Source organism: Peribacillus sp. NJ4 (assembly GCF_030348345.1).
GTDB lineage: Bacteria > Bacillota > Bacilli > Bacillales > DSM-1321 > Peribacillus.
Map to the genome: position 1 here is coordinate 4,404,728 of NZ_JAUCFQ010000001.1, position 57,671 is coordinate 4,462,398.

A 57,671-nucleotide genomic window follows, 5' to 3' on the forward strand; every position below is an offset into this window, starting at 1 on the left:
ACGAGAATGAGTGTTAATAAAAAGATGATAACTGCCAAAATAACTGATCCCACTGAAGTAGTACCTCCTAGTTAGTCACAACAAATCCGTTTTCCTTGTGCTGATAAATCTTCTAATTTAAAGTTTTGACTTGGCAAATCCTTGATGACCGTCTGAATAAATGAGTGATATGATGAAGACGGGTTTAACGAATAAAAAACCCATTGCCCCCTTCTCGATTCTTTCACGATTCCACTATCTTTCATCTTCCGTAAATGTTGGCTGATGGCAGGTTGGCTCATTTCGAACAGGTCTACAAATTCACAGACACAACATTCATGATCAGACATGATTTTAACCATGGTCAAACGAGTTTTATCACCTAGAAGTTTAAGAACGTTTGCAGTTCCTTCTATATCCAAAGCTTCATTCGTTTGCATTTAATCCCTCCTAGTCTAATCAAATAAATAATCATATGCTTATGTGGTTATTTAGGATAATTGTATAAGTATATTCTTATTTAATCAATAATTAAATATTCAACAATATACTTTTTTAATTTTAGCCTGCTAATAGATGTTTCGAAATAACTCCGACTAAGGCGAACTCTGCCTACGCCCGCACTTCACTAGCATTGGGAAATCTTATCCAAAGGCTCGGTTAAAGGGGGTGTTGATTTTCTTATTGATGGGACAGGATAGTTACATAAAGTTATAAAAAAGAATGCCATAGTTTACTTCTTACTTAAAAGCTGTAAGCTTTAAAAACTATGCATTCTTATTTTATAAACAATGACATTAATGTAGGGTTTTTTCATACTATATTATTGGGGTGAAAAAATGCCAAGAGTAAATTACCGAAGTTCAGACGTTGACTTAATGGCAAGGATGATGAGAGCAGAAGCTGAAGGTGAAGGATTACAAGGAATGTTATATGTTGGCAATGTAATTGTTAATCGTCTTAAAGCAAATTGTTTAGACTTTAAAGATTTAAGAACAATTCCACAAGTCGTTTATCAAGTACAAGGAGGAAATTTTTCTTTTGAAGCTGTTCAAAAAGGTAATGTATTTTATCAAAGAGCGAGAACTGCTGAAAAAAGATTAGCGAAACAGAATTTGGATTATTGGAGGCAACACCCAGGGAAATATGCTCTTTGGTATTTTAATCCATATGCTCCATGCCCACCAACATGGTACGATCAACCTTTTGCTGGACAATTTAAAAATCATTGTTATTATGAACCAAAACCTGGAACATGTGAAAGTGTTTATTCCGGTTAGGTTGTCTAGGAGCTCTTATTAATACTGGAGTTTTATTTTAATTTTTCTCTATTGGTTCAGCGAATACAAAATCTTTTAGTCGTAGGTGCTGATAGCCAATCACATTCATTCCATGCAACTCCTGTTGGTAATGTAACGGTTGTCTGTTAAAGAAGCTTGAAACCCCAGCCTATTTTTTCAATCGTTGTTTTGGTGTATTTATAACTCACGAAATGAAAAGGGAACTTCCTGGTTAGCAGGTGTTCCCTTTTTTATATCAAACATTTAGTAATCGTTATCAAAAAGCAAGATTGTGAAATATTGTACTTAAACTTAAAGGTGAGTTAGTTCCTTAGTGCCCGAGAGATTATGTTTACCAATGCCTATAAAAAGACCAGACTCGTCTTCTGTTTTATTTACAACAAGAATTATTTTTAATTTCCAACCTCGCTAGAACGGGGACGCCGCAGCAAGAACCATCCTTTGTTTCAGTTTCAGGAATATCAGAATCGCAGGTACTAGAAGCTATATTAACACTGCAGACTCCTGTTTCAGGTAGTTCCAAGTGTACTTCTTTTGCTCCCTCTACATCGCCAGTAAGATAAGCCACCACTGAACGTACTTGTTCGTAGCCTGTTGCCAATAAGAATGTAGGTGCTCTTCCATAACTCTTCATGCCAACAATGTAGAAGTTCTTTTCAGGGTGCCGTAATTCTTGTTCACCGTGCGGCCTCACCGTTCCACAGCTATGAATATTGGGATCAATTAATGGAGCAAGCTCGTCTATGCTTTCCACAGCTGAATCAAGGTTTATCCTTATTTCATTTAAAAAGGATGTATCTGGTCTGAAACCTGTACTCACAACGATTTCATCGATCTCACCGATTGTGGTTTCTTCTCCGTTTAGTTCTCCCACAACAGTTATTTTAGCGTTTGTTGGGTACACTCCGTTAATATGAAAGGGAGTAAGAATATTGATTCTTCCAGACTCCACTATTTGCTGAATTCTTATGCCCAACTCTCCACGAGCGGCCAAGCTATCGTTTTCTTGCCCGCCGTACACTTCATTTATCTGTTTTTTACGAAGAACCCAGTAGATCTTTGTATCCGTAAATTTCTGCTGTAAGGTGGCCAGATCCAATAAGGCATTTATGGCAGAATGACCACTTCCAATCACCACGGTGGTTTTATTTTGATATCTGTTTTCTAATTGTTCGACGTTAGGAATGCCATAGTGGATTTGATTGTGTAATTGTCTCTCCGCATTCGTCCAAATTCCATTTGAAAGGATCGGGTTTGGATTGGTCCAAGTACCTGATGAATCAATGACAGCTTTTGCTTCAATGACTTTTGTGTCACCATTCACTTCTACATAGAGTTGAAAGGGAACGATATCCCGTTTTCCTGTTTTTAATTTATCGTGAGCCTTTTTGGCAACACCGACTACTTTTGCCTGTAAGATGATCTGTTCTTTTATTTCTGGAAGGTTACTTAGCGGAAGAAGATACTCTTCTACCAGTTCGCGACCTGTTGGCAAAGCTTCTTCGTTTGGTGACGTCCATCCAGCGTTCTCCAGTAATTCCTTTGCTGCTTTATCGATGTTATATTGCCACGGAGAAAACATTCGAACGTGTCCCCACTCCAACATACTCGAACCAACGGAATCCCCCGCTTCCAATACGATAAACTTCTCCCCTTTTTTTAGTAAATGAGCGGCAGCGGCCAGCCCCACAGGACCTCCGCCTATAATTGCTACTGGTAATGTACTTTTCTCAAATTGAACCATCATTGTTCCCTCCTATAATTTTTACAGTTTATCTTCATAAATCTTCCACCCCGAAAAAGTTGTATTTTGCAAGTATTGTCGAAAAATTATACTACCCCCAAGGAGTAGTACAACATACAGATGACCTCAACATTCGATCATTAAGCAATGTCAGAGAACGCACGACGGATTCCTTTTCAAACTCATTCATCGTCTTGAAGATCTCATTTAAGTAATCATTCATTTGTTGATCGATGGTTTGATTGACTTTCACGCCTTCATCGGTCAGAGAAAGGATAGAAATTCTCCGATCTTCCGCATCAGGGGTTTTTGTGACTAAATTCAATTTTATTAGGGATTGGATTTGTCGACTGAACGTCGTAATATCCGTTCCCAATGTTTCTGCAATTTGCTGGATGGAAGCCTTATTTTGTCGGTCTATTTCATACAGGATATGGCTTTGAACGAGGGATATCTCAATTCCATCAGCGCTGCAACAATTTTTATTTAATAATCCAAAACGTCTTGTTATGAGTTGGAAGAGACCTCTAAGGTTTTCATTTTCCATTACTTTCACCTCACTTTATTTATACGCTAATTATTTGCATTTTGCAACTATTTGATTCAACTATTTTTTTATTAATCCTTCAGCTTGTTAAAAGCCGTCATGAAATTCAGGTGAGTTTGCTCGCCATAATAACACGCTTCGCCTTTAAAAAAGTTGGTTTCAATGAATTCTTTTGCCTTTTCCACCACAGGTTCACGAGAAGCTAAAACCAGCCTGAAATAGGCATCAAAATAACCAACAGACAATACGCTTGAATGGTTCACTGTCATAATCCTCCTCCCCCCTAAATATTTAAAGTAATTTTTCCATGGCCATCACATCGACAAATTCCCCGTCTAAAATTCCCTGGTTCTTAAACACTCCTACTTCGCGATACCCCCGTTTTTTGTACAATCCTTGACCAATCTGGTTAAAGGGAAATGTGAATAACACAATTTTATTGAAGTCATTTTCTTTTGCGAGCTTTTCGATGGATTGCAGCAATAAACCGCCAATCCCTTTTCCTCGATGATTTCTTGAGATATAAACGGATAAATCAGCAACCCCTTTATAAGCATCGCGGCTGTTATATGTATTCAAGGAAGCCCATCCAACGATTTCCCCTTCCTGCTCGGCGACGATTACCTTATATCGTCCCATGTGCTTGGCAAACCAATCCTTCATGTAGGCTTGATCCTTCAGTTCCGTTTCTAACGTGGCAACTCTATCCTCAATTCCTTGATTGTAAATTTCTTTGACGGAATCTATGTCCGTTTCCATCGCTTCACGAATGATCATATCTTTCCCCTGCTCCTTTCGCTACCAAATGAGTTCATTCAAAATATTCTATATTAATTATATATAACAGAAATACTTGCAAATCGCAAGTATTGGATGAAACAAGAAAACTGCCGGGTGACCGGCAGTTTTCTTCCTCTTTATAAATATTTCCGGTGAATACCTTTTCCATCATAGGAAAACAGGACTTCTTTTCCTTCCATGACTGATTCCATATGCACGGAGCGTCCCCAAAGCTGATGGATATATGGCATGACTTTCTCGAGATATTTCAGATCCAGTTCAATATCTTCATACCAATGTTTCAGATAAAGTTCGCCATTACGCATGTAGTCTCCATCATTTACTGTGATATAGGGGAATCCACCGTTAACCCTCATACTGACGAGTTGGTCACGAACCTGTTCCCATGCTTTATCGACGATTTTATAATCCTTGCCCTGCTTTTGGAATAAATACATATCTTCACGCATGACCAGATCTTTCGTCAAATAATTGCGGAGAAAGGAAATGTCAGATTCGATTTCCCTGACTTCGAACATCTTTTCCCGTCCAGATCCGGGTATGACGCCAAGCCTGATCATTTCTTCGGTTGGATTATCATAGCGTTCTTCAATATCTTCAAACACTTTTAATCCAAGATAATAAGGGTTGATGCTGGTCTTTGATGGCTGAACGACACCTGCGTTCAGTTTAGCGAATTCAATCGCTTCCCCTGAGGATAAATCCAATTCACGGATTATGCGTTGATGCCAGTAGGATGCCCAGCCTTCATTCATGATTTTCGTTTCCAGCTGCGGCCAGAAATACAGCATCTCTTCCCTGATCATCGTCATGATATCCCGTTGCCAATCTGTTAGATCCCTGCTGTACTGTTCTATGAAAAGCATAATATCCTTTTCAGGCCTTGGCGGGAATTTTTTTCTTTTTTTCACGGTGGATTTCTTCGGTTTATCCTTATTTTCAAGATTCCATAAATCATCGTATTGTGTGGCTGTCGGTTTTATTTCCTCTTCTTCTTCCTCATCTTCCATCGTCCAGGCAAGCTTCGGTCTCATCAACGACGGATCGATATGTTCCTCAATGGCTAATAGTGCATCGAGGAAAGTTTCCACTTCCTTTTTGCCATGCAGGATTTCATATTCACGGATTCTTTCTGCCGTGGCCGACATACTTTCCACCATATCTCTCTTAGTATTATTAAAACGTATATTATTCTTAAAGAAATCACAATGCGCCAAAACGTGGGCAACAATCAATTTATTTTGTACAAGTGAATTGGAGTCCAACAGAAAAGCGTAACAAGGATTAGAGTTAATGACCAGTTCGTAGATCTTACTTAATCCAAAGTCATACTGCAGCTTCATTTTATGAAACTGCTTTCCAAAACTCCAATGAGAAAAACGGGTCGGCATCCCATAGGCACCAAATGTATAAATGATTTCTGAAGGGCAAATTTCATAACGCATCGGGTAAAAATCCAACCCAAACCCAGTTGCTATTTCTGTAATTTCACTAATGGCATATTCCAGAGCCTTTTGCTCCGCTCCATTCATCCGATATCCCCCTTGTCTTCCGCCTTTAAACTAATGTATGAAAAAAAGGAGGAAAAATGCCGTGATCATGAGTAAAGGTCATCGATAACAGAAAAAAACACCTCCATGAAGAAGATGTCAGGTCAAAGATCCATGCAGTTCTAAACTCTAATCCTTAAATTTCCCTTCCCTATTATAATTTCGCGAGTTCCGTAGTCACGGCCCCTTTTTTCGCTTTTGAACGGATCCAGGATATGATAAGCGCTGCAATGATTACAAATCCTAAATATCCTGTGACTGGATATACTGTTCCAACCAATTTAATGAAGCCAACGAAACTTGCAAGGAATGCGAGGGTTCCCACCATAATCACGGATATCTTGAAGCGTTTCGTGTCGGCAGGCACCATCCTGGCTGTAAATGCATACAGCATTCCGACCGAGGTATTATAAATCATCCCTAAAAGGATGATTGATAGGATATATCCCAACCATGGAGAAATCTGATTCGCTAAATGAAGGGTAGGCATCCCTGAGCCTTCTATGCCCTTCAAATCGGACATCATCCCCATATTGATCAAGAATAGCAAGATCCCCAATCCAATACCTCCTAGAAGGCCTCCCATACCAGCCTCCTTCTTATTCTTAATGGTACCTCCCATTACGGCTAGCATGGCAATTCCGGCCGTCATATTATATGAAACATAAAGTAATGAACCCATCATCCAATTTCCGGTTGCAGCATTCCCCCTACTTGAAGAAGATATGATTTCATTGAAATTTAGATCGGAGGTGAAAAATGAATAACCTGAAATAATAATCATGATAACAAATAAAAATGGTGTGACGGCACTAATGATGGACATTATTTTATTAACATTAAGTAAAAGCGTACCTATCGTCAGCACTGTCATGAGGATTGCACCAACTATACTGGGTACCCCGAATTGTTCTTCAAAAATCGTTCCGGAACCAGCAATCATGATGACTGTAACTCCAAACAAAAAAAATGTGATAATAATATCGACCACCCTGCCTAAATAGCGGCCACAAATATGATCGATGATGTTTTTATGGGAGCGTGTTTGGAGGGTGCTCCCCAATTGTGTAACTTGCATGCCTAAAAACGAGAATAAAGCTGTCGCCACCACAATTCCCAATACACTGTAGATTCCAAAGCTTGTGAAGAATTGTAATACTTCTTGTCCTGAGGCGAAGCCTGCTCCAATGATGATTCCAATATATGCACCTGCAAGATTTACACTGTTTTTCATATCCGATTCCACCTTCAATTAAATGATTATTCTGACAATTTGAGTTAAAAAAATATCTTCCTCTCATCACTGTTCCGTAATAGCTTCCCAGCTTCATTAATTTTAACGAGCCATCGCCCATGAAGCTGGGTAGAGTTACTATTCCAACCTGGTTATTTTATCAATTTGTATATCTTTTACTATAGGAAGTGAATTCATCGACCGCAGCGTAATCGACTTCATAGCCGATGCCTGCCGCCTTTGGAACAGTTATGACTCCATCTTTCACTGTAACCTCTGGTTTAATGATGTCCTTATGCCAATAATTCGCAGATGCCGCCGTATCACCAGGCATCGTGAAGTTATCAAGTGTTGTCAATGCGATATTATGAGCACGTCCCACACCTGATTCCAACATCCCCCCGCACCAAACCGGAACATTTCTTTCTTTACATAAATCATGTATTTTCTTCGCTTCCGTTAAACCGCCTACCCTGCCGATCTTGATATTAATGATTTTACAGCTTCCCAATTCAAGGGCTTTTCTTGCATCTTCCACGGAATGTATACTTTCATCCAAACAAATCGGTGTTTTGATTTCCGCTTGTAATGTGGCATGATCTACAATATCATCTGATGACAAAGGCTGCTCGATCATCATTAAATCAAATTGATCAAGTTGTTTCAGTAATTCGATGTCTTTCATCCGATAAGCGGAGTTTGCATCTGCCATGATCGGTACATCGGGATATCGATTGCGTACTTCCCTGATTACATCAACATCCCAACCTGGTTGAATCTTTATTTTGATTCTTTTATACCCATCCTTCAATCCATCTTCTATCTTCTTCAATAATTCGTGTACCGTTTTTTGGATGCCGATACTGATTCCAACATCAATTTTTTCCAGTTCCCCGCCTAAAGCCATACTTAATGGAACATTCTTTTCTTTTGCATATAAATCCCAGATAGCCCCCTCGATTGCCGATTTTGCCATATTATTTCTCCGAATGTGCGAGAACATATCCGATACATCACGAGGATGTTCTATATCTTTATCCAATACAAGCGGAATCAAGAAATCCTCCAGCATGGTCCAATTGGTTTTTATGGTTTCTTCGTTATACCAAGGTGCTGAAAACGCCACTGATTCAGCCCAACCTGAAAGCCCCTCTCCATTTTTCACTTCCACAAGTATGAATTCCTTATCTACAAATGTTCCAAAGCTTGTTGTAAATGGAGCTATCAAATCCATATTTAGATGGCGTAAACGCACTTCTTTTATTTTCATCTGGATTCCCCTTTTATTCTTGTTTTTTTAATAAGTAGTTTTGAATGTCTTCACCTTGTTCCCGAGCTATTCCGACTGCAACATACCCTTTGGCAAAAAGCGTTTTGAATAATTCACCCGTTATCGACCGCCAATCTATCGCAAGGCTGAGATTACCTTTTTTGATTTTTTGAATATCCGTCGGAATGGGAATGGCGACCACATCGGCATTGGTTTTCAAATGATAATCCTTGATGTAAGGAAAGCCTTGGTCATTCATTCCAGTGGTTACGATATATGTGGCTTTATCAGGAAGTGGGGGCTCTTCATTTGCTTCCTGCCGTATATTCCATTCCACCATGAACCGATCAGTCGACAATCCTTCATTGAGGGCATCCTTCATTTCTCCATAACAATCTTCCATATATGTTGAACAAACCGCTTTTAGTTTACCGATATTCAAGTTTGCGTTCACACTTTCCAATGGATCATACGTCCATGTGATTAAGTCGTAGCCTTTTTTGAGTGCTTCTTCTTTTTGTGCCAGTTTAAGCAATCTGCCGTAGCCCTTCTTTTGATGATCCGGATGGATGGCTAACATATGTGAACAAAGAAACACCCTTCCATCCTTAAATCCTGGGAAACTGTATTGAAATCCCACTAACTGGCCATTGATGTAACCACCTAAAACGAGCCCTCCGTTTTTGACTGCGGTAATCGTCTGATGGGTAGGAACGCAATCCATGCCCCATACAAGGATTTCAAGTCGCTGCACTTCTTGTAAATCCTCTAGTGTCGATAGGGATTTAATGATTAATTCATCAGTCATGTAAGTGGACCCCCTCTCCATATTTCTCGAAAGTAAGAATGATGGCCTTGGTCAGGATTTCAATTCCCGATAACAAAGCATCTTTGTTGAACGTCATGTTCGGATGATGGAGCCCTGGTGTCAAATCACAGCCCAATCCAAGCATCGTCGCTTTGATTTCAGGTCTTTTCAACGTATAAAAATGAAAATCTTCTCCTCCTGTTGTAATGACAGGCGCTACCAGATTTTCTTCCCCAAGTGTATCGGCTATCGCTTCAGCCATTATTTCCTGGGCTTGATCGTTCACGGTTGCTGCAGCAACTTTAGTCCCCGGTTCGAGTTTCACATCAACTCCATGGACAATGGCCAAAGATTCTGCAACCTTTTCCACTTTTCGGGTGAGCTCTTCCATCACTGCATTATCCTGAGCCCGTAAATCCAATGAAAAAGTGGCTCGCCCCGGGATGATATTGGAACTTTCACCACCAGCAAAAAACTGCGTCATTTTTACTGAATAAGGGATGGATGGATTGAGATGGATCCCATTTAACAAAGTGATGAATGCCGCCCCTATCTCGATGGCATTTTGTCCTTGATGCGGTCTGGCTCCATGTGCATCCGTTCCCACTATTTCTCCTTTAATGAACCGGGCGGCTCCATGTACAATGGCTGGTGCAGCCTGCCCATCCTTCACTTCCTCGACTGGCCTTAAGTGCACCCCATAAAGGAAATCCACATCATCCAAAACTTTTTCTTCAATCATCTTCAAGGCACCTGTACCTTTTTCTTCAGCAGGTTGAAAAATGAATTTCAGCTTACCTCTTGGTTGAAAGTCCATTTCCTTCAATACCAGGAATACTCCAAGGGCCAAGGTCATATGCCCATCGTGTCCACAGGAATGATTGGCCTGAAACGTCCCATGTACCTCCTGCCAAAGTGCATCGATATCCGATCGTAACCCGACTGTGAAATTCCCATCCCCGATTTCCCCAATCACTCCTGTACAGTCTTCGAATGTTTTTACCGTAGACTGACTTTCCCTTAAAATATTTGAAATGAAAGCTGTCGTATTCACCTCATTCCAACTCGTTTCAGGATGTGCGTGTAAATGGTCGAAGATATTGATGATACGCGGCCTTAATTTTTCGATTGATTGTGTGATATCCATTTATGTCTCCCCCTTATATCCCGGTTAATCGGTTTGCATCTCGAACTGATGTTTATCTCAAAAGAAATAATCGTCTTGATTGAACGCGTCATATATAGCTTTTCTCTCTTTAAAACCCTGTTCATCTTTAATCGATACACCTGCTACTAAACTATTCAATAATGAGAATAAAACCGGTGCCGTATCGATAGTGGAAGTCCTAGGTGTTGAAATGGGCAATAAAATGTCAGTGAAGTCAGCAATTGGAGCCAGTTCAGAATCCGTAACGCCAATAACAAATGCCCCGGCTTGTTTGGCCATTTCCGTGATTTTCACAGTCTCTTTCACATAACGGTGAAATGAAATGGCTACAAAAACGGAATTTTCAGTCATTTTATTCAGCAATAAAAAAATATCATCTGTATCCGGCCTATATAAATGGACCTCTTCCCTTACTAGCCTAAGCGTAAAGGTTAACCAATGTGCTGCCGAAAATGATAACCGATGTCCTGATACCAATACATTGTCTGCTGCCGCCAATTTATCAATTGTTTTGGAGAAATCGTCATTTGATAAATTTTTGATTGTCTTTTCGATGCTGACGATATCCTGCCCCATCACTTGAGCCATGAAGTTTGGCTGATTCGCAGCTTCAAGTTTTGAAGAATGATATTCATTCAAACTGCTACTCTCGAATATCAATTGATTGCGAATAAGTTTTTGAAGTTCCGCAAATCCGCTTAACCCCAATGAATAACAAAAGCGGATGATGGTCGTTTCACTCACGCCTATATCTTTTCCGAGCTTTTGAGCTGAAGTGACTGCAAATGTATGTGAATGTACTAACAAGTATTTTGCTACCTTTTTTTGACCAGTTGATAAATCTGGGAACACCTCTTTAACTTTTTGCTGTAAATCCATAAAACATCCCCTCTGTTGCAAGATATGAATCTAAAACTTTAAATATTCCAATATGAAGTTTTCGCTTCGTTAATAATAAAGAGTATTTTATCATGGGATTTTCAATAAAACAATAATATTCAGAATTTTTAATAAGAAGGTGGTTACTGTCCTTCAATCGCAAAAAAAAAAAACACGAAGATGAACTCCGTGGTTTCAGTTTGGCGACAAAATGGTGTTCGGAGTCCGAATAGTGAGGTGAAGGTCAAAAAAAATTCGTGAACGGTCGAATCTAGTGCTTCAACGGCCGAATACAGTGCGTGAACGGCTGAATAAAGTGTGGTTTTGGTCGATAAACTGCGTCAACGGCCCAAGACAGTAAAGCGGGTCGAATAAAGTGCTCCGGTCTTTATGGTTTTTTACTGTAATCCTCATTGGATTGAAGAAATTTGCGACACTCCTGCCGAATTACTGGCTAGCCGAGACACCAAAGGCGCTTGCGCCGAGGGGGCTTGGCAGACAGTCGGCGGAAAGGGAGCGGATTTCTGAAATCAACTGAACTTGTTAAATAAAAAACTGCAGGCAAACTGAGTTTTCATCGAGTTTGTCTACAGTCTGAAACCAGGAAAACGAATTCCGTGGTTTTTCTTATTTTCATTTTTTATGACGCTTTGCATAGCCACATCGTTTACATAATTCCTCAACTGCACATCTTCTTGAAAAGCCGTCATACATATTTTTAGCCCGTTCACCATTTAAAATGTCTTCAAGTGACGTTTCAAATATATTACCCAGTGGAATTTTTCCTTCACTATCCAAACAACAAGGTACGACTGTACCATCCACCAAGATGCCTAACTGATCTCTAAGAGCATAGCAGAAAATATTCTCATCGATAATGTCACGGTCCAATTCCGGCCACTCGAATTTTTCAGCCATGTTTATATATACACGGTCCTTCAACTTAATATTATTCTTTTTCTGAAGGGCTTCACTTAAGCGAACGTCCAATGAAAGCTTTTCTTCCAACATGCTGAGAATATCGTCGTTCAGGCCATTACTCGCTTTTAGTTCATCCGTATCCATATTCCATAAACGAATGGCACAAATCATTTCACTTTTTTCATTTGCTTCATTTATGAAATCGGCAATATTACTGACATATGAGTCAAGACTGTTGCTCGTATCGTTTGCCTCGAAGCTATGAAGTGAAATATTCACCTGACGAAGGGCTTTTTTGGAGAGCAGCTTATCTTTGACCTTTTGAATCAAAGTGCCGTTCGTTGTTATATTCACCTTCAGGTCATTTTCAGCACTGATATCCAGGAATGTACCCAAATTTTTATTTAAAAATGGTTCACCCATCAAATGAAAGTAAATATGATCGGTGTGTGGTTTGATTTTCTCGATTACACGCGTAAACCCTTCAGGATCCATGAATTTCAGCGTCCTTTGCAAGCTGGAGCTTGGACAGAAATTACACTTCAGGTTACATATATTAGTAATTTCCACATAAACTTTCTTAAACTTTCTCATTTTCTAATACCCCTACTATCAAGCTTATTGTTTCAATCTGATACTAACTATACTGGTTAGCTGCTCATAAATGCAATGAAAACTTCATGGCAGCATATATCAGGGAATGGATGGCTATCATTTCCCACTGCAACTTATCCGATATCCACCATTTCCTGGACAATCTTCTAATCAAATCAGAAAAAAACATCTTCTCGATGTGAAGATGTTGGACAGGATACAAACCTTTGATTTTCCGTTTGTTCTTAAATCACTTTCCTTTTTGCTCGGTGACCTTTAAACTAAGTAATTTTTCATTTTTCAAATCATGTTGTACGGTCACGATTACAGTGAACTGATTTCCTTTATCCTCAACTAAAAATCTGAAATCGTCTTCGACAAGATTTTTCGCTACAGTTTTTCTCCCCTTATAGGCATAATCGGTAATCTCAACTTCAGGATAATCAGCCTGCACTACGGTGATCGCAATCTTTCCGTATTTTTCGTAATCGGGTTTTTGGGCTTGTGCTGAAATGGATCCTGCTTGTATAATCAAAAAAATCCCCATTAACATCACGATGACTTTTTTCAAAATCTTTTCCTCCTCATACTTTCCTCTTGATATTATTATGTAAAATTGTTCATTTGTTATGCACCTGCATCGCTTCTTTTACAAGCATGATCCCAACTAATCGATTCCTCTTCCATTCCTCAGGAAATACAGTCAATGGAGGATTGGTTTCATCCACTAAATAACTAAGTTCGATTGTCATTCCCGGGCGGCTGAATTCCGTTATGAACCAATCCGTAAATCCGCTTCCTACCGCTTCCTTTTCCGGAAAGGTCAGTTCATACCCAGTCAATTCCGAAGTTTTTTTGGCAATCCCATAATCCCTCGCCATATTTTCCCGTTTATTTTTGTAATGCCAAAAGATTTCCCTTCCTGAAGTATGATAGGAAACGGCAATAAGGGGATCGATTTCCCTTGTGAACTCCGCAAGCGCCTTCACTTCAGCTGCTTCAAGTGGTTGTTCGCCCTTATAAAATTGATAAGTTGGTTTTGTTTCATGACTCATGACTTCTTTCCATCCAGCCGGATACTGCCTATTTAAATCAATGCCTTTGGCATTAGCTTTCCATCGCGACCAATTCTTGCTATATCGATTCATTTTCCATACTGCTGCCTTTTCAAGTATATTTAAGTTTGATAAATCGCCTTGCTGGATGCTGACTCCATCTGGATTCAGCATCGGGATAAACCAGATGCTAACTTCATCCAATGATCTTGACGGATATCCTTCAACAGGTTTGCCCGCTCGATAGGCGGCTGCATAGTCTTCAAGCATGCTCATTAAAATTTTGGAGCTGAGCCATTCCCGACCATGATGTGATCCAACAAGCATAATCGTTTTTTTTCCTTTTCCTAACTTGACTGCCTTTATATTTTTCCCCTTTTCAGTTTGTCCGATTATTTGAACGTCCAATTCATACTTGTTTTGAATTCCTTGAAGATCCATTTCCATCTGTTCAGGGGAATACACTTCTTGTGCCAGTGTGGTTTCAGGAAAAAAAAGCAGGACCAATATTCCAATTACCATTAGTTTTCGCATGTACTCACCTTTTATTTTTATTCAGGTAAAAAGCAACAACCGCGGTCCAAATACATCGCCACTTATTGTAAGGAAATATTCTGTCCAATCTGAACAAAATACAAATAGCTCCTTATTAAGGGGGAGAACTACATGAGGATTGCGGATTATGATCAGGCATTGTTTCACACACACCGTTCCGATTGGGACAGCTTGTTAGTATTGATGGTTCGAACGAAAGATCACTTTCTTTCGAAAAAAATAGAACATTTTTTGCACGCTTACCGGTTTGAGCATGATTATCAAATCGTTCAATCCCAGTTGTATGCTCTGCTTCGTTATCTGGATCATGCGGCAGAAAAAACAAGTGATTATTTAAGTGAACTTCCAAGCTAAAATCAACTATAGTTTTTGCTAAACGGGAAAATTTATACAAGAAGATTGATTTTCGGGGATTTAACTTTGGCTGGTGAAACCCTATAAAAACAAGGAAGGGTCAGGTATTAAATACCTGACCCTCATTTCATTATTTTTTCATTGTTGCATATGCAGTTGCATACATTTTAAGATCTTCAATTAAACCTTCAACAAGTACGGCAGATTCTTCAATTAAACCATCATTTTCATAATCGAAGCAATGTGGATCCAAAACCAGTTGTTTGGCAATCACATTTGCATACAGACTGCGGCCCACTGTCCTCATGGAATTCAAGGCGTTGATCCCGCCTTTTCCTCCGCCGGAGACGGCTAATAAAGCGACTGGTTTATGCGTGAATTGTTCATTGCTAAGAAAATCCAAGGCATTTTTCAAAGCTCCACTCATTAAACCGTGATATTCCGGAGTGGCCAGGATCACGCCATCCGCTTCCCCGATGCTTTTGCGAAGACCTTGAATCACGTCCAATTGATATTGCTCACCTTCACCTGAATATAAAGGGATCTCACTATTGCTTAAATCAATAAGTTCCGCTCCGTATTTCTTGGAAATGTAGCGTGAGGCTATACCTGTACGCCCTTGTTTACGTGGTGAACCATTAATGATTACTAATTTCATGAATATATACCTCCATTATTCCTATATGCTGTTCACTCTAAATACAATAATTAATCGATGTTTTCCGAGATCACTCGCCAATACAGTATACCAAAACTGAAACGGAAATTCCTAGAATTTTGATTATTCATGCTACTGGAAATTCCCAGAGTCAACTTTCATTCACTTTACCCGAAAAAAAAACGAAAGACCTAAGTCTTTCGTTTATCTTTTCATCCATTTAAACTAATGCTTCAATCTTGCTCATGAAATCTGTCATGACTCCCGATAACTTGGACTCAGCTTCCTGCATTGATTCACCTTGGACACCGAAATAGAATTTAATTTTTGGTTCAGTGCCTGAAGGACGGAGGCAAACCCATGTACCATCTTCAAGGAAATACTTCAATACGTTTGATTTCGGTAGCTCGATCTGTTCTTCACCATTTGAAAGTAATGTACGCTTTTTGCTGCTTTGATAATCTTCTTCAACGACTACCGGGATGCCTGCTATTCGAGCAGGAGGATTTTGACGGAATTGATTCAATATTCCTTGAATCTGTTTCGCTCCCTCAATGCCCTTTAAAGTTAATGAACGCAATCCTTCCAAGTAGAAGCCGTACTTTTCAAACACATTCAGTAACCCTTCATATAGTGTCAATCCCTGTTTTTTATAATGGGCACAGACCTCGACAGCCAGCACTGCCGCTTGAATGGCATCCTTATCACGTGCAAAGTCTTTTATCAGATAACCGTAGCTTTCTTCATATCCGAACAGAAAGCTATTTTCCCCGCTTTCATCATATTGATTTATTTTCTCGGCGATGAACTTAAACCCGGTAAGTACATCAACCGTCTGCAAGCCATACGACTTCGCAATCGTCCGACCGATTTCTGATGTGACGATTGTTTTTAAGACGACTCCATTTTCAGGAATCTTCCCTTTTTCTTTTTTCTGGGACAGTAAATAATCCAGGAAAAGGGCACCTGTTTGATTTCCAGTCAGGACAACATATTGGCCCATCTCGTTTTTCACGGCAATCCCAAGTCGATCGGCATCCGGATCCGTTGCTATCAATAAGTCCGCTTCCACTTTGTTTCCAAGCTCTATCGCCATTTCAAATGCAGCCGGTTCCTCTGGATTTGGAGACTTGACAGTCGAAAAATCCGGATCTGGAAGTTCCTGTTCCCTAACGATATGCACATTTTGATACCCTAAGCTTTGCAGTGCCCTTCTGACGGATTTATTTGCCGTTCCATGAAGAGGAGTAAAGACGATTGACACATCAATTTCCTCGGCAAGCTGTGGGTTCTCGGGAACTGTGAGCAACTCCCGGTTATACGCTGCATCCAATTCCTCACCAATCATTTCAATGAGGCCCCGCCCTTTAAGGACTTCTGCTTCTTCAATCTGAATTTCAAGCTCATTTTCAATGGCATTCACGTAGCCGATCACTTGATCCGCTCCTTCAGGTGGCAATTGGGCCCCATCTGGTCCATAAACCTTGTAACCATTATATTCAGGCGGATTGTGGCTTGCCGTGATGACGATTCCAGCAAAAGCATTAAGTTCGCGAACCGCAAATGATAATTCTGGTGTCGGTCGCAATTCATCGAATAAATAAGCCTTTACCCCGAATGTTGCCAAGGTTTTAGCTGCTTCGAGTGCAAACTCCGGGGACTTATGTCGTGAATCATAAGCAATCACGGCTCCTCTTCCTTTTGCCTCTTCCCCAAACGATGAGATAAATTGAGCCAACCCAACCGTTGCCTTCCTTACAGTATAAAGATTCATCCGGTTCGTTCCGACTCCAATTTCCCCACGCATTCCGCCTGTTCCAAATTCTAAATTCTTATAAAAGGCATCTTCGAGTTTTGCTTCATCCCGCTGCATTTCCTCAAGGAGGACACGTAATTCCCCATTTAAATTCTGGTACTCTGCCCAAGTGGTGTATAAAGATTTCCAGTTCATCTCCAACATCTCCTCCCAAACGCCTGATTTGTAATTATTATGTATCAGCTTACATATACAAAATTATCACATTTATTCCAATAAATGAAGCAAAGGCTCGTAATGAACAGAACCGCATCCAGCGTTCTTCACATCACGAGCCCTTTTTTCACATTATTTTTCGCCTTTTTGATAATGCAGTTTGTATATATCATGGCGGCGATCTTTCAATTGCGTTACAGTACCGGACTGCCGCTCCCGGCGTAAGATTTCCAAATCAACATCGCCAATCAGGACCATCTCTAGGTTCGGACTGGTTTCCCCGACTATGCCGTCACGTGCAAATTCGAAATCCGATGGAGCGAAGATTCCGGATTGAGCATATTGGATATCCATATTTTCCGTTTGCGGAAGATTCCCGACCGTTCCGGAAATGACTGTATAGATTTGATTTTCCACAGCACGGGCCTGGGCACAATAACGAACGCGCAGATAGCCTTGCCTGTCTTCTGTACAAAATGGAGTGAATATGATTTTGGCTCCCATGTCGGTAGCAATCCGGGCAAGTTCCGGAAACTCAATATCATAACAAATTTGTATGGCAATCTTTCCACAGTCCGTATCAAAGACACGAACTCGGTCACCTGCGTTGATGCCCCACCATTTTCTTTCATTCGGTGTGATGTGAATTTTATATTGCTTTTCAATCGTCCCGTCACGACGGAATAAATAAGCGATATTATAGATGTTGTCATCATCTTCTTTTACGAAATGGGAGCCGCCGATGATATTTATGTTATACCTCACAGCTAAAGTGGTAAATAATTCAATGTACTGCTCCGTGAATTCGGACAGTTTCCTTACTGCCAAGCTTGGTGATCTTTCATTTAGGAAAGACATCAGCTGGGTGGTGAACAATTCAGGGAATACGGCAAAATCCGCATTAGCATCCGAAGCGACGTCGGTGAAATACTCGACTTGGTTAGCGAAGTCTTCGAATGAATCGATTTTACGCAGCATGTATTGCACGACGCAAATCCGTACCGGTTCAGATGTTTTATAATAACGTTTTGTTTTCGGCTGATAATCGACGTTATTCCACTCCATGAGCGTAGCATACTTATTGGATTGCAGATCATCCGGCAAATAATTCGGGTTGATCCTCATGAGCGTGAACCCATTTAAAAGCTGGAACGAAAGTACCGGATCATATATTTTATGCAATTGCACTTCTTTCACATATTCCCTTGGTAACAGTTCCTCCGCATGTTTATGGTAATTGGGGATCCTGCCTCCGATAATGATGCTTTTTAAATTCAATTGGGCAACAAGTTCTTTCCTAGAATCATATAGTCTTTGACCAATTTTCATCCTGCGGAATTTAGGATGGACCATGACCTCGATTCCATATAAATTATAACCGTCCGGATTATGGTTAGTGATGTACCCACCATCTGTTACATCGTCCCATGTATGGCGATCATCATATTCGTCAAAATTAATAATGAGGCTGGAACATGAGCCAATCACTTTTCCATCATATTCAGCTACAAACTGTCCTTCCGGAAAAATTTCCAGATGGCTATCAAGCTGATCTCGCTTCCAAGGAACCATTCCAGGAAAGCAACTCGACTGCAAAGCAATTATTTCATCTATGTCTCCTAGCCTCATATTACGTATTTCCATTATTTTTTCATATTTATGCAGGTCCAAATTAGGCATTTTCCTCAGACTCCTTTAATCTCTTCCATAAGAATTATACCCCTTATTCAAAAATTAAAACACCTGAACCTGCCCAAGGTATTGATAAAATCCATTCTGATTGTCCCTTAAAAAGAATATATATTTTACAGACGCCGTCCATACATACTATACTTTTCATGAGAGCAAAAAGAGATGGGGAAGAGGAACCATGAACAATACAAAACGCAGTGTGGAAAACTTATTATTTGTAGCCTGGGCTGCTTCCATCATTGCTATGTTTGGAAGCTTATATTTTTCTGAAATCAAGCAATATGAACCATGTGCGCTCTGTTGGTATCAACGGATCATCATGTATCCTTTTACAATCATTTTAGGAATTGCAATCATTCGAAAAGATTATTGGATCAGCTTTTATACCATGATATTATCCGCTATCGGTGCATTCATTTCCACTTACCATTATTTGATACAAAAGGTTTCATTCTTTTCTGACCACACCCTTGCATGCGGAAGGGTTCCATGTACAGGACAATATATAAACATATTTGGTTTCATTACCATCCCGTTCCTAGCCTTGACTGCATTCATCATTATTTTCATATGCAGTTACATCATATGGACAAGATCCAAGGAGGTTGCAGCTTAATGAAGAAAATGGCTATATTTTTAGTGATAATCGTCGCGATATTTGTCCTGCTGGGCGTTTTTACAAACATGAAAAAGGAAGAAAAATCAAAAGGAAATCCATACGGCAAGGATAAGCTTCATCCCGCTACTGTCGATCAGCTGGATGATCCCAATTATCAAAACTTGATACTGCCGGAAGAATTGGAGCAGGACCTCCAGGATAATAAAGATATGACCGTTTATTTCTATAGTCCTACTTGCACGCACTGTCAAAAAACCACACCAATCGTTGCGCCTTTGGCAGAAAAGTTGGGAATCGACCTAGTTCAATACAACCTTAAGGAGTTTGAACAAGGATGGAGCGATTATGGCATCAAAAAGACTCCGACCATCGTTCACTATAAAAATGGACAAGAACAAGAACGGATCGTTGGCTTTAATGAAGAGGAAACCTTCGAGAAATGGTTCAAGGACCACGATCTTAATTAAGGATAGAAAAAATGAGCCGGCCCTAACGGAAATGCTTCTCCCGTTATAGCCGGCTCATTTTTTATCCCTTATACTAAATATTGATTCGCCACCTGCATATCCATCATCTGCATATCATTACTCAGTTCATGGTTTATACAGGAAAAATGGTCATAATAAAAAGGGAAGAATATTCCGTATTCATTCAATAGAGTGATGTTATGTTGGAACAATTCTTCAGATTCAGATTCCAACACAATAGAATCTGCTTTCTTCTGTTTGTCTAATATCGACATGAGGACTTGAAGACATGTCATTACTTGAAATGCATCTCTTAATGTTGCAAAGTAGGTAAAAGAACCTTGATTTGGCTCCAAAACGCCAATCTTGCGAAAATGAAGGATTTCACTTTCCGTAAAGTATTTCGGAAATACAGATTCGTAGAAACGAGAAACGAGGCTCGCTATTTCTTGTTCTTGCTCTTCCGTTGAAGAAAAGACTGTCTTCACTAAAAAAACCACCTTTTTTCAGATCCGTTAGACCTATCTAATATATGTATATTCTAGGACAAGCGATTTCTTTCCCCATAGAATAACATAAAAATTGTAAAAAATATGTGGTAATTTCCACCACAGAAATCTTGACAATAGGTCCAAGATCACTTTTTTATGACTTATCTGTAATTATTATATATTTTTTTCATTTGACCACAACCAAATAAGTCGAAAGTAGGAATGAAATTGGAAGATTTCAAAATTACTAACCAACATTTAATAATAGAAGTTCTTCAAAGTTGGAATGGATTAACATTGGAAAAGCTTTTCAGGGAGCGGTGGAAAGCCCCAAAGAAGTTGGTCCATGAATGGAGGATGAGTAAAGAAGTGACAGTGAATGGCCATTCCGTCACATGGTCAACTGTCCTTACTGAAGGAGATACGATATGCATTCCCTTGCTTGATCACGTTGAAAATGAACCGGTTAAAGCGGCTGACTTAGGAATATCCATCTTATATGAAGATGACGTGTTGTTGATAGCCAATAAACCGGCTGGAATGGATACTCACCCTTCTCAACCCGGTGAAGCACACTCCCTCATCAATGGAGTGGCGCACCACCTTCGACAAACTGGCCAGAACTGTATGATCAAGCATATTCATAGGCTTGATAAAGATACCACCGGTGCGGTCCTTTTTGCCAAAAACCGCCTCATTGGGTCCATGCTGGACAGAATGTTGGAAGAAAGGGAAATCAAACGGACTTATCTTGCATTAGTTGAAGGAAACATTAAAAAGGATGAAGGCGAAATCAAAGAAAAAATTGGCAGGGACCGCCACCATGCCACGAGACGAAGGGTATCCCCTACAGGCCAGACGGCAGTTACCCATTATCAGGTGCTCAATCGTAATCCAAAGAAAAACTTGACGCTCGTTAGCTGCACCTTGGAAAGCGGCCGAACCCACCAGATCAGGGTGCATTTCAGCCATTTGAATCACCCCTTGGCTGGAGATACCCTGTATGGCGGAAGAAGGACATTTCCACGTCAAGCCCTGCATGCAAGGAAAATCGAATTCATCCACCCCATTTCCGAAGAAAAATTGATTATTGAAGCTCCTTTCCTGGATAAACCTGAAATATTCGATCTTCACATATAATTGAAAAACACCGTTCCATTTCGGAACGGTGTTTTTTAATGCACTAATGGACGGATTATTTGGTTCTGGGACGAATTATACTGCTCAGCGGACGGATTTTCCGCATCGCAGACAAATTCCATACCGGTTCAGTATAAAAAAAAATAGCTGGCCACTTGGGCCAGCTTTATTTTTGTATTTATGAAGCTTTTCTCATGCCTTTTAAGATAAGGCTTAAGATGAAGACAAACACGATAGCACCAATCAATGCTGGAATAATAGCGAAATCTGCTACTGATGGTCCCCAGTTCCCAAGAATTAATGAACCTAACCATGCACCAACAAAACCAGCGATGATGTTACCGATAATTCCAAATGGTACGTCACGTCCAACGATCATACCTGCTAACCAACCGATGATACCTCCGATAATTAATGACCATAAAAATCCCATAATATATTTCCTCCTTCTAATTAGTTGATTTTTTACTATCTACAGCAGACTCCAAGAAATCTCATCACACTTCCATATTGTCATGCCTTCAGTTCTTTTAACTTTTACATCCAAATGGTATGATGCCGATTACGCACAATATCTAATGAATGTGAATGTTTTAGTTATTGGGTAGAGTTAGCTAGCTAGAGCCCCTGAGGAACTGATTTGACAATCCTCAATGTGTTAGTGTGTTTTTCTTTTTGTTTGCCGCTGTACTCATTATTTTCCCCGTTTAACTAATCTAAAACCTAATTTTATTTAAAAATATTTGGCAACAGAAACAGGAGTATTAGACATAATAAACGGGTATAGCATATGTTTAACTCTGTCACATAGTTAGTATAAACAATAACTGTGTCAAATATGTTCATAAAGAAAAAAGAAAAAGGATGCCCCTTTATCGGGACATCCTCTTATCATTTTCAACATTCTTATTTAGAACAAAAGTTCATCTGGATTGCTTCCGAACCGTTCATTTTTGTTCAAGGCATCTATTTGGTTCATTTCGTTAAGGCTTAATGAAAAATCAAATACCTGTGCATTTTCCTCGATACGGGACGGCGTAATCGATTTGGGTATTACTACGAGATCATGTTGAAGATGCCATCTAATTAACACTTGCGCTGAACTTTTCCCGTGCTTCTTAGCTATATGATTAATTGTTGGTTCTTCCAATAAGTTCCCCCTGCCTAGCGGGCTCCATGATGTCACCTTTATTTCATGTTTTGCACAGTAATCACGAATTTCGAGTTGAGTCAAAAGTGGATGCAATTCGATTTGATTTACGACCGGTTTCACTTCACTATTTGCAAGTAAATTTTCCAAATGATGAACATGGAAATTACTTACACCGATTGATTTCACTTTTCCATCCTTATAAAGCTTTTCCAGCGCCCTCCATGTTTCCAGATATTTATCTTTTCCAGGCCAGTGAATCAAGTATAAATCCAAATATTCCAAACCAAGGCGATTTAAACTATCATCAAATGCCTGAAGCGTGGTTTCGTATCCTTGCTCCGTATTCCATACTTTAGATGTTATGAACAATTCTTCACGAGGTACTCCGCACTCCCGAATCGCCTGTCCAACACCTTCTTCATTTTCATAAATGGCTGCCGTATCAATTGCACGATATCCTACTTGGATTGCTTTCTTAACGGATTCAACCGTTTCTTTGCCATTTTTCACTTTGAATACACCGAAACCCAACTGTGGCATTTGAACTCCATTATGTAGAGTGATCGTTTCCGCAATATTTGAAATCATCCTTCATCCCCCTTACTTTTATTTACCAATTATACATCGCCCTAACTTCTATTTCTAACCATAAGCCTCGGGATTTAAAAAGCCCCATTATCCTTTTAATATAATAAAATGAATAATTTGTCATTAAATCCTTCACTAAGTTAAATATTTTGTAAAAAAATGACGAAACGTCTATCCTTATAGATATGAAATTCGTTACAATGAAATAGTTCGTTTTAAAACCAAGTAATAAAGAAGGTGCCATCTTAAAAAAATAATCAACCTTAAAAACTCCCATTTTATATAATGAGGGGTTGCAAACTGTCCTGTACTGCGCCCATTCATGGGCCACAATCCAAATTCAAAAATTACATACTTGAAATCAAGGGAGTCTTCCATGTATGAATAGCATATTCATCTTAACGGCGCTAATTATTATATTTGCTTTGGTCTTTGATTTTATCAATGGTTTCCATGATACGGCTAACGCCATCGCTACAGCAGTATCAACCAAGGCGCTTAAACCACGTCATGCAATCATCATGGCTGCGGTCATGAATTTATTGGGAGCACTGACTTTTACCGGTGTAGCGCATACCATTACGAAGGATATCGTTGATCCTTTCACATTAAACAACGGCTCTTATGTAATCCTTGCTGCTCTGCTCTCTGCAATAACGTGGAATTTAATCACCTGGTATTTCGGCATTCCAAGCAGTTCTTCACATGCAATCATTGGGTCAATAGCAGGAGCGGCCATCGTGGCTAGTGGATTCGATGCAATAAAATGGAGTGGATTCACTAAAATTGTCCAGGCATTGATTCTATCTCCCATCCTTGCCTTTACGCTTGGATTCATTGTATACAGTATCTTCAAGGTAGTATTCAAAAATAATAATTTAGGAAAGACCAATAAGCGATTCAGGAGAATACAAATTCTCACGGCAGCCATCCAGTCTTATACACACGGAACGAATGACGCTCAAAAATCGATGGGTATCATCACGATGGCTCTAATCGCTAACGGATATGCCTCTACCTCGGAAGTTCCTTTCTGGGTACAATTATCCTGCGCAATAGCCATGGCGCTTGGTACATCAATCGGAGGTTGGAAAATCATCAAAACCGTTGGCGGTAAAATCATGAAAATACGGCCGGTTAATGGGGTGGCTGCAGATATGACTGGTGCAGCAATCATTTTCGGTGCCACATTCCTGCATATGCCGGTCAGTACTACACATGTCATTTCTTCTTCCATACTTGGTGTCGGTTCTGCACACCGCATCAAAGGCGTAAAATGGGGAACTGCTAAAAGCATGTTGATTACTTGGTTCATTACCTTGCCGATTTCCGCTTCATTAGCTGGAATTATTTATTATTTAATAGCTTTATTTTTATAGAAACTTTAGCCTTTCCACTTCGGGAAGGCTTTTTTCTACAAATATCGCCTTTGTAAGTGTAACTGTTTCCCATTTTTTACTTATCCTTGTTTTTGTTTGTAAAGTTTTATTAAGATTTTGTAAATTTTCGTCGAAAAACCTTCCCTGAAACTACATGAATTCGTTACAATCAATTTGTTAATACTAAACGTACGATAAAAGTGTGTAAAATTGCATGACTAATTGGGAGGCTTTAACATGGCTTTTAAATCAAAAAAAGACAAATTCGCAGTAATGCTTTTCAACATTGCTCAAAACCTTAAAGAAGGTGCTGACTATTTCGCGGATTATAAACTCAAAAACATCTCCGATCTAAAAGTATTTTCAGATACTATGAAAGATTATGAGCATAAAGGCGATTCAATGGTTCATAACGTGATTAAAGAGCTGAACAATGCCTTTATCACTCCTATCGAACGCGAGGATATCCTTGAACTAACCATGAGAATGGATGATGTCATAGACGGTTTGGAACACTGTGCCGCATTATTCGAAATGTACTCAATAGTCAATGCAGATGAGTATATGCTTAAGTTTGTGGATGCAATCAAGCAGTGTACGTATGAGATTGAAACAGCTGTCGATACACTATCCACGAAAAAATTACCAATGATTCGTGAAAATGCAATCAAAATTAAAGATCTTGAATCCGTTTGTGACGGGATCCAACGTCAATCAATCAAAAACTTGTTTACAGTTGAAAAAGATCCAATCAGGATCATTCAATATAAAGAAATTTACGAAAGCCTTGAAGAGATTGCCGATCACTGTCAAGCAGTGGCCAATACACTTGAAACAATCATAATGAAAAACGCCTAAGGAGTACCCCAATAAATGGATACTTTATTAATTTTAACAATATTAATCGTTTTCTTTGCTTTAGCATTTGACTTCATCAATGGTTTCCATGATACAGCCAATGCAATAGCCACTGCTGTTTCAACAAAGGCCATGAAGCCTCGGCATGCCATCATCATGGCAGCCATCATGAATTTCGTCGGAGCTATGACATTTACTGGAGTAGCGAAGACCATAACCAAAGATATCGTGGATCCGTTCACGCTTCCGAATGGTTCATATGTAATCTTGGCTGCTCTGCTTGCCGCGATCATATGGAACCTTCTTACCTGGTATTACGGAATACCAAGCAGTTCCTCCCACGCATTGATTGGTTCGATTGCAGGTGCCGCCATTGCTGCAGCTGGATTCGCCGGAATTAAATGGGAAGGATTCATGAAAATTCTTCAAGCTTTGATCTTCTCCCCGTTAATTGCTTTTGCAATCGGGTTTATCGTATACAGCATCTTTAAAGTGGTCTTTAAGAACAATAACCTGACAAAAACAAACCAAAAATTTCGTACTATACAGATTGCTACTGCAGCACTTCAATCGTATACCCACGGAACGAATGACGCTCAAAAAGCGATGGGTATCATCACGATGGCCCTTATTGCAAATGGTTATGCATCAAATGCCGATATCCCCTTCTGGGTTCAATTTTCCTGTGCGTTAGCAATGGGACTTGGAACTTCCGTAGGTGGATGGAAAATCATTAAAACCGTTGGCGGCAAAATTATGAAGATCCGTCCGGTCAATGGTGTTGCAGCGGATTTAACCGGAGCCTTTATCATCTTCGGCGCGACCGTAATACACATGCCAGTCAGTACTACCCATGTTATTTCCTCTTCAATCCTTGGAGTTGGAACCGCCCATCGTGTCAAAGGCGTAAAATGGGGAACGGCAAAAAGAATGATCATCACTTGGTTCATTACCATTCCCATCTCGGCAACATTAGCAGGTTTGATTTATCTTTTGATTAATTTCCTATTCTAAAATAAAAAAATCCCTTCCGATTTCCGTCGGCAGGGATTTTCTGTTTTATGAAGGATTTATCTATGCTTATTAATAGGAAATCGTTTAAAATTCAAGGAGAAGGAATTTTTTTAAGCGAGGGGCAAAAAAAAATGAAGGAATTAGAAAAAAATAGAGATATTTTTAAAGGCCTTTATGGAGATATGATGGAGTTTGCCGATAGAATCAGTTCTGTTTTGGGTTGCCCCATTACAATCGAGGACGGTAATCACCGCTTACTTGCTTATAGCACACACGATGATACTACGGATCAGGCTCGTATCATGACCATAATCGGAAGACGCGTCCCTGAAAAGGTCATCAACAGTTTATGGAAAGATGGCTTCATCCCAGCTTTATTGAAAGAAGATGCCCCCATTAAGATCGGGGCCATCAATGATGTCGGTCTCGGTAACAGGGCTGCGGTGTCCATTCGGAAAAATAATGAAGTCCTTGGATTCATTTGGGCTTTGGAAGTAAATGAACCTTTCTCCGAAGAAGATATGGAATTTCTGCAATTTGCTGCCAAAGAGGCGAAAAACCAGTTACAGCAATTGCAATTGAAAAAGAAAAGGAAAGAAGCGGGTAATCAAGAGTTCCTTTGGCGCATGCTGACTGGACACTACCAAGAAGAATCGGAAATAATTGAAAATTTCACGAAATTCTCCTTACATGTTCCGGTGGTTTTTTCCATATTGGTATTCGAATTTCCTGAAGAGATCAATCGCGAAGTGGAGCGATACATTTCATACATGTTAACGACTACGCAAAAGATAAACAGTTCCTTATTTGCGATTGACCATAACAAGCTCATTCTTTTTGCAGGAGCCAACCAGGAAAACAGCCCTTCTTTCACATCATCGATTTATGATTTCATCCCTTTTTTCATTTTGGAAATGAAACGGCGTTTCGGTGTTGAGCATATCCTTGGAACGGCTGGCCATATGTATAAAAACTTATTGGATGTTAAAACAAGTTACGATGAAGCTCAATACACTCTAAAAATGAAGACTATTTTCCCTGATGACATGAAGCTCATCTTACATTATGAGGAACTTGGCATGTTTCAAATGATTGAATCGCTCGCAAGCAAAAAACAACGTCATGTTCATCCTTCCATCCTGAAGCTAAAAGCATATGATATGAAAAACCAGACGGAAATGCTGCAGACACTCACTGTCTATCTAGAAAAAGACTGCAACCCAAATGAAGCTTCAAGAAATCTTCATATCCATGTGAATACATTGAATTACCGATTAAAAAGGATTTCAGAAGTGGGAAATATCCGGTTAAAAGACCCGATTCAAAAAATGTCCCTCTTTCTTAACATTAAACTTGATCAATATGATAATTTTACAAGAAAAATTAATGATAAATTCCCTGATATGGAATACTAGAAATGTGGAAAGGCTGATCATATGAAATTTGAAACAAAAGAAGAACTTGAGAAGGAATTAATAATCATTGAAAAATGGGAGAAGGATCAGAAAGGGCTATGGTTTTGGGAACGGATTGGGCGAATCCCCTTCAAACTATTGGATAAGCTGACACCGGATTTCATTCAGAAAAAATTGGGTGTCATGCTTGATGAAATCGGCAGCTATATTCAGAATGGCGGAAAATATTTAACGAAAGAAGCTCAAATTCTAAGTCAGCTACAGGCCAAGAATCCCGAATTGAAAATTACTTCCCTGGAAGATGTATCAAGCATTCCCCTCCATATCATGGATAGCGTGAGTCAAGATATTAAAAATTCAGGCAGCAAATTGGCAACGGTTCAAGGTGCCACTACCGGTATTGGCGGAATCTTCACCTTAGCCATCGACATCCCCCTTCTACTCGGCATGTCGATCAAAACACTTCAAGATATCGCCATCACATATGGGTTCGATCCCAGTGACCGTCAAGAGCGTATTTTCATCGTCAAATGTCTGCAATTCACAACATCGGATGTTGTAGGCAAAAAGGCACTATTAAATGAATTGTCGAAAATGCACCTGCCTGATTCCGAATCAAAAAGGGAAATAGCATCCGAGCTGCAAGGATGGCGAGAAGTCGTTTATACATACCGTGATCAGTTTGGCTGGAAAAAGCTTTTGCAAATGGTTCCTGTTGCTGGAATAATCTTTGGAGCCCTTACCAATCGATCGATGATTGCCGATATAGCCGATACCGGAATCATGCTTTATAAAAAAAGACGGATTTTAGAGCGCATTCAAGAACCTATTTCGAAAAATTAACTTCAGCGTTATATTTTCTAACGTTTATGATATGAATCAGGGTTCTTGATCCTGACGAGTCCATGTTTATTGATATTGCGTTTGTGGAATTCCACAAATACACCTTTTTCATTTTTCTGATTTCCACATACTAACTGTTTCTATTTCCAACTATACTTGTGATACAAATAGTAAAACATATTATTGGAGGGATTAAGATGAGAATAGGAATTCCAAAAGAGATTAAAAACAATGAAAACCGTGTAGCTATCACTCCAGCTGGGGTTGTAGCATTAGTCAATGCAGGGCATGAAGTATTAATCGAAATGAACGCAGGTCTAGGAAGCAGTTTTACAAATGAATCATATCAAGAAGCTGGTGCTGTAATAGTCGAGGACGCTGCTAGCGTTTGGGCAAGCACAGAAATGATCATGAAAGTAAAAGAACCTATCTCATCTGAATATAAATATTTCCGAAAAGATTTAATCCTTTTCACATATTTGCATCTTGCGGCTGAACCGGCACTAGCTCAGGCCCTAAAAGAAAGCGGTGTCTTGGCCATTGCTTATGAAACGGTTGCAGTGAACCGCACACTTCCTTTATTGACACCAATGAGTGAAGTTGCAGGACGCATGGCTGCACAAATCGGTGCTCAGTTCCTGGAAAAAAATAACGGTGGTAAAGGAATCCTCTTAAGCGGAGTTCCTGGAGTGAAACGTGGTAAAGTCGCTGTTGTCGGCGGAGGCATGGTTGGAACGAATGCAGCTAAAATCGCTATAGGATTAGGCGCAGATGTTACAATTCTTGACTTAAGCCCTGACCGCCTACGTCAACTTGATGATATTTTCGGAAATGAACTGACTACACTCATCTCCAATCCTTATAATATTGCAGAAGCAGTCAAAGATGCTGATTTAGTGATTGGTGCTGTGTTGATTCCAGGTGCTAAAGCTCCTAAGCTCGTTACTGAAGAAATGGTTAAATCGATGTCTCCAGGTTCAGTCATTGTCGATGTTGCAATCGACCAAGGCGGTATCTTCGAAACAGTTGACCATATAACAACACATGATAACCCTACTTATGTTAAACATGGAGTAGTGCATTACGCAGTGGCAAATATGCCAGGTGCAGTGCCTCAAACCTCTACAGTTGCTTTAACTAACGTAACAGTGCCATTTGCACTGCAAATCGCAAACAAAGGCGCCATCAAAGCGATCCTTGAAAATGATGCACTTGCAAAAGGCGTCAATGTGGCGAACGGTGAAATCACGTTTGAAGCAGTTGCAACAGACCTAGGCTACAACTACGTAAGTGTTGAAAACGCCTTAAACCCAAATAACATTAACGCTTAATATAAAAATAAGACTCCAGACATCTGGAGTCTTATTTTTTTTGAAAGGGAATTGGGTAGATTTATTGGGATGAAAGATCGATTTATCACGCTCATCGGTCGATTTATTCCGATGAAGGCTGAATTATCTCGATATGGGTCGGTTTATCACCACAAACAGGCGATTTTTCTCGATATGGGTCGGATTATCACCACGAACAGGCGATTTTCCGATTATAGGTCAGTTTAAAGACGAAAATAAATTTTATCCGTTTATTTTTTAAAAATTACGTGATATGAAATTAGTGTTTGAATTGGTCCATATCTAGGCTATGATATGCCACTAACATTTTATATGGGATCAAGTCTGCCTTTTCACCAATTGATTATTGTACATTTTTGGTTGTTAATACTCTACCATAATTAAACATTCCTCTTAATCTATGAAAATTTTCCCTGGATTTAATATTCCTTTCGGATCCAATGCTTGTTTGATCGTTTTCATCACTTCGTAAGCTGCTCCATGTTCCCTTCGCTGATACTTCGATTTTCCAAGGCCTACCCCATGTTCACCTGTACATGTACCGCCTTTGGTTAAGGCAAATTCAACGATTTCTTCATTTAACCTCTTCGCTTCTTTCACTTCTTCAGGATTTTTCAGATCGATCATGAACAATACATGATAATTCCCGTCACCTACATGTCCTACAATCGCCCCCTCCACTTTTGATTGTTCGACTTTCTTTCTTGCATCCAATATGGCATTCGATAATTCATGAAGGGGCACACTTACGTCGGTCACCATCAGCTTCTTTCCCGGGGCACTGTGAATGAATGCGTACGCGAGATTATGGCGGGCTTCCCATAAAGCATTCCGTGCTTTTGAATCGGTTTCAAACTGGATATCCCCACAGCCAAAATCACTTACGATTTCCTTGGCAAATTTGACGTCCTGTTCAAGTCCGGCAAAGTTACCATGAAACTCCAGGAATAAAGTTGGTTTGACATCATAGGATTTGTCCATGAATTGATTAACTTTTTTTATGGACTCGGCATCAACCAATTCAATTCGTGCAATTGGGATTCCAGCAAGCATGATCCCATTAACCGCAGATACTGCCTGTTCGACGGTTGGAAATGAGGCTCTTCCTGCCATGGTGACCTCAGGAATGCCGTATACCTTTAATGTCAGTTCAGTAAATACACCTAGTGTACCTTCCGACCCGACAAACAAGCCATTCAAATGAATGCCTGAAGATGATTTTGTCGCTAAACTTCCGGAATGGATCACCTCACCGTTTGCTAAAACCACTTCCAAATCCCTGACTTGATCGCGCATTATCCCATATTTGACCGAGGTCGTCCCACTTGCATTCGTAGCTGCCATCCCTCCCAATGTAGCATCGGCACCCGGATCGACGGAAAAGAACAATCCATACCTTTTTAATTCTTTATTGAGTTGCGTCCTTGTCACACCTGGTTGGACCTTCACAAGGAAATCATTTTCCCTGATTTCCAATACTTGATTCATCAAGGACAAATCCAGTGAAATTCCCCCTTTGACTGGAACGACATGACCCTCCAAACTTGATCCCAATCCAAAAGGAATGACCGGTATTTCATGCTCATTCGCATAACGCATGACTGCGCTGACTTCCGCAGTATCCCTTGGATATATGACCATATCCGGTAAATGAGGAGTGTGATAGGATTCATCATGGCTGTGCTGTTCCAATAATGTTTCATTCACCGTTACTTGTTCTTCCGTCAGAATCTTCCTTAATTCTTCTATATAACCATTCATTATGCAGCCTCCTCTTTTTTCACCAAACATTCTGAAAATGGTAAGCGGATGAGATCGCCCGCTAATAGGCAATCCATCTTTTTTCATTTACTGAAACCTTTCGTTTTATCCGTGCAGGCCTTCATTGCCTGTAGAATACTTGATCTAAGCTGGTTCTCTTCTAATGACGCTACCGCAGTTATCGTTGAACCACCCGGCGTGCAGACATCATCCTTTAAAGCAGCAGGATGTCTTTCCGTTTCTAGTACCATTTTAGCAGCGCCCATTACAGCTTGTGCTGCCATTCGGTATGCTTGTTTTCGTGGAATGCCATCACGGACCCCTCCATCAGCCAGCGCCTCGATGAACATGTATACATAAGCAGGCGACGAACCGCTGATGGCCGGTACTGCGTCCATCAGATCTTCATGCAGGATTTCCGTTTTACCGAAACTATTCAGCAGTGCAGTCACATCCTCTATATCAGCATCGGTAATTTCATCATTAATGCTCATTGCCGTCATGCCTTCACCTACAAGTGAAGGAGTGTTGGGCATCGTCCGGACAACTTTCACTCTTTTTCCGAAGCAGTTTTCAACTAGAGATACAGTGATCCCAGCAGCCATGGTAATGATCACAACGTCATCTTTCACATGATTCTTCACTTCTTCAAGCACTTGCTCATGCATGGCAGGTTGAATCCCTAGAAAAAGAAAATCGGCAAAACCGGCAACCTCTTTATTATCCAAAGTGCCTTTAACCTTATATTTCGTGGTGATTTTAGTTTTCGTTTCCATACTCGCTGAACTGACCATGATTCCATCAGGTGAAATGACCTCTGCATGCAACATGCCCTCAAGCATTGCCTCACCCATTTTACCGCATCCAATAAACCCAATTTTTTTATTCATTCCGTACACTTCCAATCATAAGTTCGTCTATATTCCTTCTTATTATAACTAATATGGTAAATGGAAACACGCTGGGGATATTAATCAGGAAGGATTTAGTGGTTTCTGGTCGAATTAATAAGTTTATATGAGATCTACCTTTCGAAAACATTCCTTCATGCAATTGAATTTTTTACAGAAAAAACGTTGACTAAATGGTCATTCCGGATTTATAATTTTGACCTATTAGTCACAAATCGAGTAAAGGAATAAAGTTCGAAGAATGGAGAAATGGTATGCAAATGGATAAAAAAGCGGTCAATACCAAGCTTGTCTTAACAGGATTGATCATTGGAATGTTTTTCAGTTCGTTGGAACAGACGATAGTCGGGACGGCAATGCCGACGATCATCGGGGAATTGAATGGTTTTACCATCTTTGCATGGGTAACGACTGCCTATTTAATAGCCTCAACTACTGTTGTACCGATTGTTGGAAAGCTATCTGATTTATATGGCAGACGCTCCCTATATCTGCTTGGTACGATCATTTTTACAATCGGCTCGTTTTTATGTGCCACTGCCACTTCGATGGAGCAATTGATCATCTACAGGGGGCTGCAGGGAATCGGCGGCGGAATGATCATGCCCTTATCCCAAACGATAATTGGCGATATATTCTCTGCAGAACAAAGGGCTAAATGGCAGGGTGTATTTGGAGCCCTTTTTGGTTTAAGTTCTGTCATTGGTCCTTTTCTGGGCGGCCTGATCGTTGACCATATCAGCTGGCATTGGATCTTCCTGATCAATGTACCGACGGGTTTACTATCCGCCATTTTGATTTATGTAGGGTTGAAACATGAAGCCATAAGAAAAACGGAGAAAGTGAATATCGATTATTTAGGGATTTTCACCTTGACCCCTGGTATTGTCCTGTTACTGCTGGGCTTGACCTTTGGTGGTGATAAGTTCGAATGGTTATCACTGGAATCTCTCTTGATTTTCGGCTGCACCCTTGTCTTCATTGCCCTTTTCATCATTTTTGAAAGAAAAGCAGTTGAACCGATCCTTGATTTATCCCTTTTTAAAAATAGGGTTTTTGCCACCACGAATATTTTGGGATTCTTGCTGGGCCTCGGAATGTTCGGGGCAATCATGTTCGTTCCGCTGTTCATGCAAGGCGTACTGGGAGTTTCACCAACAAAAGCGGGGTCAACCATGACTCCGATGATGATCGGTATGATTCTTTCCAGCGTCGTTGGCGGGCGGTTACTGTTGAAATTCCGTTTTCGTACCGTGCTTACCTTTGGAATGGCCTTTGCGACGCTCGGCTTTTTCCTAATGAGTACGATGGACAGCAGTACGACTATATTCACTGCGTACTCATTCATGGCCATCCTTGGAATAGGTATGGGTCTTGTCATGCCGACATTGATGATTGCCGTTCAAAACGAATTTCCAAAATCCCAGCTAGGGTCGGTTACAGCTGCTTCGACATTCTTCCGATCAATAGGGGGAACGATGGGCATCACGATTTTGAATGCCGTCATGAACCATAATCTCCAGCAAAATATGGATGACGCGGTTGTAAGCCAAAAGGACCCTATATTGCATGAGGCACTGAAAGCATTAGCCGATAAAACGGATGCGTTATTCAACATCATGCTTTATCCGGAAAACCTTAAAATGCCGGCAGAAGTCAGCAATGTCCTTGTAAAAACGATTGAAAATGCTTGGATCGATGCATTCTCCAGTGTTTTCATCACCGGTATCTTTTTTGTTTCCGCAGGGATACTAGTGGCACTTTCCGTGGGTTCGGGCCGAATCAAAAGAGATCAAGAAACGGAAAAAGAATTAGGCTAAAAATATGCTCGGGACCGGCTGATATAATCAGCCGGCCTTTTTAATCCCTTCATGTTTCTTTTTCATTGATAAGGGAATTTTACCTGTATGATACTAAATGGAGTGATACTATGAACAAGATAAACCATTCAATTTTACCTGCGGATTTTTATCGGCAGCCCACGCTTGAACTGGCAAAATCCCTTCTTGGCTGCCTGATTGTAAAAGAAACAGCGGATGGAACCGCTTCTGGATTCATTGTTGAAACAGAGGCCTATATGGGACCTGGGGACAGGGCCGCACATAGTTTTGGAAATAGAAGGACAAAACGGACGGAAGTGATGTTCGGAAATTCCGGTTTGATATATACATACGTCATGCACACACATACACTGGTCAATGTCGTAAGCGGCGGACCTGAAAATCCGGAGGCCATTTTAATCCGGGCGATTGAACCCTATTCAGGGCTCGAGTTAATGCATGAAAGACGTGGAAATGCCGATATACGAAAATGGACCGATGGACCAGGGAAGCTAACCAAGGCACTAGGCATCACCATGGATGATTATGGTCGATCTTTTACGGTTCCTCCGCTTTACCTTGCTGCCGGAAAGCAGCCTGAACACATATCCAGCGGCCCCCGCGTCGGAATTGACAACTCCGGTGAAGCAAAAGATTATCCGTGGCGTTTTTGGGTTACCGGCAACCCGTTCATATCTCGCAAGAACCTAATTAATAAAGGGGGACCGAAAAAAACCGAGTGACCTTATCCCCTCTAAGTAAGCAGTATAAAAGGCTACAGGTAACAGGCCTCTTTTTGCCTGTTGCCACAATGGACTCCAATAGCGTAGAAAAAAAAGGATTTCATTTCCCGGTGGTATGATGACTCGGATGAATATAGCCAGCATCAATTTCTGCAGCCGGATACGAGTCTTTATTATGGCAAGGATGACTATTTAACTCTAATGGATCACTCGCACCAAAGCTTGGTTGAACGTGATAGTCTTCATTTAACCGATAAAAACTATCTTAATGATTTAGAAGCCATCTATTACTCTTCTGGAAAGTTCTCCGGCAAACAAATTACGTTAACCGGGTTTTCGTACAATATTAAAAAATTAATCATGAAAAGGTAAGGATATGTTATTCTTACCTTTCTTTTTTATTACCTCAAAACTTCCATTTTATGAAATGCTCTTTTAGACTAGTTATCTCTTTATGCGAAATTAAAGATATGGGCCTCTTACTCCCCACTTGAATCCACTAGATGTGACAGATCTACAAAATAACCTGAAAAATGAAGAAAAAGTTGAATTTTATTTATATGGGTCATGTTTTTTATATGCCTTACCTTTATAATATAAATGCTACATATTTTTTTACCACATCAGGAGGAACTTTCCTAAATGAACAATTCGAAAAACTCTTTCATTCTTGCAGGAACTATTATAGGTACCCTTATCGCCGGCACCTCTGCTTATGCTGGTTCTTATCAAGTTAAATCAGGGGACACCCTTGATAAAATCTCTAAAGCTAATCATACAACTGTGCAACAATTAAAATCTCAAAACCATTTGACTAGTAACCTTATTTTTCCCGGCCAAGTCTTGAAGGTTAATACCCTTAATACCCAGACTAAAAATATAGATAAAACCGAAAAATATGTGGTTAAACTGGGGGATTCTTTATCCAAAATTGCAAAAAAATATAACCTTTCCCTTAGTGCCCTGCTAAAGTTAAACACTAATATTTCTAATTCGGATCGCATTTATATTGGCCAATCCATCCGGGTTTCCGGACAAGCACCTGCATCCAGCTCTACGGCTAAAAACAGTCAATCTAATGCTACATATACAGTCAAATCCGGGGACACCCTGGACAAAATTGCCAGAGTCAATAATATGACTATCAAACAATTAAAGTCTAAAAACCATTTGACTGGCACTCTTATTTTTCCCGGTCAAGTCTTGAAGGTCAATACCCTTAACAATTATACGAGTACGAATAATAGTAAAAATAAAACAGATGTATATGTGGTTAAACTAGGGGATTCCTTATCGACTATCGCTAAACGATATAATCTTTCCCTTAGTGCCTTACTTAAAATTAACCCTAATATTTCCAATTCAGAACGTATTCGTATAGGCCAATCCATCCGTGTTTCTGGGAAAGCCTCGGCATCTGCAACTAAAAAACCGTCCAATTCGACTTATTCTTCCAAAGCGGATCAAGTTTTGGCAGCTGGCGCTAAATACATGGGAGCCAAGTATGTTTACGGTGCAAGCACTTCACGCACTGACGTATTTGATTGCTCTTCATTCACATTAAGGGCATTCCAAAGTGCAGGTGTTTCCTTACCTCGAAATTCAGTGGCACAATCACACGTTGGTACAGCTGTATCTTCGAAATCCCTCCAAAAAGGGGATTTAGTATTTTTTGATACCAATAATGATGGTGTAATCAATCATGTGGGAATTTATGCCGGTAATGGTCAAATGCTGAATGCTTCCACATCTAAAGGTGTGTCCTACGCTAACATTAACAATTCTTACTGGGGACCTAGCTTTGTAAAGGCAGTCCGAGTTCTTAACTAAATAACGATATGACAACAAACAATTTTTGGCTATAAAATTAACTAAAGAGCAAAAAAAGCGTGTATTGATAAAATATCATACATGCTTTTTTGCGTATTATCATGTCAAATAGCCGCCAACTGGTGTTATGGCTTATACCCCTTCTCATTATCTTTTTTGAATCCATCATCACTCGCGCATTAACCTTTGCATCTCCATAATCGCATAATTAAGTTGTTTACTGATACGGACTCCTTCCAAGCTTGATAATTCCTTTACTTCAGCTATTTCATCCTTTTTTTTTCTATGATAGGCCATCGTTTGTTGTAATAACCAGGCTTTTCTTAATAACATTCTCATCACCTGCCTGTCTTGTTAGATGTTTTTCCTGCATTTCCACTTGCTTTTTTTGAACTTTTTCTTCAATAAGATCTATGAACAACTGATTATTGCTGAGATTTTCTTTATTTGACTCTATAAACCGCGCTAATGATACATTTTTACGCATTTTTGTGCCCCCTTATCTACAGAAATAGCCAGCTTTAAAAAGAATGGTTTTCTCTACTTAGGAAAAATATATTCCCTATTACTTCGTGACATTTTCATAATACTCTTAATTTAAAAATTCTTGGTTTCAATTTTGAAATGTCAGTGACCAATACTGGTATTATCATGACTGATATATTCTGTTTACTTTTTGAACTCGCCATTCTTGTCCTTGATAGGGCTAAACACGGGTAAATATAGTAAGCCCCAATACCTCCGGAGGTAATTCACTGACAATTCTCATTTATACTCGAAAAATTCAATTCTAAACACTTTCCAGTATCAACTTTCCCAACAAAAAAAGGCCTCCATCACAGAAGACCTTTCGGACTGTAGACTAATAAGAAGAGCAGGTTTGCCTACAGTTTTTTTCTTTTAAAAAAGTTCCAGCTGATTTCAGAAATCCGCTCCCTTTCCGCCGACTGTCTTCCAAGCCCCCTCGCTGAAAGCGCCTGTGGGGTCTCGGCTAGCCAGTTTCCCCGCAGGAGTGTCGCAAATTTCTTCAATCTAGTGAGGTTTCATAAAACAGTAAAAACCCATAAAGTATAACCTATTCTTAATCAGGTGTGGTGATACACTTACGAACCCATTTTGTCGGCAAACTGAAAAGCCTTCAATACAGAAGGCCTTTTGGCATTACTTTTGTTTCTCTTGCTTTTCAAGATACTGCCTTATTTTTTGCAAATAATCCGGTGCATCCATTTGATTTTTCACTACCAATTCTATAAGGCAAAGTTTCTCGGCGTTCATATCCTGAGCATTTGTGATGGCATCATCCAGTTCACCATTCGTCTCGACTCGTGCTGTGAATGCCTCCTGACCAAACGCTTCAGCCAGTTTTGTATAATCCCACTCTGGTATCTCGTTGTATTTCTGTTTTTCTATATCGACCTTTACGTTTAAGAATTTTTCTATCGTATAGCCGTTATTGTTGAGGATGAACACGATGGGCTTGCAGCCGTTCTCCAGCATCGAGCTTATTTCCTGTACTGTCAGCTGTATCGAGCCGTCACCGGTAAACAAAAGAACACGTCTGTTTTTATCCGCTATACAAGCCCCGAAAGCGGCGGGAGTCGCATATCCGATGCTCTGCCAGCCTCCCTGTGCAATATAGGTCGCCCCTTTCGGCAATCTGACCTGTGACATGCCATAAGAGAATGTTCCTGTTTCCGTGACTACAATATCATTTTCCTTCAACATTTGCTGAATCCGTGGATAATAGGAAGCCGCTTCCAGTTGTGCTGATGGGTCTTCAACCATTGTGTCATACGGAAACTCGATGGTTCCAACAGATTCGTTCTGCCGGTAGCCGATGTCCTGGAGGGCATTTAGAATTTCCTCAGCCCTGACATTCATATAACTGGCTTCTCCCACTTTTAATGTGTCAGGTTGAATTTCCACCATTTTCAACGGGTTAAGCTTTGCTGTCCCTTTGGAAGTATTTACGTCTGACCAAACAGCACCAACGGCTATGATGAAATCCGCTTCTTCAACAGTCTGAGTTACAGCCTTACTTCCGAAAGCTCCGCCGTATACACCAATATACTGGGGATGACTCTCATCAAATCCGCCTTTCCCCTGCATTAACGAAGCAACTGGAACATTTAACCGCTCAGCGAGCTGCAGTACGGGTTTCTGCAGGTTATAACGAAGTGTTTTTACGTCGACAAGCAGAACCGCTTTGTTTACATGTTCTAACATTCCTTTTATATGCTCCATTGCTGACTGCAACGCACCGACATTCGTTTTGGCCATATTTTCTGAAGTCTCGCTGTGAGAAAGCAACGGTTTTGTTACGAGATCTATAGCCACTACCAAATAAACGGGCTTTTTCTTTTCTTTCGCGATTCTGATTGCAGCCGGTATCTCCCTAGATGCGTTTTCTGGTGTAAGAATTGCCGTATAACTGGTGATATGCTCATAAACCTTACGGAAAACATCAAAATCTCCATCCATTAACGTATGATGGGCAAGCTCCTTCTCCTGTTGCATCATGGACTTTGGCGAGCCGACAATATGTATGAGCGGCACATTTTCACTGTACGCACCAGCGATTGCATTACATGCGCTCATTTCACCGACACCAAAAGTGGTGATCAGTGCCGACATGCCCTTCACCCGGGCATAGGCATCCGCTGCATAACCAGCATTGAGTTCATTTCGTCCATTAATGAACTCAATCCCATCGTAATCTTCCAAAGTATCTAGCAATGAGAAATTATAGTCTCCGGGCACACCAAAAATCTCTGTAATGCCCTCTGCTTTTAAGCAATTGTATAAAAATCGTCCCAAGGTTCTGTTCCCAGCCAAGTCAATCACTCCTCCAATCGATTCATCTCTACTACTTTATTTATACCCAAACATAAGTAGGTTAACCGTATAAAAAAAGAGCGGGCTTCGCTTATCTATTACTCTATTCAACACTTTGATTGAAGTTAGTGAAATCAACAAGGAATGGCGGTGACCACCCAAAGGGAAGAGGATGTTTTTAAAAGTGTTAAAGAAAATTTATGATTATCAACCATTCCAAAACAATCTACTACATCGGAGCGATTGTATACATTAAAATTGCCAATTTCTAAAAAATGATTCAATTCCAAATCAAGATGTCTGAAAATTCTTGATTTCACCACTATTTTTGATTTATATTTGAATCAATCGAAAAAACAAACAAGGGGGAAAATGATGAGTGATAACAATGTGAAAAGAGTTTTGGAAACGATCATCAGCACATCGAATAATAATATTACCGTGACCGATGAAAAAGGATTCATTTTATTTACGAATCCTAACCATTGGTGGATTTATGGAATTGAACCCGACCATTATCTTGGAAAATCCGTTTACCAGCTAGAAACGGAAGGAATTCTTTCACCTTCGATTTCCGCCATGGTATTGAAAGAGAAAACACCTGTCCAGATCATGCAGCATACGAAGACGGGAAAAATCGTCATGTCGACTGCCTATCCCATCTTTGATGATGATGGTGAATTGATTCGTGTCGTCAGTTATGCTCAAGATCAAACTGAAATCAGGAACCTCCAGGATCAGTACGGTCAATTGGAGAAAAAGATTCAAGAATATCAATCGGAGGTCGAGGAACTTAGGGAACAGGAAGAGCTGATCTATCGCAGCAAGGAAATGCGGCAAATCGCCAAAACGATACTCCGTGTTTCCAAAACGGATGCCACCGTCATGCTTCTTGGGGAATCGGGTGTGGGTAAGAGCGTCTTCGCCCGCCGGCTACATAATCAGAGTTACCGCAGCAAAGAGCCATTCATCGAAGTTAACTGCAGTACCATTCCAGAAAGTCTCTTTGAATCTGAAATGTTTGGATACGAGGCGGGATCCTTCACCGGTGCGCAAAAACATGGGAAGCAAGGGCTGATTGAACAGGCAGATAACGGAACCTTATTTCTGGATGAAATCGGGGAGCTACCCCTGGATATGCAAGTGAAATTATTAAATGTCCTGCAAGAGAAGACTTTTAAAAGAGTGGGAGGAAAAAAAGAGCATAAGATAGATTTCCGGCTTGTGACAGCAACCAATCAAAACCTTGAGGAAATGGTCGAAAAGGGAACTTTCAGGCTCGATTTGTATTACCGCTTAAATGTAATTCCCGTCCAAATACCGCCTTTACGAGAAAGAAAAGAAGATATTGCCATATTGATCAATCATAATCTCGAAATCATCAACAAGAAATACAAGACAGATAAGAAATTGCACCCTTCCACTTACGAAATCCTTATTCAGCATAAATGGTCAGGGAACGTTCGTGAATTGGAAAATCTGATTGAACGGCTCATTTTGACCTCGGAAGACTCCATCATTTTCCCAGGCTTCCTCCCCTCCCATTTCCATGGACAAGAATCTTTGGAGAAAAAAGATGATACCCTAATGATCGAACATATGATGGTTGATGATCGTGATCTCAATACCGCTCTCGAACAAGTGGAGAAATGGATGATGATGAAAGCGAGTAAACAATGTAAATCCACATATGAAATGGCTAAATTCTTAGGTATCAGCCAGCCTTCCGTCGTTAGGAAAATGAAGAAATATAAAGGTCAACTACCCATTAAGTAAAAGAATATTTCACTGCAATCTCCCCTTTTGAGCATATAAGAAATAGGAGACCTTCACATGAAGGTCTCCTATTTCTTATTTATTTGACACGCCTGCGGATTCAAATGTTGCCATTTCTTTTACCACCAATGTCGCTGCCTTAAGGATGGGGTATGCCACTGCGGCCCCTGTTCCTTCTCCGATTCTCATTCCTAAATCAAGGATAGGCTCCTTACCAAGCAATTCTATGGCCGTTCTATGACCTGGTTCTGCAGATCGATGTCCAATGAACATATAATCGGCTGCACGTCCGGAAAAAAGGTTGGCCAATACAGCAGCTGTGGTTGTAATGAAACCATCAACAAGAATGGGGATACGGTCATTCGCTGCAGCAAGCATGGCCCCTGTCATACCTGCAATTTCGAATCCACCGATTTTCATCAAAATATTGATTGGGTCATCAGGATTAGGTTTTCTTAATGAAATGGCTTCTTCAATTATTCTTTGCTTATGTAAAATGCCTTCAGACTTCAATCCTGTTCCCTGTCCCACTAGCGACTCGACACTTTTTCCGCTTACGACGGAGATGATGGCAGAACTGGATGTCGTATTTCCGATTCCCATTTCACCAAGAATCAGGCAATTAACTCCACGGGCAATCATTTTCTGTGCACGGTCATATCCAATTTCAAGCGCTTGAATTACTTCTTCCTTTGTCATCGCATCTTCTTTATAAAAGTTTCTCGTTCCATTGCGGACTTTTCTCGAAGTTAACCCCGGTGCTTTGATTTCTGAATCGATCCCAATATCGACAATGTCCAAGCAAGCATCTATCGCGCGGCTGAATACATTGATGGCTGCTCCGTCATTCAGGAAATTGAGCGCCATTTGTTCCGTCACTTCTTTTGGATAAGCCGAAACCCCTTCTTCAGTAATTCCATGATCGGCTGCAAACACGATCACCCCCGGTTTCGAAATGTCCGGAAAGGCCTCTCCTGTCATCTTGGCCAATTCGATTATCCATTCCTCAAGCCGTCCTAAGCTCCCCTGAGGAACAGTCAGCGAATCGACATGACCTTTTACCTGCCGTCCCATTTCTACATCCAGCATCGGGATGGAAATCGCGGCCAAACCCTTCGTCATATTAAAAACCTCCATTAATCAAAAATGAAAAACCTTAACCATCGGAAAAGGTTCTTATCAATCATCTGCTATAAATACAACTTAGTCCATATAATTATCCCCTAAGCTTTCTCTCACTCGGATTCATTTATCTCGGCACCCCTATTTCATTTAATGGGTAGATACGAAACTTCACTTTCCCCACAAGTGATTCCTCCGAAATAAAACCAAATCTCCTTCCATCCCAGCTGTTCCTTCGATTATCCCCCATGACAAATAAATGACCAACAGGTACTTTGGATTTCCCAAGTAAATCATTCAGGGTGAAATTCTCCGTCAGATTTTCTTCAGGTGGAATTTCCTCCTTTTTTGTTTTCAAATATGGTTCTGTATACTTTTTCCCATTGATAAATAGGACATCATCTTTCATTTCAACACTGTCACCCGGTAAACCGATCACCCTTTTTATATACTTCTCATCCGCGTCCGGAGCATAAAATACGACCATATCGAAGCGTTCCGGCATTCCGACTTTAGTTACCACGATCCGGTCATCATTTTCATAAGTCGGCTCCATTGATTCACCTTTGACTGTGACTGGCGTAAATAAAAACTGTTGGCAAATGAACACGATCAGTAAAGCGAATAAGATAGATTTCAACCACGAGAACACTTCACTTTTCACTTCATTCTTCATAAGGGCTCCCTCCCATCCATTGTGAACGGCTAATATTGGCACGCAGCGTCAAGACCAATTCTTTAGCTCTTTTAATCCCTTAATGCTGAGCGGTCGGTGATTTTAGAGGAGATATCCAAAAAGAAATATATGGAAAAATTGTAACATATCCATTAATCGCTTGCGAGAATTAATCATTTTTATTAACAGGAGCGCAGAGCAACTCTAATACAAAAAAAAGGATAGCGAATTTCAGCTATCCTGGCTCCAAAAACCTTATATTATGAACCTTAGTATTTATTCCAAGTCAATATAGAATCGAGTGGCAAACGGACTTTTTCAAATCCTGCTTTAGTCCCTTTCCCAATGGAGATTAACATGACGGGTTTGAAGTTTTCCGGTACATTGAATGCATCAACAAATTGGGCTTCATCGAACCCTCCCATTGGTACTGTATCGTAACCTTTTGCTTTTGCAGCTAACATGATCTGCATGGAAACCAAGCCACCGTCAATCATAGCTACACTTAAAGCCTTTTCAGCAGAAAAGTTACCGTAATTATGCATGATTGAGGCTACATATGGCTCTTTTATTTCATTCTTCATGATCCCCTTATTTACTAATTCACCATAAATGCGCTCTGCATTTTTGTAACCTTCTATATCAGCTAAAACGGCAATGACAGCAGAGGCATCAACAATTTGTTGTTGGTTATTTGCGATGGGCAGCAATTCTTGTTGGGTTTGCTTATCTTGAATCACAAGGAATCTCCATGGCTGCAAGTTGGAAGAAGACGGTGCTTGAATCGCAATATCCAGGATTTCACGAATTTCTTCTTCAGTCATCACGTATTCAGCATCGTATTGGCGAACAGATCTCCGTTCTTTTGCTACCGTAGTGAAGTCTGTATCAGTAAGGACCTTCGGCTTTTCAAGCGGTATATTCAATTCTTTCGATTTATTTAGGTACTCTTCTTTACTCATTGTATTTTTTGTCATTTGTAATGACCTCCATTTAACTGTGTTTACTATAGAAACAGTATATAACACATACTGTTCTTTTGTCAAATACAGTTTTAAAAAAACGAAACCCTGTTAGTTTCGTTTTTCACATTAAGATTTTGTTAGTAAATCAGCAATCGTCTTCTTCTCCAAGCCCTGTATTATCCAGCTCTCCATCTCGTTTTTCAAACCGCATAAAGCTTCACGAGAAGATGGTTGAAAGCACTTTTTATCATTTACATCTAGGAAGCCTTTTGAAAAAGGTTCGGATTTAATTGCAGAGTATATATCCGCAAGTATGATTTGATCGGGATTTTTGGCAAGCGAATATCCTCCATCCCTGCCTTCCTTCGCTTGAATCAGCCCTGCCTTCACTAAATTACTTAATATTTTTCTAAGAAAACCCGACTCCGAATCAAGCTTATCGGCCAATTTAGTACTATTGCATAATCCATCATGATCAGCAAGTACAAGCAGAGATTGTACTGCAAGACTAAACCACATTATACTGGAAACCTTTTCTGACATTACTTTCACCTCACCTCTACTTTAAACTATTTTTCAATGAATATACAACGCTGCATCGAACAATCCTGCCTAATCTCCTTTTAATGAAGATTCATCTGAGAAAGCCTGCAGCTCTTTTTGGATCGATGGGAGTTCCAGCGCAGTGATAGTATATTAATAGGAACGAAGAATCTCCCACTAGACCTACCCTTCCAATAATGGTTTTCGCCATTCCAGACAAAAATAAACAAACAAATTGTTTGTCTTACAATATATCTTTTTTGGAATATGGTAAACTTACTTAATAGAATTTTGCTTAGGAAGTGGATGAATGATGCTGAAGTTAATAAATGAACAAATGGATAAAATTATGCCTCTCATCACGCCGATAAGCGTGGTTATTGGCATCTTGTTGGCCGAACATCTAATGGATTACACCTTTCTTGTTCCATGGATATTTGCCTTCATTACATTTTCCGGAAGTTTAGGCTCCAACTTTAAATCTCTGCAACGGGCAGTCACCCACCCTTTTCCTGTATTCATCGTATTGATCATCCTCCACATACTTATGCCTATTTGGGCCTTTTGTCTCGGCCATTTAGTGTTTCATGGTGATGCTTTCACGATTACCGGCTTAGTGCTGGCTGTAGTGATTCCAACCGGTGTCACCAGTATGATTTGGGTATCGATGTATAAAGGGAATGCCGCACTTGCCCTAACCATCATCTTAATCGACACCCTTCTCTCACCATTCATCGTTCCTTACAGTGTTTCCCTTTTTGGAGGCGGTTCAATCGAAATGGATTCGGGGCCGATGGTGAAAGGATTGATCGGGATGGTCGTTCTTCCGTCCATTCTTGCCATGTTCTTGAATCAGATTACAAAAGGGAAGATACCATATATACTATCCCCCCGCTTAGCTCCATTTTCCAAGATAAGCGTTGGAATCGTAGTCATATTGAACAGTTCAAAAATTGCGCCCTATTTAACACATTTCGACAAGAAATTAATGATCATGTCCTTCTTGGTTTTGTTCATCGCTGCTTCAGGCTATGCCCTTTCTTGGATGGTCGGTGCATGTTTAAAATGGGAAAAGGGGGACATCATCACCTTGACATTTACAGGCGGTATGCGAAATATCAGTGCAGGAGCCGTTCTTGCAACCACCTATTTTCCTGCTGCCGTCGCGGTACCAGTTGTACTTGGCATGCTGTTTCAACAAATGCTTGCTTCCTTTTTTGGCTATGTAATGGAGAAGCATTACCATCACGGTGTGAATGAGGGGCGATCCGCCGAATGACTATTTCCTAAGCATCCTTTTTCCCTTTCATTTACATTCCAATTATAATAAGTAAGTGGAACATATTTACATGATTATCCATTATCCATTACAAATTATAATTGGAGGTATTGAAGATGAAAGTTGTTGCAATAGTGGGAAGTATCCGTAAAGAATCTTACAACCTTAAGCTTGCCAAATATATTCAAACTAGATATCAAGATCGGTTTGAACTCGAAATCTTAAACATTCGGGATTTACCTTTTTATGATCAAGATATTGAAAATGATCCTCCATTAGTTGTAAAAGAATTTAAAAGCAAAGTGGCCGAAGCAGATGCAGTCTTGTGGGTAACACCAGAATACAATGGTACGATTCCAGGTGTATTGGGCAATGCAATCGATTGGTTATCACGTGTCGATAAAGTCTTGATTGGCAGACCTTCATGGATTATGGGTGCATCAATGGGGCAATTAGGTACGGTTAAAGCTCAATTGCATTTGCGTGAAATATTATTCGCATTAGGCATCTCCTCTCCACTCCTTCCCGGGAATGAAGTATATGTTGGAGCCGTTCATGACAAAATCGATAACGAAGGCAGTCTTACACATGAGTCGACTGTCCAGTTTATAGATACTGTCGTCGATAACTTCATTAGCTGGTATAATCATCATATTCGTTAATGCTTTTTAACAAGAATCCCAGCAGGATTGACCCTGCTGGGATTCTTGCTTCATCATTTCATAAATGAGGGAATCAACTAGCAGTGTTCCTTGCTAGATGTAATCCTGCTTTTTCCAAGCAGATACTTTCATCCTCTTCCCGCTTGGAATGAAGGGTATTTTGTCATACCACCGTCAGCGAATAGAGTGATGCCCGTTACATAACTGGATTCTGAAGATGCAAGCCATACAGCAACCGCGGCAATTTCCTCAGGCTTTCCGATATAACCCATCGGAATCATGCTTTCCAGATCCTTTTTCTTTTCGGGATCTTCTAGCTTGTCGGCATTTATTGGCGTGGCGATAGCTCCAGGACCAATGCTGTTCACACGGATCCCTTTTGGTGCATATTCAAGAGCCAAGGTTTCCGTAAGCAACTTCACACCACCCTTGCTTGCCGCGTAGTGAACGAATAAAGGCCAGGGAATCATCTCATGTACACTGGACATGTTTATCACATTCCCTTTAATATCGTTCTCTACAAAATACTTGATGGCTTCACGGCAGCCTAAGAAATTACCGGTTAAGTTTGTATCGATTACCCTATTCCAGTCGCTTAACGGCATCTCGTGAGATGGAACAGGGTTTTCTATACCTGCATTATTGATAAATATATCGAGTTTCCCGAATTTCTTTATCGCTGATTGAACCAGGTTAATCACATCTTCTTCAACGGTGACATCGCCTTTCACTGCGATAACTTCCCCGCCATTGGTTTTGATCTCTTCCAATACACTATCCGCTTCCTCTGATTTTGTGCGATAGTTAACGACTACCTTTGCCTTTTCCTGAGCAAAGCGAATGGCCATCGCTTTTCCTAAACCAGTGGATGAACCGGTTATAACAACGACCTTACCCTCTAAATCTGTATACATTTAATCACCCTCCAATTAACTTTTTGCCAATCCGAGCATAATCCCAGCTATGATAATCAAGATAATTCCAATGCCGATTCCAATTAGTTGGCGCTTCGTTTTCTTTTCACGTAAAATGACGATCCCGCCGATAGTTGATATGACAATGCCCATTTGAGAAAGGGAAAAACTCGTAGCCACTCCAACACGGGGCTGGGATATGAATAAAAACATGTTCCCTGCAGCCCATATCAGTCCCGGAATGATATTGCGAATCGTATACTTGTTAAACGGCTTATGTTTAAAGGTCAATAATAGACCGCCTATCACCATCCCGATCGCTTGAGGGAACAACGCTGACCAGCCATCAACATCAAAAAGACGGGCCACGACCACATAGACCAAATAACCGAATGTCGAGATGAGGAGAATGACAATTCCTTTCTTCAAGTTTCCCGATTTGCCTTCTTTTGATTCTTTATCTTCCAAGGAGGTCAAAACAATTCCTATAATAATGAAAACCAATGCCAAAACGCCTAAAATGACCGCTTTCATTGTAGACCATTCGTGAAAAACAATGACCCCGAATAAAGTGGTTGAAATGAGCTGCAATCCAGTTGAGATCGGCATCGTTTTGGAAACACCCATTAAATCGATGCTCTTAAGCTGATTAGCTTGTCCCACGGCCCAAAACAATCCAGAAACGACCCCGACACCAAACACCAATAGGGATAACTTAATATCGGCAAAAATATAAACACCAATTGAGAAAATCAAGGCGCCAATCGTTGTACCTAATGTTTGACTGTAGGGTCCTCCCCCCAGTTTCACATTAAATAGAACGATGCTTCCCCAGAATAATGCCGGCAAGAGAGCTAATAATATATCCATCTTCAACCCCCATATATGTAAGTTCCAATCTATAGCGGAAATTTCATTTAGTCTTCTTTTTAATATGTTCGCATTATTTGAATTGAACCTTGGTAATTTTATGAAGTGTTCAAAAACCACCCTTCCGTTCCAATATCCAACTTACAGAACACTTGATTCTCTGTAAGTTTCTAGGGTGAAAAATAAAAAGAAGCAAACCCTATCAAGGTTTGCCCAGCTTGTCGACAAAAGGGAGTTCGGAATGGTCTCATCCCGAACTATGATTTAATAAAATGGTCTTTACTGTTTTATGAAACCCCCAATAGATTGAAGAAATTTGCGACACTCCTGCCGAATAACTGGTTAGACGGGACACCTGAGTCGCTTGCGTAGAGGTGGCTTGGCAGACAGTCGGCGGAAAGGGAGCGGATTTCTGAAAACAACTGGAACGTTTTTTAAAGAAAAAAACTGTAGGCAAATTCGCTTTCTTCGAATTTACCTACAGTCTGAGCAAACCTGATCAAGGTCTGCTTCTATTCTTAAATTACTTCTTCAAATGATATGGCACTGTCGTAATAACTACATTTCTTCTATAAAGTAAGTAGGCCCGAATCAGTAAACTTGATTGGTTATGAAGAATATTGTGCCAACCCTTCTTCGGAATGAATTGCGGGATGATCACTGTAACTTTATAGTTAGATTCACTCGCCTTATGTTCAACTGTATCCACAAACTTAGTTAATGGCTGAATGATGCTTCTGTAATAAGAGTTCAGTGTGACGAGTCTAACATCAGGCTGCCACTTTTTCCATTTTTCTTCGAATTTCTTTTCATCTTCTCTTTCAAAAGCAACATAAACGGCAATGATCTGATGTGCTGAAAGAGATTTAGCATAATTTAAGGAATTCTCAACCACATGAGTTATACCCGCCACAGGTACAAGAATGATATTCCCTTCTATTGGTAAGATGGGCTCACAAGTTGTAATCCTCAGTTGGTCACCAACTGCTTCATAATGCTTTCTAATTCGATGAAAAATTAAAATGATGATTGGTAAAAAAATCAAAACAGACCATACCTGAGTAAATTTGGTTAAAAAGAATATCATCGTGACGATCAGGCTAATAATGGCACCAATTGAATTAATGGTTAATTTAACCAACCAGCCTTTTGGCTTTTCGCGGAGCCATTTAACGATCATCCCGGTCTGGGACAGCGTAAATGGTATAAATACCCCTACAGCATAAAGTGGAATTAGATTTTCTGTATGTCCTTCAAATGCTACTATTAAGATGATGGACGCAAGCCCCAGTATGATAATTCCATTGGAATATCCTAATCGGTCCCCTCTAATCGTAAACGCCCTTGGTATGAATTTATCCTTTGCAAGATTTACCGCAAGCAGCGGGAATGCCGAATAGCCAGTATTTGCGGCCAGTATCAAGATCAAGGCAGTCGTACCTTGAATGAAGAAGTACATGAAATTCCGTCCAAAGATCTCTTCAGCAATCTGCGAGACGACCGTGACCTCTGCGCTGGGAACAATGCTTAAATAATAGGCTAAGAATACGATTCCCGAAAATAATACAGCTAGTAAGGACCCCATCGCTATTAAAGTTTTTGCAGCATTATTCGGGGCTGGATCTTTAAAGTTCGGGATCGCATTGGAAATCGCTTCGACTCCTGTCAATGCGGAGCTGCCTGATGCAAATGCTCTTAGCAGTATAAATAAACTGATACCCGCTACCGGGGTCCCGATTGGCGCGTGCAATTCCGGTGAAACTCCTCCTGTCAAGATCTTGTAAATTCCTACACCAATCAAGATGAACAATGCTAAAACGAATAGGTACACCGGATAGGCCAAAACAGAGGCCGACTCCGTAACCCCCCTAAGATTTAGGATGGTAAGTAGAATGACGAAAATGATGGCTATGCCGACATTATATGAATGCAGGCCTGGAAAAGCGGACGTGATGGCATCCGTTCCTGCAGAAACACTTACAGCGACAGTTAATATATAATCGACCAATAAGGATCCTCCAGCTATCAACCCTGGATTGATGCCTAAATTGTTTTTTGAAACCACATAGGCTCCCCCGCCATGGGGATAGGCAAAAATGATTTGTCTATAGGACAAGATCAAGGCCATTAACAGGATCAATACCCCGATTGCTATCGGGATTGAATACCAGAATGCCGCGGCACCGACCGTGATGAGAACGATCAATATTTGTTCCGGTCCATAAGCAACCGAAGACAATGCATCAGAAGATAGGATGGCTAAAGCCTTAGTTTTGTTTAGCTTTTGTTCGCCAAGTGCATTTGATTTTAAAGGTCTCCCTATCAAGAACCTCTTTATAGAAGATAACATCAAGTATTCACCACCATATTTTAGTTATAAATTTATGTTCCCCCAGTTATTGCAAAAAACAAGACGAAATAAAAAATGCCTACAAGTCATAGCTAAATAGACCTGTAGACATCATTTTTTTTGTCTGACAAGCTCCACCTTCCTTCTCATATAACGCTTACGAGGTTAGCTGTCGGATTCGGACCTAAGAGTAGCCCTACCTTTACCTTGAAAGGATTCACCCCTTGGATTGAAAAACAATCCCTATAACGGGTCCCCCGTACCATAAGGTTTAAGCGATTTAGAAATATGAAACTGTTGATTATCATACTCCCGTGAAATGGAAAAGTAAATGAAAATTTTACACGGAAAAAGAATAATTTATTGTTAGTGAGGTTTTGTTCATGACGTATATTACATAAGGCATCAAAACAAATGATTGAAGGAAGGAAAGAGGTGAATGACATGTCTAAAAAAGAAGAAAAAAACAAATAATACCTGATGAAAATTTTCAGGTCAAAGCATTAACCAATCAATGAACAATATGGCGGTCCACAAAAGGAAAAATCATCAGCCACCATGGAGACAGCGAAGAACGAAACTGAATACCTATCTAATCAATCAACTAATTCGCCTTTCCCATTAAACAGTTCTGCCCCCGCTTGGATAGTCAACTTTAATTTCCATCCAATCAGAGGGCATTATTCATTATTCCCAATGATCCACTCTAATTAGTTCCTTCCTTCTTGAATTGGTCTCAAATTACTTTTCTTAAAGACAAAGTATTTCTGGCCAATATAGTTAAGTACTGTATAAAAGATTGTTCCAATCAGTACAGCCACATTTTGCTGCATGGATAAATGAACGGATCCTTCCATCGATTCTGCAATGGCTTGTCCTAAAGAATAAGCGGCGGAATAACAAATCAGGATGACGCAAAAGAAACGGGCAACTCCTCTCCGCAAGTCTATATTGCTTTTAAAGGTAAATGTCCTGTTCAACAGAAAACTCGTTACAGCTCCCGAACCATTGCCGAAAAAGGTGGAGATCCAGTAAGATAAATCAAGAACATTCATGAGAAAAAGCATGATGGAAAGTCCAACCGCTGTATTGACTATTCCAACCAATAAAAAGCGGATAAAGGAATTAGTGTGTTTTAGATAGTTTTTCAATACTGTTCCGTTCATTGTCTAGTTGCTCCCGTTTTGTTAAATCGAGCGGATTAAATAGATCCAGATCAACAATATATTTAGGCCGGCGTTTGGATTCATTATATATTTTACCGATATATTCCCCAATCAAGCCGACAGCAATCAACTGCAGTCCACCGATCAACCATATGGAGGTAATTAATGAGGTCCAGCCCGTTTCGGTCTGTCCATAAAACTTTAACCATAAAAAGTATGACCCAAAGAGTAAGCTAATGAAAAAGGAAAGACATCCTAGCCATAATACAAGCCGGATCGGCGTAACTGAAAAAGAAGTAATGCCATCAAGCGCAAAGGCAACCATCTTCTTTAATGGATACTTCGTTTCCCCAGCCAATCTTTCTTTTCTGTCATAATAAACAGAGTCCGTCTTGAACCCAATGAGCGGGACGATTCCCCGTAAAAAAAGATTCGTTTCTTCAAATTGTTCCAGCTCCACGATCGCCCTTTTGCTCATTAGCCGGAAATCGGCATGATTATAGATAAGGTTAACCCCCATCTTGTTCATCAATTTATAAAAACCAGTTGCAGATGTTCGTTTAAAAAATGAATCAAGGTCCCTTTTCTGGCGGACACCATATACAATTTCACAACCTTCATTGAATTTCCGAATGAATTCAGGGATGACTTGAATATCATCCTGCAAATCTGCATCAATGGAAATCACACAATCCGAGGCTTCCTTGGCTGTAAACATTCCTGCCAGAAGTGCATTTTGATGACCTGCATTCCGGGAAAGCTTTAGCCCACGAACAAATTCATTGTTTATCGTTTCTTTATAAATGATCTTCCATGTTTGATCTTTGCTTCCATCATCAACCAATAGAATTTTACTTTTATCGGATACAACGTTTTCTTCGACTAAACCCCTCACCAATCCACAAAGCTGGGAAATGGTATCCTGCAAAACGCTTTCTTCGTTATAACAAGGTACAACAATCGTTACTATCGGTGAATTCACAATATTCCCCCCTTTTCACATGACTCTGTATAAATGAATTTTCCAAATACTTCCTTTCTTTGTGAAAATCCTTTCCAGGACCAACCCGTTTTCCTTCGCATTGTTGATTGGTATAGCAGAAAATATATACTTGCCACCTAACCCTTTATACGCATCCACATTAAGTTCCAAATTTTCCAGCTCTTTCTTCGAGCCTTTCTTGAACATATAATGCTTCCCAAGCTCATCGGTAAATAGGTAACAACGCCCTCCCCATTCATCAAAGTAGATTCTGATGTTTTTATTCTTAGCCAATTCGTTTTCAATTATTTGACGAAATTGATGTTTGTAAGTAAGCGGATAGAAATTGTTATAGCTATCAAGCGTGTAAAACCCATTAAATTGGGCAATCGCAGGATGTAGGCCAATGCTCGCGACCCGATATTCTTCCTGTGGAAGGCCAATATGATCTCTTATTTCCTGAAAAAGGCTTTCTGCATAGAACTCTTTAAAAGATGGTTTTTTATTGTGAGTGATTTCTTCATTGAAACCCACTAAGATCATAATTTGAACGGCTATGAATATTGAAAGGGTTTTCTTGGCATAATCGCTGTGCTCCCAGATGATTTTTATCGCGAGGGCAAACCCCAAGTAAATCACCATCGGCCTTAAAAAGTGAAATCTGGCAAAATTAAAGGTATCCAGAGTGTGAAACCTTTCCGTTAAAGGAAGCCAGCCTTTATAAAACCAAAATGCGTACCACGCGGAAAGCATAAAATTCAAGCCGAACAAAAAAACAAATATCTTTTCCTGTCTCCATAGCTTTTTGGTCAAAATGATATAAAGGGCAAAGACTGTAATCGGCAGGATGATAAGCGCATGTACAGTCATGACATGCGTATGTCCAAGGACGAAATTTTTGAAAGTAAGCTTGATGACCCACTCGAGCGGCAGCCTTGCATGAAAATATTCATCTCTGCTGTTCGGCTCCGAATCAAAAATGAAGGAAGCGACCAGCCGATACTCGACCAGACCAAAAATGACCGTCATATACACGATTGAAAGTAGAAACCTTAAATTCCACCCTTTTCTCCTGATCACATCCGATATCCAAAGGAAGCCCATTGCAACAAGAAAAAAGAAAAAGCCAAGCACGATGCTTGAATAAAGCGGTAAAAGTGTAAGGACCAAATAATTCTTCCACGAATGGTCCTTGCTGCGGATATTCAAAAAAGCCCAAAGGGCTAGCGGCATCCCAAGAGTACTGAGCATTCCCGATGGCCAAAATGGGGTAAGGGCAAAGGCCAAGGATGTTCCAATCCTTATCCATCCTGATTGGCGCCCTGTAACCAAATGTTTTTTTAATAGGATATACATACCAAAGAAAGCAATGAATCTTGTTAATGCCTGGCTTATTGCATATGCAACCATTGTCGGGAAAAGTGCATACAGCCACACGATAATACTGAATTCACTGCCAAACGCATTTCTTGGCAGCCCATTCATAATCTGTGGAATTTTGGCGTCTATGGCACCGAATAATTCACCGCTCTCCGAAAGTACTTTATACCAGGCAAGGTTGGAATCCAAATTATCATGTACACGAATATGCGCATTTTCTCCAAGGATGAATAAAGGGGAAAGATATAAAACGATGACAAGTAAGGCAAAAAGGATTTGTTTTCTCTCTTGATTTTCAATTGGCAAAATATACACCTCTTGACCAAAATTCATATATCCATAATATTTGCTTCAATAGTAAATCTATTCTTTTTCAGGGATTTATTTTAACCTTTTTTGATATAGGTCAACCAATGAACACATAAAATGAACGGTAGAACGAAAAGCGAGATAAAAGAACCTTAAAAAGGGGCTGGGCTATGATAAAGAAAGCCGTGATTCCAGCAGCCGGTTTAGGAACACGATTTTTACCCGCTACGAAAGCTCAACCAAAGGAAATGCTGCCGATTGTCGATAAGCCGACCATTCAATATATAATCGAGGAAGCGGTACAATCAGGGATTACAGATATTATCATCGTTACAGGGAAAAACAAACGTGCCATCGAAGATCATTTCGATAAATCCATTGAGCTTGAAATGCTTTTACAAAAGAAAGGACAAAATGATCTGCTAAAGACCGTGGAGAACATTTCCAATATGGTGGATATTCACTATGTAAGACAAAAGGAACCATTGGGTCTGGGGCATGCAGTTTTATGTGCCAAAACGTTTATTGGAGACGAACCTTTTGCAGTCCTGTTAGGTGATGATATCGTGGATAGCCGGGTCCCAGCCTTGAAGCAGTTAATGGAACGGTATAACAAGGTTCAAGCGAGCATTATCGGGTGTAAGGAAGTGTTACCTGCCGATGTATCCAAGTATGGGATTGTAAATTTCCAAGAACAATATGAGGATTTATTTTTGGTAAAAAACTTAGTGGAAAAGCCAAAAGTTGAGGAGGCACCCTCAACACAGGCGATTATTGGCCGATATATTTTAACGCCTGCCATTTTTGAAATCCTCGAAACCGTACAGCCAGATCCTAAGGGGGAAATCCAGCTTACCGAAGCTTTGGATCTTTTGCTAGAAAAGGAACCATTATATTCGTATATCATTGAGGGACATCGATATGACGTCGGGGATAAATTCGGCTTTCTTCAAGCGTCAATTGATTTCGCCATGAAACGACCTGAACTTCGTGATCAGCTAATAACATATTTAAGACAGTTGTTTCCTTAATGAAGTTAATATAGCTCATGCCCAGTTACCAAAAAGTGATTGGGCTATTTTCATATCTTCTTGAATTCCTGTGATATCACCCGTAAAAAAGACTTCTTCCACAAGCAGTCCTCTTAGATACCTTTGTCTAATTAGCTCCACCTCCCTTCCATATACCGTTACGAGAGTAGCTGTCGGATCACCCCATTGATTGTAAAATGAACCCAAAAACATATCCCCCGTACCATAAGGTTTAAGCGATTTATGAATATGAATGGAAAAGCCCGTGAAAATTTGCACAGAATAAGAATAATTCATTGTAACTGAGGTTATGTTGATAAGTATATTTCATAAGTGATCCAAACACATGATATCCAGAAAGGATTGTAGAGAATCACATGCACACAAAAACAAAAAATCCGATAATATCCGATGAATTTTTAGATCAAGTGGTTAAGGAAATCAATGAACAATTTGGTGGACCCATTAATGAAAAAAATGATCACTTCCAACATGGAAACGATGAAGAAAGAAGTTAAGCTCCCTATCAATACAAAAAGTTTACTCTGCCGAGAACCGTTTCCCACATCTTCTTAATCTAAAGCTCTCATAAAAAACTCTGGCGCTATTTTTCCAGAGTTTTTCTATGGTTTCTGCAAGTTTACTTCTTTTCATTTCTATAATATAGCCATATTTATATTATCCGCCCTTTCTTTAACGACTTGTCCAAACCGATTTAGTTTATCCTCATAGAATGATTACATGGAATTATTTTAAAGAAAGGGGGAAAACAACTTGAGCCAAACTGATGGTGCCTTCCGTGATTCTCCAAAAGTTCCAAAAGGAAGGCTGATTTCCGGACATACAAAGGAATTTCAAACAGATCCCCTCGGCTTTCTTACCCGATTGGCCAAGGAATATGGGGAGGTTGCTAAATTCCGTTTAGGACCATTCCAAAATGTTTACCTCGTTTTAAATCCTGATCTAATAAAACAAATACTCGTAACAAAACAAAAATCCTTCGTCAAATCAAAGGACTTCAATGTATTGAAACCACTTATCGGTGAAGGTCTACTTACAAGCGAAAAGGACTTTCATATGCGTCAGAGAAGGCTTATTCAACCTTCCTTCAAAAAGACTCATATTAGCCATTACGCCACGGATATGATTGATACCACATTGGATTATATATCAACTTTTTGGAAACATAATGATGAACGGATTATCACGAAGGATATGTTGGACATCACTCTCGGGATAATCAGCAAGACCATGTTCAGCATGGAATTCAAAGATGGCTATGAAATTGTTGGGAAACCGCTGGAAACAGCTTTAAGAATCGCAGTCAAAAGGATGAGAAAGCTTT

General features: G+C 40.1%; 58 protein-coding genes and 1 riboswitch (2 of these 59 running past the window's edge). Of the genes, 22 read left to right on the forward strand and 36 right to left on the reverse strand.

Annotation, left to right across the window (positions count from 1 at the left end):
- A protein-coding gene (locus QUF94_RS21955) for an arsenic transporter (RefSeq protein ID WP_289317704.1) crosses the window boundary here: on the reverse strand, positions 1 to 53 show its start. The gene continues 1,246 nt to the left of window position 1, outside the view; only the first 53 of its 1,299 coding nucleotides appear in the window; its start codon is at positions 51 to 53; its stop codon lies off the left edge, out of view.
- Between the two features lie 18 nt (positions 54 to 71).
- The gene (locus QUF94_RS21960) at positions 72 to 419 is read right to left on the reverse strand and encodes an ArsR/SmtB family transcription factor (RefSeq protein WP_289317705.1); all 348 of its coding nucleotides are present in this window, start codon (positions 417 to 419) and stop codon (positions 72 to 74) included.
- Positions 420 to 818: 399 nt separating this feature from the next.
- Here QUF94_RS21960 and QUF94_RS21965 point away from each other — a divergent pair, with 399 nt between their 5' ends.
- On the forward strand, positions 819 to 1,259 hold the full coding sequence (locus QUF94_RS21965; RefSeq protein ID WP_289317706.1) for a cell wall hydrolase: 441 nt from the start codon (positions 819 to 821) through the stop codon (positions 1,257 to 1,259).
- Between the two features lie 391 nt (positions 1,260 to 1,650).
- Here the strand turns inward: QUF94_RS21965 and QUF94_RS21970 are convergent, their stop codons facing one another.
- From QUF94_RS21970 to QUF94_RS22015, 10 genes are all read right to left on the reverse strand, one after another.
- Positions 1,651 to 3,024, reverse strand: a complete 1,374-nt coding sequence (locus QUF94_RS21970) for an FAD-dependent oxidoreductase (protein ID WP_483313694.1) — start codon at positions 3,022 to 3,024, stop codon at positions 1,651 to 1,653.
- Between the two features lie 91 nt (positions 3,025 to 3,115).
- Positions 3,116 to 3,571 carry a MarR family winged helix-turn-helix transcriptional regulator gene (locus QUF94_RS21975; protein ID WP_289317708.1) on the reverse strand — a complete coding sequence of 152 codons (456 nt, stop codon included), beginning with the start codon at positions 3,569 to 3,571 and terminating at the stop codon, positions 3,116 to 3,118.
- A gap of 71 nt (positions 3,572 to 3,642) precedes the next feature.
- A complete protein-coding gene (locus QUF94_RS21980) occupies positions 3,643 to 3,840 on the reverse strand; it encodes a hypothetical protein (RefSeq protein ID WP_289317709.1) in 198 nt (65 codons plus the stop codon).
- A 22-nt stretch (positions 3,841 to 3,862) separates the two neighbouring features.
- Positions 3,863 to 4,348, reverse strand: a complete 486-nt coding sequence (locus QUF94_RS21985) for an arsinothricin resistance N-acetyltransferase ArsN1 family A (protein ID WP_289317710.1) — start codon at positions 4,346 to 4,348, stop codon at positions 3,863 to 3,865.
- 140 nt (positions 4,349 to 4,488) lie between these two features.
- Entirely contained in the window at positions 4,489 to 5,904 is a 1,416-nt protein-coding gene (locus QUF94_RS21990) for a SpoVR family protein (RefSeq protein ID WP_289317711.1), read from the reverse strand.
- A 172-nt stretch (positions 5,905 to 6,076) separates the two neighbouring features.
- Positions 6,077 to 7,156 carry a YkvI family membrane protein gene (locus tag QUF94_RS21995; RefSeq protein WP_289317712.1) on the reverse strand — a complete coding sequence of 360 codons (1,080 nt, stop codon included), beginning with the start codon at positions 7,154 to 7,156 and terminating at the stop codon, positions 6,077 to 6,079.
- Positions 7,157 to 7,316: 160 nt separating this feature from the next.
- Entirely contained in the window at positions 7,317 to 8,426 is a 1,110-nt protein-coding gene (gene menC, locus QUF94_RS22000; protein WP_289317713.1) for an o-succinylbenzoate synthase, read from the reverse strand.
- 13 nt (positions 8,427 to 8,439) lie between these two features.
- Positions 8,440 to 9,234, reverse strand: coding sequence for a GNAT family N-acetyltransferase (locus QUF94_RS22005; RefSeq protein WP_289317714.1), 795 nt, complete (start codon positions 9,232 to 9,234; stop codon positions 8,440 to 8,442).
- Positions 9,227 to 10,381 carry a M20 peptidase aminoacylase family protein gene (locus QUF94_RS22010; RefSeq protein WP_289317715.1) on the reverse strand — a complete coding sequence of 385 codons (1,155 nt, stop codon included), beginning with the start codon at positions 10,379 to 10,381 and terminating at the stop codon, positions 9,227 to 9,229. The genes QUF94_RS22005 and QUF94_RS22010 overlap by 8 nt, the downstream gene beginning before the upstream one ends.
- Before the next feature lie 57 nt (positions 10,382 to 10,438).
- Positions 10,439 to 11,281, reverse strand: coding sequence for a MurR/RpiR family transcriptional regulator (locus QUF94_RS22015; protein WP_289317716.1), 843 nt, complete (start codon positions 11,279 to 11,281; stop codon positions 10,439 to 10,441).
- Between the two features lie 376 nt (positions 11,282 to 11,657).
- Between QUF94_RS22015 and QUF94_RS22020 the strand changes: the two genes are divergently transcribed.
- Positions 11,658 to 11,819, forward strand: a complete 162-nt coding sequence (locus QUF94_RS22020) for a hypothetical protein (protein WP_289317717.1) — start codon at positions 11,658 to 11,660, stop codon at positions 11,817 to 11,819.
- 95 nt (positions 11,820 to 11,914) lie between these two features.
- On the opposite strand, the gene QUF94_RS22025 is transcribed toward QUF94_RS22020, so the two are convergent.
- From QUF94_RS22025 to QUF94_RS22035, 3 genes are all read right to left on the reverse strand, one after another.
- The gene (locus QUF94_RS22025) at positions 11,915 to 12,796 is read right to left on the reverse strand and encodes a radical SAM/SPASM domain-containing protein (RefSeq protein WP_289317718.1); all 882 of its coding nucleotides are present in this window, start codon (positions 12,794 to 12,796) and stop codon (positions 11,915 to 11,917) included.
- Positions 12,797 to 13,046: 250 nt separating this feature from the next.
- A complete protein-coding gene (locus QUF94_RS22030; RefSeq protein ID WP_289317719.1) occupies positions 13,047 to 13,367 on the reverse strand; it encodes a DUF3889 domain-containing protein in 321 nt (106 codons plus the stop codon).
- Positions 13,368 to 13,416: 49 nt separating this feature from the next.
- On the reverse strand, positions 13,417 to 14,385 hold the full coding sequence (locus tag QUF94_RS22035; protein ID WP_289317720.1) for a M14 family zinc carboxypeptidase: 969 nt from the start codon (positions 14,383 to 14,385) through the stop codon (positions 13,417 to 13,419).
- 132 nt (positions 14,386 to 14,517) lie between these two features.
- On the opposite strand from QUF94_RS22035, the gene QUF94_RS22040 reads away from it, so the two are divergent.
- Positions 14,518 to 14,760: a YhdB family protein gene (locus QUF94_RS22040; RefSeq protein ID WP_048689737.1), complete on the forward strand. Its 243-nt coding sequence runs from the start codon at positions 14,518 to 14,520 to the stop codon at positions 14,758 to 14,760.
- A gap of 130 nt (positions 14,761 to 14,890) precedes the next feature.
- On the opposite strand, the gene QUF94_RS22045 is transcribed toward QUF94_RS22040, so the two are convergent.
- The 3 genes from QUF94_RS22045 to QUF94_RS22055 form a co-directional block, all read right to left on the reverse strand.
- Positions 14,891 to 15,418, reverse strand: a complete 528-nt coding sequence (locus QUF94_RS22045; protein ID WP_289317721.1) for an NADPH-dependent FMN reductase — start codon at positions 15,416 to 15,418, stop codon at positions 14,891 to 14,893.
- Between the two features lie 220 nt (positions 15,419 to 15,638).
- Positions 15,639 to 17,369, reverse strand: a complete 1,731-nt coding sequence (locus tag QUF94_RS22050) for a phospho-sugar mutase (RefSeq protein ID WP_289317722.1) — start codon at positions 17,367 to 17,369, stop codon at positions 15,639 to 15,641.
- Between the two features lie 153 nt (positions 17,370 to 17,522).
- Entirely contained in the window at positions 17,523 to 19,070 is a 1,548-nt protein-coding gene (locus tag QUF94_RS22055; RefSeq protein ID WP_289317723.1) for a carbon-nitrogen hydrolase family protein, read from the reverse strand.
- A 190-nt stretch (positions 19,071 to 19,260) separates the two neighbouring features.
- Here QUF94_RS22055 and QUF94_RS22060 point away from each other — a divergent pair, with 190 nt between their 5' ends.
- Positions 19,261 to 19,698 carry a disulfide oxidoreductase gene (locus QUF94_RS22060; RefSeq protein ID WP_289317724.1) on the forward strand — a complete coding sequence of 146 codons (438 nt, stop codon included), beginning with the start codon at positions 19,261 to 19,263 and terminating at the stop codon, positions 19,696 to 19,698.
- On the forward strand, positions 19,698 to 20,168 hold the full coding sequence (locus QUF94_RS22065; protein ID WP_289317725.1) for a thioredoxin family protein: 471 nt from the start codon (positions 19,698 to 19,700) through the stop codon (positions 20,166 to 20,168). The genes QUF94_RS22060 and QUF94_RS22065 overlap by 1 nt, the downstream gene beginning before the upstream one ends.
- A 68-nt stretch (positions 20,169 to 20,236) precedes the next feature.
- Here QUF94_RS22065 and QUF94_RS22070 read toward each other — a convergent pair whose 3' ends face one another.
- Entirely contained in the window at positions 20,237 to 20,656 is a 420-nt protein-coding gene (locus tag QUF94_RS22070) for a DUF5365 family protein (protein WP_289317726.1), read from the reverse strand.
- Positions 20,657 to 20,887: 231 nt separating this feature from the next.
- On the opposite strand from QUF94_RS22070, the gene QUF94_RS22075 reads away from it, so the two are divergent.
- Positions 20,888 to 21,799 (forward strand): RluA family pseudouridine synthase, encoded by a 912-nt coding sequence (locus tag QUF94_RS22075; protein ID WP_289317727.1) that lies wholly within the window; start codon positions 20,888 to 20,890, stop codon positions 21,797 to 21,799.
- 178 nt (positions 21,800 to 21,977) lie between these two features.
- Here the strand turns inward: QUF94_RS22075 and QUF94_RS22080 are convergent, their stop codons facing one another.
- On the reverse strand, positions 21,978 to 22,232 hold the full coding sequence (locus QUF94_RS22080; RefSeq protein WP_170946860.1) for a GlsB/YeaQ/YmgE family stress response membrane protein: 255 nt from the start codon (positions 22,230 to 22,232) through the stop codon (positions 21,978 to 21,980).
- Between the two features lie 477 nt (positions 22,233 to 22,709).
- Entirely contained in the window at positions 22,710 to 23,540 is an 831-nt protein-coding gene (locus tag QUF94_RS22085) for an aldo/keto reductase (protein WP_289317728.1), read from the reverse strand.
- A 380-nt stretch (positions 23,541 to 23,920) separates the two neighbouring features.
- Here QUF94_RS22085 and QUF94_RS22090 point away from each other — a divergent pair, with 380 nt between their 5' ends.
- From QUF94_RS22090 to ald, 6 genes are all read left to right on the forward strand, one after another.
- Complete coding sequence (locus QUF94_RS22090; protein ID WP_289317729.1) at positions 23,921 to 24,919, forward strand: inorganic phosphate transporter; 999 nt, start codon at positions 23,921 to 23,923, stop codon at positions 24,917 to 24,919.
- Positions 24,920 to 25,156: 237 nt separating this feature from the next.
- The gene (locus QUF94_RS22095; protein WP_289317730.1) at positions 25,157 to 25,777 is read left to right on the forward strand and encodes a DUF47 domain-containing protein; all 621 of its coding nucleotides are present in this window, start codon (positions 25,157 to 25,159) and stop codon (positions 25,775 to 25,777) included.
- A 15-nt stretch (positions 25,778 to 25,792) separates the two neighbouring features.
- Entirely contained in the window at positions 25,793 to 26,791 is a 999-nt protein-coding gene (locus tag QUF94_RS22100; RefSeq protein WP_289317731.1) for an inorganic phosphate transporter, read from the forward strand.
- Positions 26,792 to 26,922: 131 nt separating this feature from the next.
- Complete coding sequence (locus QUF94_RS22105) at positions 26,923 to 28,206, forward strand: PucR family transcriptional regulator (protein ID WP_289317732.1); 1,284 nt, start codon at positions 26,923 to 26,925, stop codon at positions 28,204 to 28,206.
- A 21-nt stretch (positions 28,207 to 28,227) separates the two neighbouring features.
- A complete protein-coding gene (locus tag QUF94_RS22110; RefSeq protein WP_289317733.1) occupies positions 28,228 to 29,049 on the forward strand; it encodes an EcsC family protein in 822 nt (273 codons plus the stop codon).
- Positions 29,050 to 29,246: 197 nt separating this feature from the next.
- Positions 29,247 to 30,380 (forward strand): alanine dehydrogenase, encoded by a 1,134-nt coding sequence (ald, locus tag QUF94_RS22115; RefSeq protein ID WP_289317734.1) that lies wholly within the window; start codon positions 29,247 to 29,249, stop codon positions 30,378 to 30,380.
- A gap of 414 nt (positions 30,381 to 30,794) precedes the next feature.
- Here ald and QUF94_RS22120 read toward each other — a convergent pair whose 3' ends face one another.
- On the reverse strand, positions 30,795 to 32,162 hold the full coding sequence (locus QUF94_RS22120; protein WP_289317735.1) for an FAD-binding oxidoreductase: 1,368 nt from the start codon (positions 32,160 to 32,162) through the stop codon (positions 30,795 to 30,797).
- An 83-nt stretch (positions 32,163 to 32,245) separates the two neighbouring features.
- Complete coding sequence (proC, locus tag QUF94_RS22125; protein ID WP_289317736.1) at positions 32,246 to 33,052, reverse strand: pyrroline-5-carboxylate reductase; 807 nt, start codon at positions 33,050 to 33,052, stop codon at positions 32,246 to 32,248.
- Between the two features lie 275 nt (positions 33,053 to 33,327).
- Here proC and QUF94_RS22130 point away from each other — a divergent pair, with 275 nt between their 5' ends.
- The 4 genes from QUF94_RS22130 (at position 33,328) to QUF94_RS22140 (ending at position 37,466) form a co-directional block, all read left to right on the forward strand.
- Complete coding sequence (locus tag QUF94_RS22130; RefSeq protein WP_289317737.1) at positions 33,328 to 34,893, forward strand: MDR family MFS transporter; 1,566 nt, start codon at positions 33,328 to 33,330, stop codon at positions 34,891 to 34,893.
- Positions 34,894 to 35,003: 110 nt separating this feature from the next.
- Entirely contained in the window at positions 35,004 to 35,636 is a 633-nt protein-coding gene (locus QUF94_RS22135; RefSeq protein WP_289317738.1) for a DNA-3-methyladenine glycosylase, read from the forward strand.
- A gap of 201 nt (positions 35,637 to 35,837) precedes the next feature.
- Positions 35,838 to 36,008, forward strand: coding sequence for a TIGR03943 family putative permease subunit (locus tag QUF94_RS28910; protein WP_483313668.1), 171 nt, complete (start codon positions 35,838 to 35,840; stop codon positions 36,006 to 36,008).
- A 270-nt stretch (positions 36,009 to 36,278) separates the two neighbouring features.
- On the forward strand, positions 36,279 to 37,466 hold the full coding sequence (locus tag QUF94_RS22140) for a C40 family peptidase (protein WP_289317739.1): 1,188 nt from the start codon (positions 36,279 to 36,281) through the stop codon (positions 37,464 to 37,466).
- A gap of 283 nt (positions 37,467 to 37,749) precedes the next feature.
- Here QUF94_RS22140 and QUF94_RS22145 read toward each other — a convergent pair whose 3' ends face one another.
- Both QUF94_RS22145 and QUF94_RS22150 read right to left on the reverse strand, forming a co-directional pair.
- Positions 37,750 to 37,953 carry a hypothetical protein gene (locus tag QUF94_RS22145; protein WP_289317740.1) on the reverse strand — a complete coding sequence of 68 codons (204 nt, stop codon included), beginning with the start codon at positions 37,951 to 37,953 and terminating at the stop codon, positions 37,750 to 37,752.
- 674 nt (positions 37,954 to 38,627) lie between these two features.
- A complete protein-coding gene (locus tag QUF94_RS22150) occupies positions 38,628 to 40,301 on the reverse strand; it encodes an alpha-keto acid decarboxylase family protein (RefSeq protein ID WP_289317741.1) in 1,674 nt (557 codons plus the stop codon).
- Positions 40,302 to 40,673: 372 nt separating this feature from the next.
- Between QUF94_RS22150 and QUF94_RS22155 the strand changes: the two genes are divergently transcribed.
- Positions 40,674 to 42,077 (forward strand): sigma-54 interaction domain-containing protein, encoded by a 1,404-nt coding sequence (locus QUF94_RS22155; protein ID WP_289318470.1) that lies wholly within the window; start codon positions 40,674 to 40,676, stop codon positions 42,075 to 42,077.
- A gap of 75 nt (positions 42,078 to 42,152) precedes the next feature.
- On the opposite strand, the gene cobT is transcribed toward QUF94_RS22155, so the two are convergent.
- The 4 genes from cobT to QUF94_RS22175 all read right to left on the reverse strand — a co-directional run bounded on the left by cobT (position 42,153) and on the right by QUF94_RS22175 (position 45,383).
- Positions 42,153 to 43,199: a nicotinate-nucleotide--dimethylbenzimidazole phosphoribosyltransferase gene (gene cobT / locus QUF94_RS22160; protein WP_289317742.1), complete on the reverse strand. Its 1,047-nt coding sequence runs from the start codon at positions 43,197 to 43,199 to the stop codon at positions 42,153 to 42,155.
- Between the two features lie 127 nt (positions 43,200 to 43,326).
- Positions 43,327 to 43,875 carry a signal peptidase I gene (gene lepB / locus QUF94_RS22165; RefSeq protein ID WP_289317743.1) on the reverse strand — a complete coding sequence of 183 codons (549 nt, stop codon included), beginning with the start codon at positions 43,873 to 43,875 and terminating at the stop codon, positions 43,327 to 43,329.
- A 269-nt stretch (positions 43,876 to 44,144) separates the two neighbouring features.
- Positions 44,145 to 44,852 carry a nitroreductase family protein gene (locus tag QUF94_RS22170; RefSeq protein WP_289317744.1) on the reverse strand — a complete coding sequence of 236 codons (708 nt, stop codon included), beginning with the start codon at positions 44,850 to 44,852 and terminating at the stop codon, positions 44,145 to 44,147.
- Positions 44,853 to 44,966: 114 nt separating this feature from the next.
- A complete protein-coding gene (locus QUF94_RS22175) occupies positions 44,967 to 45,383 on the reverse strand; it encodes an RrF2 family transcriptional regulator (protein WP_289317745.1) in 417 nt (138 codons plus the stop codon).
- 313 nt (positions 45,384 to 45,696) lie between these two features.
- Here QUF94_RS22175 and QUF94_RS22180 point away from each other — a divergent pair, with 313 nt between their 5' ends.
- Together QUF94_RS22180 and QUF94_RS22185 are read left to right on the forward strand one after the other, a co-directional pair.
- On the forward strand, positions 45,697 to 46,662 hold the full coding sequence (locus QUF94_RS22180) for a bile acid:sodium symporter family protein (protein ID WP_289318471.1): 966 nt from the start codon (positions 45,697 to 45,699) through the stop codon (positions 46,660 to 46,662).
- A gap of 116 nt (positions 46,663 to 46,778) precedes the next feature.
- Complete coding sequence (locus QUF94_RS22185) at positions 46,779 to 47,324, forward strand: NADPH-dependent FMN reductase (protein ID WP_289317746.1); 546 nt, start codon at positions 46,779 to 46,781, stop codon at positions 47,322 to 47,324.
- A gap of 128 nt (positions 47,325 to 47,452) precedes the next feature.
- Here QUF94_RS22185 and QUF94_RS22190 read toward each other — a convergent pair whose 3' ends face one another.
- The 6 genes from QUF94_RS22190 to QUF94_RS22215 form a co-directional block, all read right to left on the reverse strand.
- Complete coding sequence (locus QUF94_RS22190) at positions 47,453 to 48,238, reverse strand: glucose 1-dehydrogenase (protein WP_289317747.1); 786 nt, start codon at positions 48,236 to 48,238, stop codon at positions 47,453 to 47,455.
- Between the two features lie 15 nt (positions 48,239 to 48,253).
- Positions 48,254 to 49,108, reverse strand: coding sequence for a RhaT/GlcU family sugar-proton symporter (locus QUF94_RS22195; protein WP_289317748.1), 855 nt, complete (start codon positions 49,106 to 49,108; stop codon positions 48,254 to 48,256).
- A 523-nt stretch (positions 49,109 to 49,631) separates the two neighbouring features.
- Positions 49,632 to 51,458: an APC family permease gene (locus QUF94_RS22200; RefSeq protein WP_289317749.1), complete on the reverse strand. Its 1,827-nt coding sequence runs from the start codon at positions 51,456 to 51,458 to the stop codon at positions 49,632 to 49,634.
- Between the two features lie 138 nt (positions 51,459 to 51,596).
- Positions 51,597 to 51,746: riboswitch (cyclic di-AMP (ydaO/yuaA leader) on the reverse strand.
- A gap of 422 nt (positions 51,747 to 52,168) precedes the next feature.
- Positions 52,169 to 52,624: a GtrA family protein gene (locus tag QUF94_RS22205; RefSeq protein ID WP_289317750.1), complete on the reverse strand. Its 456-nt coding sequence runs from the start codon at positions 52,622 to 52,624 to the stop codon at positions 52,169 to 52,171.
- Entirely contained in the window at positions 52,584 to 53,606 is a 1,023-nt protein-coding gene (locus QUF94_RS22210; RefSeq protein ID WP_289317751.1) for a glycosyltransferase family 2 protein, read from the reverse strand. Before QUF94_RS22210 ends, QUF94_RS22205 begins: the two co-directional genes overlap by 41 nt.
- A 15-nt stretch (positions 53,607 to 53,621) precedes the next feature.
- Entirely contained in the window at positions 53,622 to 55,286 is a 1,665-nt protein-coding gene (locus tag QUF94_RS22215; RefSeq protein WP_289318472.1) for a DUF6044 family protein, read from the reverse strand.
- A gap of 179 nt (positions 55,287 to 55,465) precedes the next feature.
- On the opposite strand from QUF94_RS22215, the gene galU reads away from it, so the two are divergent.
- Positions 55,466 to 56,326, forward strand: coding sequence for a UTP--glucose-1-phosphate uridylyltransferase GalU (gene galU, locus QUF94_RS22220; protein WP_289317752.1), 861 nt, complete (start codon positions 55,466 to 55,468; stop codon positions 56,324 to 56,326).
- Positions 56,327 to 56,341: 15 nt separating this feature from the next.
- On the opposite strand, the gene QUF94_RS22225 is transcribed toward galU, so the two are convergent.
- On the reverse strand, positions 56,342 to 56,533 hold the full coding sequence (locus QUF94_RS22225) for a hypothetical protein (protein WP_289317753.1): 192 nt from the start codon (positions 56,531 to 56,533) through the stop codon (positions 56,342 to 56,344).
- A gap of 170 nt (positions 56,534 to 56,703) precedes the next feature.
- Between QUF94_RS22225 and QUF94_RS22230 the strand changes: the two genes are divergently transcribed.
- Both QUF94_RS22230 and QUF94_RS22235 read left to right on the forward strand, forming a co-directional pair.
- A complete protein-coding gene (locus tag QUF94_RS22230; protein ID WP_289317754.1) occupies positions 56,704 to 56,844 on the forward strand; it encodes a bacitracin ABC transporter ATP-binding protein in 141 nt (46 codons plus the stop codon).
- A gap of 256 nt (positions 56,845 to 57,100) precedes the next feature.
- A protein-coding gene (locus tag QUF94_RS22235) for a cytochrome P450 (RefSeq protein WP_289317755.1) crosses the window boundary here: on the forward strand, positions 57,101 to 57,671 show its start. 830 nt of this gene lie beyond the right edge of the window; only the first 571 of its 1,401 coding nucleotides appear in the window; it begins with the start codon at positions 57,101 to 57,103; its stop codon lies beyond the right edge, outside the window.

Coding starts and splice junctions, on each gene's coding strand:
- QUF94_RS21960 (WP_289317705.1), bottom strand. CDS start 419: ATGCAAACGAATGAAGCTTTGGATATAGAAGGAACTGCAAACGTTCTT.
- QUF94_RS21965 (WP_289317706.1), top strand. CDS start 819: ATGCCAAGAGTAAATTACCGAAGTTCAGACGTTGACTTAATGGCAAGG.
- QUF94_RS21970 (WP_483313694.1), bottom strand. CDS start 3,024: ATGGTTCAATTTGAGAAAAGTACATTACCAGTAGCAATTATAGGCGGA.
- QUF94_RS21975 (WP_289317708.1), bottom strand. CDS start 3,571: ATGGAAAATGAAAACCTTAGAGGTCTCTTCCAACTCATAACAAGACGT.
- QUF94_RS21980 (WP_289317709.1), bottom strand. CDS start 3,840: ATGACAGTGAACCATTCAAGCGTATTGTCTGTTGGTTATTTTGATGCC.
- QUF94_RS21985 (WP_289317710.1), bottom strand. CDS start 4,348: ATGATCATTCGTGAAGCGATGGAAACGGACATAGATTCCGTCAAAGAA.
- QUF94_RS21990 (WP_289317711.1), bottom strand. CDS start 5,904: ATGAATGGAGCGGAGCAAAAGGCTCTGGAATATGCCATTAGTGAAATT.
- QUF94_RS21995 (WP_289317712.1), bottom strand. CDS start 7,156: ATGAAAAACAGTGTAAATCTTGCAGGTGCATATATTGGAATCATCATT.
- menC (WP_289317713.1), bottom strand. CDS start 8,426: ATGAAAATAAAAGAAGTGCGTTTACGCCATCTAAATATGGATTTGATA.
- QUF94_RS22005 (WP_289317714.1), bottom strand. CDS start 9,234: ATGACTGATGAATTAATCATTAAATCCCTATCGACACTAGAGGATTTA.
- QUF94_RS22010 (WP_289317715.1), bottom strand. CDS start 10,381: ATGGATATCACACAATCAATCGAAAAATTAAGGCCGCGTATCATCAAT.
- QUF94_RS22015 (WP_289317716.1), bottom strand. CDS start 11,281: ATGGATTTACAGCAAAAAGTTAAAGAGGTGTTCCCAGATTTATCAACT.
- QUF94_RS22025 (WP_289317718.1), bottom strand. CDS start 12,796: ATGAGAAAGTTTAAGAAAGTTTATGTGGAAATTACTAATATATGTAAC.
- QUF94_RS22035 (WP_289317720.1), bottom strand. CDS start 14,385: ATGCGAAAACTAATGGTAATTGGAATATTGGTCCTGCTTTTTTTTCCT.
- QUF94_RS22040 (WP_048689737.1), top strand. CDS start 14,518: ATGAGGATTGCGGATTATGATCAGGCATTGTTTCACACACACCGTTCC.
- QUF94_RS22045 (WP_289317721.1), bottom strand. CDS start 15,418: ATGAAATTAGTAATCATTAATGGTTCACCACGTAAACAAGGGCGTACA.
- QUF94_RS22050 (WP_289317722.1), bottom strand. CDS start 17,369: ATGAACTGGAAATCTTTATACACCACTTGGGCAGAGTACCAGAATTTA.
- QUF94_RS22055 (WP_289317723.1), bottom strand. CDS start 19,070: ATGCCTAATTTGGACCTGCATAAATATGAAAAAATAATGGAAATACGT.
- QUF94_RS22060 (WP_289317724.1), top strand. CDS start 19,261: ATGAACAATACAAAACGCAGTGTGGAAAACTTATTATTTGTAGCCTGG.
- QUF94_RS22065 (WP_289317725.1), top strand. CDS start 19,698: ATGAAGAAAATGGCTATATTTTTAGTGATAATCGTCGCGATATTTGTC.
- QUF94_RS22080 (WP_170946860.1), bottom strand. CDS start 22,232: ATGGGATTTTTATGGTCATTAATTATCGGAGGTATCATCGGTTGGTTA.
- QUF94_RS22085 (WP_289317728.1), bottom strand. CDS start 23,540: ATGATTTCAAATATTGCGGAAACGATCACTCTACATAATGGAGTTCAA.
- QUF94_RS22090 (WP_289317729.1), top strand. CDS start 23,921: ATGAATAGCATATTCATCTTAACGGCGCTAATTATTATATTTGCTTTG.
- QUF94_RS22095 (WP_289317730.1), top strand. CDS start 25,157: ATGGCTTTTAAATCAAAAAAAGACAAATTCGCAGTAATGCTTTTCAAC.
- QUF94_RS22100 (WP_289317731.1), top strand. CDS start 25,793: ATGGATACTTTATTAATTTTAACAATATTAATCGTTTTCTTTGCTTTA.
- QUF94_RS22105 (WP_289317732.1), top strand. CDS start 26,923: ATGAAGGAATTAGAAAAAAATAGAGATATTTTTAAAGGCCTTTATGGA.
- QUF94_RS22110 (WP_289317733.1), top strand. CDS start 28,228: ATGAAATTTGAAACAAAAGAAGAACTTGAGAAGGAATTAATAATCATT.
- ald (WP_289317734.1), top strand. CDS start 29,247: ATGAGAATAGGAATTCCAAAAGAGATTAAAAACAATGAAAACCGTGTA.
- QUF94_RS22120 (WP_289317735.1), bottom strand. CDS start 32,162: ATGAATGGTTATATAGAAGAATTAAGGAAGATTCTGACGGAAGAACAA.
- proC (WP_289317736.1), bottom strand. CDS start 33,052: ATGAATAAAAAAATTGGGTTTATTGGATGCGGTAAAATGGGTGAGGCA.
- QUF94_RS22130 (WP_289317737.1), top strand. CDS start 33,328: ATGCAAATGGATAAAAAAGCGGTCAATACCAAGCTTGTCTTAACAGGA.
- QUF94_RS22135 (WP_289317738.1), top strand. CDS start 35,004: ATGAACAAGATAAACCATTCAATTTTACCTGCGGATTTTTATCGGCAG.
- QUF94_RS28910 (WP_483313668.1), top strand. CDS start 35,838: ATGGATCACTCGCACCAAAGCTTGGTTGAACGTGATAGTCTTCATTTA.
- QUF94_RS22140 (WP_289317739.1), top strand. CDS start 36,279: ATGAACAATTCGAAAAACTCTTTCATTCTTGCAGGAACTATTATAGGT.
- QUF94_RS22145 (WP_289317740.1), bottom strand. CDS start 37,953: ATGCGTAAAAATGTATCATTAGCGCGGTTTATAGAGTCAAATAAAGAA.
- QUF94_RS22155 (WP_289318470.1), top strand. CDS start 40,674: ATGATGAGTGATAACAATGTGAAAAGAGTTTTGGAAACGATCATCAGC.
- cobT (WP_289317742.1), bottom strand. CDS start 43,199: ATGACGAAGGGTTTGGCCGCGATTTCCATCCCGATGCTGGATGTAGAA.
- lepB (WP_289317743.1), bottom strand. CDS start 43,875: ATGAAGAATGAAGTGAAAAGTGAAGTGTTCTCGTGGTTGAAATCTATC.
- QUF94_RS22170 (WP_289317744.1), bottom strand. CDS start 44,852: ATGACAAAAAATACAATGAGTAAAGAAGAGTACCTAAATAAATCGAAA.
- QUF94_RS22175 (WP_289317745.1), bottom strand. CDS start 45,383: ATGTCAGAAAAGGTTTCCAGTATAATGTGGTTTAGTCTTGCAGTACAA.
- QUF94_RS22180 (WP_289318471.1), top strand. CDS start 45,697: ATGCTGAAGTTAATAAATGAACAAATGGATAAAATTATGCCTCTCATC.
- QUF94_RS22185 (WP_289317746.1), top strand. CDS start 46,779: ATGAAAGTTGTTGCAATAGTGGGAAGTATCCGTAAAGAATCTTACAAC.
- QUF94_RS22190 (WP_289317747.1), bottom strand. CDS start 48,238: ATGTATACAGATTTAGAGGGTAAGGTCGTTGTTATAACCGGTTCATCC.
- QUF94_RS22195 (WP_289317748.1), bottom strand. CDS start 49,108: ATGGATATATTATTAGCTCTCTTGCCGGCATTATTCTGGGGAAGCATC.
- QUF94_RS22200 (WP_289317749.1), bottom strand. CDS start 51,458: ATGTTATCTTCTATAAAGAGGTTCTTGATAGGGAGACCTTTAAAATCA.
- QUF94_RS22205 (WP_289317750.1), bottom strand. CDS start 52,624: ATGAACGGAACAGTATTGAAAAACTATCTAAAACACACTAATTCCTTT.
- galU (WP_289317752.1), top strand. CDS start 55,466: ATGATAAAGAAAGCCGTGATTCCAGCAGCCGGTTTAGGAACACGATTT.
- QUF94_RS22230 (WP_289317754.1), top strand. CDS start 56,704: ATGCACACAAAAACAAAAAATCCGATAATATCCGATGAATTTTTAGAT.